The organism is uncultured Candidatus Kuenenia sp. (assembly GCF_900696675.1).
Taxonomy (GTDB): domain Bacteria; phylum Planctomycetota; class Brocadiia; order Brocadiales; family Brocadiaceae; genus Kuenenia; species Kuenenia stuttgartiensis_A.
Genome location: NZ_CAADGZ010000001.1, coordinates 1 through 57,671 on the forward strand (window position 1 = coordinate 1; position 57,671 = coordinate 57,671).

Annotated in this window: 39 protein-coding genes and 1 pseudogene (1 of these 40 running past the window's edge); 21 read left to right on the forward strand and 19 right to left on the reverse strand. The window is 41.2% G+C overall.

The features are described from left to right. Positions 1-203: 203 nt before the first annotated feature. From QZT26_RS00005 to QZT26_RS00075, 15 genes and pseudogenes are all read right to left on the reverse strand, one after another. Positions 204-1,511, reverse strand: coding sequence for a chemotaxis protein CheW (locus tag QZT26_RS00005; protein WP_164995682.1), 1,308 nt, complete (start codon positions 1,509-1,511; stop codon positions 204-206). 261 nt (positions 1,512-1,772) lie between these two features. Further along, positions 1,773-2,885 (reverse strand): lysylphosphatidylglycerol synthase transmembrane domain-containing protein, encoded by a 1,113-nt coding sequence (locus QZT26_RS00010; protein ID WP_295099884.1) that lies wholly within the window; start codon positions 2,883-2,885, stop codon positions 1,773-1,775. Positions 2,886-3,070: 185 nt separating this feature from the next. Further along, the gene (uvrA, locus tag QZT26_RS00015) at positions 3,071-5,896 is read right to left on the reverse strand and encodes an excinuclease ABC subunit UvrA (RefSeq protein ID WP_295099885.1); all 2,826 of its coding nucleotides are present in this window, start codon (positions 5,894-5,896) and stop codon (positions 3,071-3,073) included. 578 nt (positions 5,897-6,474) lie between these two features. Next, complete coding sequence (locus QZT26_RS00020; protein WP_099325351.1) at positions 6,475-8,112, reverse strand: multiheme c-type cytochrome; 1,638 nt, start codon at positions 8,110-8,112, stop codon at positions 6,475-6,477. A 52-nt stretch (positions 8,113-8,164) separates the two neighbouring features. Further along, complete coding sequence (locus QZT26_RS00025; RefSeq protein ID WP_099325350.1) at positions 8,165-8,947, reverse strand: cytochrome c; 783 nt, start codon at positions 8,945-8,947, stop codon at positions 8,165-8,167. A gap of 84 nt (positions 8,948-9,031) precedes the next feature. Then, positions 9,032-9,772 carry a hypothetical protein gene (locus QZT26_RS00030; protein ID WP_099325349.1) on the reverse strand — a complete coding sequence of 247 codons (741 nt, stop codon included), beginning with the start codon at positions 9,770-9,772 and terminating at the stop codon, positions 9,032-9,034. 511 nt (positions 9,773-10,283) lie between these two features. After that, the gene (locus tag QZT26_RS00035; RefSeq protein WP_295099891.1) at positions 10,284-12,386 is read right to left on the reverse strand and encodes a M1 family aminopeptidase; all 2,103 of its coding nucleotides are present in this window, start codon (positions 12,384-12,386) and stop codon (positions 10,284-10,286) included. Positions 12,387-12,497: 111 nt separating this feature from the next. Next, positions 12,498-13,271 (reverse strand): annotated as a pseudogene (locus tag QZT26_RS00040) (nucleotidyltransferase domain-containing protein). After that, the gene (locus tag QZT26_RS00045; RefSeq protein WP_295099892.1) at positions 13,240-15,885 is read right to left on the reverse strand and encodes a CPCC family cysteine-rich protein; all 2,646 of its coding nucleotides are present in this window, start codon (positions 15,883-15,885) and stop codon (positions 13,240-13,242) included. The pseudogene QZT26_RS00040 and the gene QZT26_RS00045 overlap by 32 nt, the downstream one beginning before the upstream one ends. Positions 15,886-16,054: 169 nt before the next feature. Beyond that, on the reverse strand, positions 16,055-17,398 hold the full coding sequence (locus QZT26_RS00050) for a HEPN domain-containing protein (RefSeq protein WP_295099893.1): 1,344 nt from the start codon (positions 17,396-17,398) through the stop codon (positions 16,055-16,057). 176 nt (positions 17,399-17,574) lie between these two features. Further along, positions 17,575-18,216 (reverse strand): Shedu anti-phage system protein SduA domain-containing protein, encoded by a 642-nt coding sequence (locus QZT26_RS00055; RefSeq protein ID WP_295099895.1) that lies wholly within the window; start codon positions 18,214-18,216, stop codon positions 17,575-17,577. Positions 18,217-18,387: 171 nt separating this feature from the next. Then, positions 18,388-21,504, reverse strand: coding sequence for a TaqI-like C-terminal specificity domain-containing protein (locus tag QZT26_RS00060; RefSeq protein WP_295099896.1), 3,117 nt, complete (start codon positions 21,502-21,504; stop codon positions 18,388-18,390). A 37-nt stretch (positions 21,505-21,541) separates the two neighbouring features. Further along, a complete protein-coding gene (gene sucD / locus QZT26_RS00065; protein WP_295099898.1) occupies positions 21,542-22,423 on the reverse strand; it encodes a succinate--CoA ligase subunit alpha in 882 nt (293 codons plus the stop codon). Further along, on the reverse strand, positions 22,404-23,582 hold the full coding sequence (gene sucC, locus QZT26_RS00070; protein ID WP_295099899.1) for an ADP-forming succinate--CoA ligase subunit beta: 1,179 nt from the start codon (positions 23,580-23,582) through the stop codon (positions 22,404-22,406). Before sucC ends, sucD begins: the two co-directional genes overlap by 20 nt. A 416-nt stretch (positions 23,583-23,998) precedes the next feature. Then, entirely contained in the window at positions 23,999-25,375 is a 1,377-nt protein-coding gene (locus tag QZT26_RS00075; RefSeq protein ID WP_295099900.1) for a 2-isopropylmalate synthase, read from the reverse strand. A gap of 291 nt (positions 25,376-25,666) precedes the next feature. Between QZT26_RS00075 and QZT26_RS00080 the strand changes: the two genes are divergently transcribed. The 18 genes from QZT26_RS00080 to QZT26_RS00165 all read left to right on the forward strand — a co-directional run bounded on the left by QZT26_RS00080 (position 25,667) and on the right by QZT26_RS00165 (position 49,392). Next, on the forward strand, positions 25,667-26,581 hold the full coding sequence (locus tag QZT26_RS00080) for a 2-oxoacid:acceptor oxidoreductase family protein (protein ID WP_295099902.1): 915 nt from the start codon (positions 25,667-25,669) through the stop codon (positions 26,579-26,581). After that, positions 26,575-27,459 carry an MTAP family purine nucleoside phosphorylase gene (locus QZT26_RS00085; protein ID WP_295099903.1) on the forward strand — a complete coding sequence of 295 codons (885 nt, stop codon included), beginning with the start codon at positions 26,575-26,577 and terminating at the stop codon, positions 27,457-27,459. Before QZT26_RS00080 ends, QZT26_RS00085 begins: the two co-directional genes overlap by 7 nt. Positions 27,460-27,685: 226 nt before the next feature. Then, the gene (locus tag QZT26_RS00090) at positions 27,686-28,921 is read left to right on the forward strand and encodes an amidohydrolase family protein (RefSeq protein ID WP_295099905.1); all 1,236 of its coding nucleotides are present in this window, start codon (positions 27,686-27,688) and stop codon (positions 28,919-28,921) included. An 87-nt stretch (positions 28,922-29,008) separates the two neighbouring features. Next, entirely contained in the window at positions 29,009-29,269 is a 261-nt protein-coding gene (locus QZT26_RS00095) for a DUF2835 domain-containing protein (RefSeq protein ID WP_295099907.1), read from the forward strand. Positions 29,270-29,305: 36 nt separating this feature from the next. Continuing rightward, entirely contained in the window at positions 29,306-30,724 is a 1,419-nt protein-coding gene (gene dnaA, locus QZT26_RS00100; RefSeq protein ID WP_295099909.1) for a chromosomal replication initiator protein DnaA, read from the forward strand. A gap of 329 nt (positions 30,725-31,053) precedes the next feature. Then, entirely contained in the window at positions 31,054-32,154 is a 1,101-nt protein-coding gene (dnaN, locus tag QZT26_RS00105; RefSeq protein WP_295099911.1) for a DNA polymerase III subunit beta, read from the forward strand. 115 nt (positions 32,155-32,269) lie between these two features. After that, a complete protein-coding gene (locus QZT26_RS00110; protein ID WP_157820528.1) occupies positions 32,270-32,611 on the forward strand; it encodes a DUF721 domain-containing protein in 342 nt (113 codons plus the stop codon). After that, positions 32,611-35,073, forward strand: a complete 2,463-nt coding sequence (gyrB, locus tag QZT26_RS00115) for a DNA topoisomerase (ATP-hydrolyzing) subunit B (protein ID WP_099325336.1) — start codon at positions 32,611-32,613, stop codon at positions 35,071-35,073. Before QZT26_RS00110 ends, gyrB begins: the two co-directional genes overlap by 1 nt. 903 nt (positions 35,074-35,976) lie before the next feature. Beyond that, entirely contained in the window at positions 35,977-36,183 is a 207-nt protein-coding gene (locus QZT26_RS00120; RefSeq protein WP_099325334.1) for a hypothetical protein, read from the forward strand. Positions 36,184-36,486: 303 nt separating this feature from the next. After that, the gene (locus tag QZT26_RS00125) at positions 36,487-36,729 is read left to right on the forward strand and encodes a hypothetical protein (RefSeq protein WP_099325333.1); all 243 of its coding nucleotides are present in this window, start codon (positions 36,487-36,489) and stop codon (positions 36,727-36,729) included. Then, a complete protein-coding gene (locus QZT26_RS00130) occupies positions 36,729-37,361 on the forward strand; it encodes an MBL fold metallo-hydrolase (protein WP_099325332.1) in 633 nt (210 codons plus the stop codon). Before QZT26_RS00125 ends, QZT26_RS00130 begins: the two co-directional genes overlap by 1 nt. 1,156 nt (positions 37,362-38,517) lie before the next feature. Next, positions 38,518-41,016, forward strand: a complete 2,499-nt coding sequence (locus QZT26_RS00135) for a YfhO family protein (RefSeq protein ID WP_164994267.1) — start codon at positions 38,518-38,520, stop codon at positions 41,014-41,016. 1,146 nt (positions 41,017-42,162) lie between these two features. Further along, the gene (gene ccoN, locus QZT26_RS00140) at positions 42,163-44,295 is read left to right on the forward strand and encodes a cytochrome-c oxidase, cbb3-type subunit I (RefSeq protein WP_099325327.1); all 2,133 of its coding nucleotides are present in this window, start codon (positions 42,163-42,165) and stop codon (positions 44,293-44,295) included. 1 nt (position 44,296) lies between these two features. Then, positions 44,297-44,467: a CcoQ/FixQ family Cbb3-type cytochrome c oxidase assembly chaperone gene (locus QZT26_RS00145; RefSeq protein WP_099325326.1), complete on the forward strand. Its 171-nt coding sequence runs from the start codon at positions 44,297-44,299 to the stop codon at positions 44,465-44,467. Further along, positions 44,464-45,045 carry a c-type cytochrome gene (locus QZT26_RS00150; RefSeq protein ID WP_099325325.1) on the forward strand — a complete coding sequence of 194 codons (582 nt, stop codon included), beginning with the start codon at positions 44,464-44,466 and terminating at the stop codon, positions 45,043-45,045. The genes QZT26_RS00145 and QZT26_RS00150 overlap by 4 nt, the downstream gene beginning before the upstream one ends. Position 45,046: 1 nt before the next feature. Then, positions 45,047-46,447, forward strand: coding sequence for a cytochrome c oxidase accessory protein CcoG (ccoG, locus tag QZT26_RS00155; protein WP_295099918.1), 1,401 nt, complete (start codon positions 45,047-45,049; stop codon positions 46,445-46,447). After that, positions 46,428-47,135 (forward strand): sulfite exporter TauE/SafE family protein, encoded by a 708-nt coding sequence (locus QZT26_RS00160; RefSeq protein WP_295099919.1) that lies wholly within the window; start codon positions 46,428-46,430, stop codon positions 47,133-47,135. The genes ccoG and QZT26_RS00160 overlap by 20 nt, the downstream gene beginning before the upstream one ends. Positions 47,136-48,117: 982 nt before the next feature. Continuing rightward, positions 48,118-49,392, forward strand: a complete 1,275-nt coding sequence (locus QZT26_RS00165; RefSeq protein ID WP_295099921.1) for a glycosyl hydrolase — start codon at positions 48,118-48,120, stop codon at positions 49,390-49,392. A 617-nt stretch (positions 49,393-50,009) separates the two neighbouring features. On the opposite strand, the gene QZT26_RS00170 is transcribed toward QZT26_RS00165, so the two are convergent. Continuing rightward, positions 50,010-51,722, reverse strand: coding sequence for a hypothetical protein (locus QZT26_RS00170; RefSeq protein WP_295099923.1), 1,713 nt, complete (start codon positions 51,720-51,722; stop codon positions 50,010-50,012). Between the two features lie 298 nt (positions 51,723-52,020). Between QZT26_RS00170 and QZT26_RS00175 the strand changes: the two genes are divergently transcribed. From QZT26_RS00175 to QZT26_RS00185, 3 genes are read left to right on the forward strand one after another with little or no spacing between them, the layout of a single operon-like run. Then, a complete protein-coding gene (locus QZT26_RS00175; RefSeq protein ID WP_295099925.1) occupies positions 52,021-53,223 on the forward strand; it encodes an HD domain-containing phosphohydrolase in 1,203 nt (400 codons plus the stop codon). Between the two features lie 39 nt (positions 53,224-53,262). Beyond that, positions 53,263-53,907, forward strand: coding sequence for a pentapeptide repeat-containing protein (locus QZT26_RS00180; protein ID WP_169704082.1), 645 nt, complete (start codon positions 53,263-53,265; stop codon positions 53,905-53,907). Between the two features lie 57 nt (positions 53,908-53,964). After that, on the forward strand, positions 53,965-54,534 hold the full coding sequence (locus tag QZT26_RS00185) for an MBL fold metallo-hydrolase (RefSeq protein WP_164994273.1): 570 nt from the start codon (positions 53,965-53,967) through the stop codon (positions 54,532-54,534). A gap of 344 nt (positions 54,535-54,878) precedes the next feature. On the opposite strand, the gene QZT26_RS00190 is transcribed toward QZT26_RS00185, so the two are convergent. The 3 genes from QZT26_RS00190 to QZT26_RS00200 all read right to left on the reverse strand — a co-directional run. Then, positions 54,879-55,352 carry a HEAT repeat domain-containing protein gene (locus QZT26_RS00190; protein ID WP_099325309.1) on the reverse strand — a complete coding sequence of 158 codons (474 nt, stop codon included), beginning with the start codon at positions 55,350-55,352 and terminating at the stop codon, positions 54,879-54,881. Between the two features lie 305 nt (positions 55,353-55,657). Further along, positions 55,658-57,160: a DUF2779 domain-containing protein gene (locus QZT26_RS00195; RefSeq protein WP_295099928.1), complete on the reverse strand. Its 1,503-nt coding sequence runs from the start codon at positions 57,158-57,160 to the stop codon at positions 55,658-55,660. A 231-nt stretch (positions 57,161-57,391) separates the two neighbouring features. Further along, positions 57,392-57,671, reverse strand: partial view of a DEAD/DEAH box helicase family protein gene (locus QZT26_RS00200; RefSeq protein WP_295099929.1) — the end only. It continues 2,621 nt past the right edge of the window; the window shows 280 of its 2,901 coding nt (coding positions 2,622-2,901); its start codon lies beyond the right edge, outside the window; its stop codon occupies positions 57,392-57,394.

The following is a 57,671-nucleotide window of genomic DNA, read 5'->3' on the forward strand; positions in this document are numbered from 1 at the left end:
ATAATTCCATCAACTTATTCATAAGTAGTGTCCTCCAAATTGTCTGATTACTATTTACGAGGATACTACTATACTTTATAATAAACTAAAAATCACCTTTTTGGTTGCGGCCAAAGGCCGCGCTAGGTGATCTGTGGTTCCATTTTCGTATTTTTTATTTCTTTCCTGCCTGCCTGGTTTCTTGCTATGCCTGCTTAGACTCTTTACTGGGCTGTTTTTTTAAGCAATAATCCTACAGTCATAATTTCATCATTATAGCCAAAACGTGTCGTAATCCATGTGTCTTTCGTAAAACACACAACCGTTGTTTTGTAGCGCTTTTCCTGAGTTTCTGTAACGGAAACAGAAATATCTTCTCCCACAATTACCAGTGGTATGGAAAGGTACATCTCACCGTATTTTTCAGCAATTTTGGTCTTTACTCCTCCAGCAATCATATTGAGTACTTCACCCACTGCATCTTTTACTTCAGTGGACAATGTTGTTTGCTCTTCCATCAGCATATTTGAAGCAACTTGTAATGCAAGCTCCTTTGTACAAAATAAACTTACAATGCCATGGTATCTGCCGGTGAAGCTTATCATGCATACCACATCGCTTTTTATTTTAGTCTCGTCAACCAGTGCATACTCTTTGAATTTCATATCCATCATAATCATTGTTTCAAATAATGATGTTGTTGCTTCCCTGATATCAACGGATATGTTTTCTGCAACGGCATTGAGATCTATAGGCTCATCCGCCTTGTTTGTTACGTCTGTTCCAATTGTTTGCAGAGTACAGGCGTTATCGCCTAAGAGTATATCCGTTTGTTTTTCATAGATTGCGGCGGTTTCATTCTCTGCATTTTCCTTTATGACACTATCTTCCGGCAAAATATCTTCTTTTGGTTTTTCAGCAAAAATGCCTTCTGTGTTTTCTGTTTCCAGTATCAGGGAAACCTCCTTTCTGAAATCCTCGTTATCACTGTTTCCTCCGCTAAGGTCTTTTTTGTTTTCATTTATCCGGTTATTTTTTTCACCATGAGTCTGCCGTCCGTCTTCACAAAATATATTATCAATATTAAGTAATAGTTTTAGTTTTTCCTTTATTTTTGCAATTCCCAGAAAAAAATCGGCGTCAATGTTGCTTTTCGATTGGGGAAAAGGCTCCATATCATCGGCGTTCACAACGAGCACCTCCGATACCATATCAACGATTATCCCTTTCAGACCATTGCATGTCTCAACGATAATGATACATCTGCCGTCTCCGGCCATTGATTCCCGCATTCCTAATTTTAACCGCAAATCAATGACAGGAATAATCTTGCCGCGGAGATTTATTATGCCTTTTACATATTCAGGGGTTTTTGGCACAGGCGTAATTTTTACCATCCTAATAATCTCTTTTACCCTTAAAACTTCTATGCCATATTCTTCCCCGCATATTTCAAATGTAAGATACCTTGCTTCCTGTTCAGATACGTTCGAAATGTTTAATGTATTTTTTTTTGTTAGTAATTGTTGCATACAATAAGCCGTTCTTAACTATGTAAATGCTATTTCAGTAAATTAATGGGGATATCCCGCTATTTTCTGCCAGCAGGATGTTTGATAAAAAAGAATAAAACGGTACGTGTTGCCATACGTAAAGTTTTACGATTATGTCATAACATGCAGGTATTTTCAATTACATTCATTTTTTAATAAAGTCCTCCTTGCAGGATATGAAACCTAAGATTTCATGAGTTATACCGTTTTTGGCGGGTAAAATTCCGCAGATTATCCCTATTATAATTGCGGAGGAGTTTTTGAAACACCTTCTGCTTCTTCAAGCTTTCCTTCGGAAATTTCTTCTTCCAGTTTTACCACTTCACGAAAAGCAATTCCTTCCTTCCAGAGAAAGAAAAAACCCATAGTTGTGGCAGGGAAGATAGATATTGCCCACAAAATAATAGCATAACTCTGAGCTAACGTTGTTTCTATGCCAAAGATATGCAGCGATTTTAAAACGGCAATGTGAAAAACGCCGATATAGCCAGGGGCTTGCGGCAGTGCTACTGCCAGGGCAAGGCAAACAGCAACAAGACATGCCCCGGCGAAAGGAAGCTGCAAATCGAAGGCAAACCCCAGTATATAGATTTCTATTCCACCCATGAGCCATACAATCAGTGATAAGATAAGTATCCATATCGTCTTTGATTTATTTTCCAGTATTTTCAGGCCAAATACGAATGAATCATACAGGTTGAAAATTTTATCTTTAAGTTTGTGGGGAAGAAATGAACACCATGTGGTGAGTATGTTTTTAAAAAAAAGTGGTTTTGCAACGATAAGAAAAAGCAGGATAATGGTCATGCTACCAAAAGCGGCAAAGACTTCTGTCCATTTTTTTAATGAAGGAATTATCGACCCTCCCGTTTTTACCACATCAGTGGTTATTAATTCGAAAGACGGGATATGATGGGAGGTATCAGGATTGGGAAGCAGGAACAACGTTGCAACGGCAAAGAGAATGAGTCCCAGCATGTCGAAAATTCTTTCAACAACAACCGTTGCAAACGAGGTAGAGAATTTAATGTTCTCTTTTTTATAAAGGAGAAACGGCCGTAATACTTCTCCAACCCTGGCAGGAAGTATATTGTTTGCCATGAAACCAATGGAAGTAATCGATAGCAAGCTCCACGGGGAAATTGGTTTTATGTGCGACAGCAGACCCTGCCATCGAAATGCCCGCACCACATAGAGGAGAAGCGCCAATATCGTAGCGGGGATTATGAACCAATAATTTGCTGCAATTAACGCATTCTTCAAAGATGCCCATTCTATGCTTCGTATGAATAGCCATGAACAACCCAGACTTACGATAATGCTCACAATAAATAGGATGTTTTTCTTGCTCAATGTTGTTTTTGCCTTTCGTAAAATATATTTTTGTACGACTCAGAAAAAGTAGTAACACTTTAGTTCTTTGAAAAATTTCAATACTCGCAGTGTAGGGGCTAAGCATTTGCCATAAATTGTCATAAATGCGTTCAAGCCCAAACAGAGCAAATGCTTCGCCCTTATTTTTTCAGAAAACTAAAGTGTTACAAAAAGTATGGTTTTAAGTATGCGCCCGTATGGCTTGTTTTTATTTTAGAAATTTTCTCCGGCGTTCCGCATCCGATTACATATCCCCCTTCATTGCCCCCTTCAGGGCCAAGGTCGATAATATAATCGGAGGATTTAATAATATCAAGGTTATGTTCCACCACGATGAGAGAATGTCCCGCCTGAAGCAATCTTTGAAAACAATTCAGTAATTTCTGAATGTCATCCATATGCAGGCCGATGGTTGGTTCGTCAAAGACAAAGAGCATTGACTCCATATTTTCCTGCGATATATACGTGGATACCTTGAGACGTTGCGCTTCACCCCCCGACAAGGTTGTTGCTGGCTGACCCAATTTTAAATAACCTAGCCCGGTTTCCTGCAAACACTTCAATACCTTTGTGATATTCACAGATTCACGAAAAAATTCAATTGCTTCATCCACCGTTATGCTCAGAACTTCATGGATATTTTTATTTTTATATTTCACCTCTAGTACTTTTTTGTTAAACCGCTTTCCGCCGCATTTCTCACATGTGACAAAGATATCAGCAAGAAATTGCATATCAACCTTTACATATCCCGCGCCTTCGCAAAACTCACATCTTCCGCCGGCAATATTAAAAGAGAATGAACCGATGGTCAATTTGCGCGCTTTTGCCTCCCTCGTGAAGGCAAAAAGTTTTCTTATTTCATCGAATATTTTTATATACGTTACGGGATTAGAACGCGGTGTGCGCCCAATAGGGGATTGATCAACGAGAAGGATGTCATTGATAAACCTCTCACCTTCAATGGCCGTATGTTTTCCCACAAACCCTGAATAAATTCCCAGCTTCTTTTTCAGTGCGCCGTAAAGAGTATCCTGTACGAGCGTGCTCTTTCCCGACCCCGAAACGCCCGTCACACAGACTAGCATATTAAGCGGAAATGTGACATCGATATTTTTTAAATTATTTTGCGACGCACCTTTTAAAACGATAGCCTTTCTGGAAGGCTTTCTCCGGGAAGAAGGTATTTTTATCGCCTTTTCTCCTTTTAAATACTGCCCAGTCAGAGAACAGTTATTTGCGGGCAGTTGTGCAAAGGCGCCATGATAAACAAGCCTCCCTCCGTTTTCTCCGGCGCCGGGTCCTAAATCAATAATCATATCTGAGGTCTTTATAACTTCCGCATCATGCTCCACCACAACAACGGTATTTCCAATGTCCCTTAACCGCTTCAGTATATGAATCAACCGGTCAGTATCCCTGGGATGTAGCCCTACGCTCGGTTCATCCAGTATGTACAAGGTGTTTACCAGAGAAGAACCTAATGATGTGGTAAGATTTACCCTTTGGGCTTCACCGCCTGATAACGTACGAGTCATACGGTCCAGAGTGAGGTATCCGAGTCCGACCTTGATCATATAGCCAAGACGTTTTGTTATCTCCTGCAGGATTAAGTGCGCAATATTTCTTTCATAGTCAGAAATCTGCAGCTTTTGAAAGAACATGTGCGCCTGTTCTATGGTCATAGTGCAAACTTCCGCAATATTTCTCTGCTGAATTACTATGGTAAGCGCCTCTTTTTTCAATCGGGTTCCTTCGCAGGTGCGGCACACATTATAGCCCCTGTATTTGCTAAGGATAACACGAACGTGTATCTTGTATTTTCGGCCTTCCAGCCAGTTGAAAAATTCGTTAATACCGCAAAAATCCTTTGTTCCTTCAAAAAGCAGATTCAACTGTTTTTTTGTCAATTTCCGGAAAGGAACATCCATGGGAATGTCATATTTTGAGGCGGCAGATTCAAGTTCCTCATACAACTCCCTGTATGCGGGGGTATTCCAGGGAACTATCGCACCCTGTTCAAGAGATTTCTCTTTATCGGGAATAACGGCATCCATATCTATGTCTATCGTGTGACCGAATCCCTGGCATTTGGAGCATGCCCCTATTGGATTATTAAAGGAAAATAAGGCAGGGGACGGTTCGGGGTATTCAATTGCACAATAACTGCAAAAAAACTTTTTGCTATATTTCATTTCAACCCATGGTGAATCCTGAATGCGCACAAGATCATCTGTTGATGGTTTTATCGCTTCACTGGAAAGCGCATCGTTAGTATAAAAGATACTTAAGTGCCCTGAACCCATACGGTATGAGGTTTCCAGAGAATCGATAAGGCGGTCTTTTATTGTGTATTTTACAACCAGCCGGTCGATAATTCCGTACACGGTCTTTGCGGCACGGATGTCAAAACTGTTTTGTTCGTTCGTGATGTCAACAATGTCGTTATCAGCCAGGATTCTCACTATGCCGCGTTCTTTCAGGAGATTTATTTGTTCCTCACCCGAAATTTTTTGGCTGATATTGAGAGGAAATGTGACTAGAAATTTCGTGCCCTCCGGCAAGGAGAGTATAAATTCTACAATATGCGAAACAGTGTCAATCCGTACCTGCCGCTTGCAGCTTTTACAATACGTCTTTCCAATGCGGGCATAGAGCAACCGCAGGTAATCGTTGATTTCTGTTGCGGTGCCTACAGTCGAACGACGGTTTTTTACAGGATTTTTCTGCTGAATAGCGATTGCAGGCAGGATACCTTCTATGTGATCGACATCAGGCTTGTCCATTTTTTCAAGAAATTGCCGCGCGTAAGCAGAAAAAGATTCCACATACCTTCTTTGTCCCTCTGCAAAAAGGGTATCAAATGCAAGGCTGGACTTGCCAGAACCGCTCACACCCGTAATGACAACTAATTTGTTATGTGGAATTTCAACGTCAATATTTTTTAAATTATGTACACGTATACCGCAAGCGACAATAGAGTGTTTCATTTTTTGTAAGTTCTTGTATATTTGTTAAAAAGCAATTATCACTACAGCGACATTTTATTCTTACGTCCTGCACAAGAATATGATAAGTTTTCCCCCATAATGTGGTGTGGGTAAAATCCGTCAAGCAGTAGGATGGATTAAGGCGCGGTTTTTTCGCACCGAATCCAACAATTATTAATATGGAAAGGTGGATTCGCTGTCGCTTAATCCACCCTACGCGTTTGAAACACCAAATGAAACAACATAGTATTTGCAAGCATGGTGTATTAACCCTGACAGGGTTCCAAACCCTGTCAGGGTAGTTTCTTTCATTTTCAGATGAAGTATACAAAAAATTGCCGCAATATCTGAAATAAAAATACCGTTGTAGTGTTATAGCTGGGAAGGTGAATTCGCTATCGTTTTAACCCACCCAACCATAAAATAAAATCAGTGCCACCCTATTAACAACTTAGAATTCACATTTTATAAGCATCTTGAGTATATTACAACTTTCTCATGTTTGTCCGCATTTAATAAAAAAAGCCCATGATATTATACATATCATGGGCTTTTTATTTTTGTATGCCGTCGCTCTTTTACTTGGAGATTGTCTTTTCAATCCCGGCTAATCTGCGTAAACGAGCAGCTTCTGCCTGTATCCTTGTCATTTCCATCATCATAGGAGCCTGTCCCCACCACCATGAAACATCCTGCTGGGCGTGTGCAGTTCCTTTGTACCCCTGTAGTTTATACCAGAACCATAATCTGTTGTACATATTTTCGATGTCAGACGGATTATCCTGCATTTGCAAGAACATACCATAGACGCCAAGAATAGGTCCTACAACAGGGAATTTACCCTGGAGCGTCTTAAATGCATTATAAACCGGTTCGCCAAGGAAATCCGCACTAAGTTCTTTAACAATCCCATCGCTTAACGGATAGGGATCTCTGTTCGCTGCATCAGGATATAAAAGACCATCAGCAATCAGGTCTTCAACGATTTTTTGCGCCTGATCAGCAAGGGTGTGCGCCTGAAACATGAATTGATCCAATGATTTCAGGTAGGTATCCGCAAAACGGTCGCTATGGCACTTAGCGCAAACCTCTAACCAATATGACCTCTTGGCAACATTTTCCTCTGAGTAAATATCGATCTTATCTGCGATGATCTTAATTCCGTAAGGATAGTCCTTGAGCGAAGAGGTATACTCTAAGTTAGAAGGCGGAACCGTTCCCATACGCCAAATACCCTTCATAACAGGATTATGAATAAATCTGCCATGTTTTTCGTACATGTGGCAGTACTGACATGTAGGCGTACGATAATCCTCTCCGGGACGAACTTCTACGAGTGGCTTTGTAAAGTCGTAATGTTCTTCCTCTTTTTCATAAATCTTGCCATGTTTTGATTCGCCATAGGATTCTGCATCAGGATGATCAGGACCCATATGGCACGTCATACAGGCTTCTGGCTGCCTGCCCTCTACAGCGCTGAACTTGTGCCTGGTATGACAAACATCGCACTTTTCAGCCCCGGAATGGCACATATCACAACCATGCTGTCCATATAAATAGCCCCTTCTCGCAGCCTCTGCATACCAAGGAACTATAGTATTCGCCTCCCATGATTGTAAGTGGTTTGGGCGGCCAACCTCTCTTTCCCTGAGGAATTCATCAAACTGCTGCCTATGACATCCGCCGCATACTTCACCGGTAGGCATCCTTATCTGATTCTTTTCCGTATCGGCATGGCAATCAAAGCAGTGTACCTCGTCTAGAACCCTGCCGACGTTTTTCTCTATCTGGGCGGTCTTGCTTGAAAGATAGGGGGTGCTTTTTGGATGTTTATGTCCGGAACTCCTCCAGTCCGCTACTATGCCTGGGGTGGCTTCCTCGTGACATATAACGCACAAATCCCTCCTCTCCTGTTCAATGAAAATTGAATGGTCCAGATTTTCCATTGGTTCATAATGTCTGTTCGGCTGCCAGTACATATCCAGCATCTGTGCCTTAAAGTACTTGGTAAATGGACCTGAACCCTCACTCAGCCCAACATTGTCTTTGTAAACTGCCTGGTACCAGGCAGGCGTATCCTTATACAAATCTGGCGGTGGAATCTCTTCGGTTTTTTGTTCTGTAGCCCAGGCTACATTTGACTGGCCCGAAGTCCATTCCACTATAGCGGGCAACATCACAGCAAACGCAACCATGCCCAATAATATCTTTTTCATTTCAAAACACCTCCGTATGGTCAACATTTAAAGACAGAAAACTATTAATTTTTTATTTTCTACATTTCTCTGGTTGAACGAGTGACATAACATAATGGGTTAAATACCATCTTTCGTCATCGCTAAGTTCTTTCGCGAAAGAAGGCATTGGTGTTCCGTTCAAGCCCGTGGTAAATCTCAGATAAACATCAGTTGGCGAATTGCCGCCTTTAAACTTACCAGTAGTAAAATCGAATGGTTTTATCGGAAATCCAAAATCGTCTTCCTGTTCCGATGCGCTTGGGCCGTCTCCGCGACCTTCAACACCATGACACTTCCAGCATTCTAATTTTTCTTCATATATTTTTTTCCCTGCCAAAATGGTTCTTTCTGTCGGTCTCAACGGCAGACCAACATCAACGGAAGGTTCCGGTTCGCGATACTCGAAGGCTTCTGAAAAACTCTTGAGAACCGGCACTACGGAAGCACGTTGCTCCTCGGTTAAAATATCCCAGGGAATCATGGTAGAATTTGGTACACCATATGATATCGTCCTATAAATATCTTCATCTGTAGGAAGCGAACCGCTTGGTGTCGTCCTAAACTTATAAGCCCCCAGTGTGAAATTGCGAGGTTTGGGGAGCATCGATCTTGAAAGTAGTCCATCCCCGCCACCCTCTTCACCATGGCAAGGGGCACAATACTTCTTGTAAACATTTTTTCCTTCTTCAGTAACTTCTTTGGGAATTTCAATTGCTGATGCAGTATTAGGGCGCATGACAACAGTCAGCACTGCACAGGAAAATACTGCGGCGCTCAGAAAGCCAAATGTATAAAATAAACCCTTAGGTTTCATATCAGCAAATCCTCCTTTCCGGTTGCGAATGTAAAAAAAACCTAATTAAAAATCACCCGTCATTGTTACAATGTTCATTTCCCATTAATTCTGCTCATAAACAATCTCTATACTTTCTGTTTTTCTCGGCCGTATCATTACCTCCTTTTCTCGTTTTCCTAATTCTTCATGCCATACCCTAAACACATAAGTGCCTTCAGGAATATCGCATATTTCAAAATATCCGTTCCTATCCGTTACATCAAAATAAGGATGCCCAAAAACAACAATCCAGGCATATTCATGGTGTATATCACAAGACAGTTTTATCGTCTCAGGATAATCAAATTTTTTCAAGACTCTTTGTTTATACGACATGCCAAGATTAAAAGGTTGATTTCTCATTGATTTGGTATGAATGTTGTGCATTTCCTCATCACCATTCAGCAAATCAACCGTTGTGCCGGCGAGTATAGCCGTTACACGAGGAACGAATACCCCCCTTTGCTGATCTATGACGGGATGAATTGGCGGGACTATCCCCTTTTTTCCCCGCACAATATTAGAAATAGAGACGATGGCATTCTTCACACCGTTGTTTACCCTGTTTACTTCTAGCTTTTCAGAAATAACCTGGGAAGATTTCGGCAATTCCCACCCTGCATATAAGTCTATTGAAGGCATCCCGGCGTCCCCCCCACGGATGACATATCCGGTAATGCATCCCCCATCCTGCACCTCTACCACGGTATAATGCTCACCTGCCAGCATCTCTTCTGAACAAAAAAGAGTGCAATAAAAAAACCACGCAAAAATACACAAAGATAAAGATAGTGTTTGTTTCATTCAGCCCCACCGTTTTCCAAAAAATTTAACAATCCTTTGTAAACGGACAAAAACCGTTCCCTCGCCGGACAAAAAGAAATGAAAGTTGAAATATCCCATAAGTTGCTGATTTCAAACACATTAAACCATGCAAATATGCCTGCTTCACACGCCGTTCCCGCAAAAGCAATTTCAACTATGAAATGTTGCTTTCAAAAATACAAATCCCATTAAACACCCTTTGCAATATATATTCGCAAGACAAGTCAAATCTAATAGTAAAACCCGAAATGCTAAATACGAATCCACTTCCTGCATCCACGCCAGCGGGGAACATTCTCCCCCTTTGGGGGAGGTAATGAGGAAAATTTCTGCTTGTTCCCAAACTCTCTGTTTGTAACGAGTCTAGGAAATATTCAAAACCCGGTTTTTAATTGGGACTTTGTATTTTGAAAATCGTTTCGTATTTCGTACTTCGAATTTCGTATTTTTTATTTATTGTTTGTTTGGTCTGCCTATGCCAGCTACCAAATCATTGAAGGGTTTTTTGCAGCGGGCTATCCCCGATGCTAACGACCTCTTTCACCCTATTATTTCCGTCAGAAAAAACAAGATAACTGTATTTCCCATAATGTTGAATTTTGTATCCTGCTTTATTTATCGCTTCGGGGCTAAATCCCGCAAACAAAGCAATCCCTTTTTCCTTATGAGAAGGATGCTTTATTGTTACCAGAAAGGCATCCTTTTTATCGCCGTACATAACGGTATCAGCGCCAAAGGCATCTTTTGTGAGCGATAATCCCACGGGTAAGTTATTTTGAACGAGTTTGCTTATTTTGTTTTCTTCCACGCCACCCAGTATAAACAAGCTTGTTTGCGCTATTTCCACTTCGGTAATTTCGGTATCCGCCTTAATAGAATCCCGTTCATTCGCCAGGATATGCGCCAGTTTCTTATATTCCACCTTCATGGAATCTTCACAATTTGCCGGATAGATGATAATTTTACTGTCTCCCATTACAAGGTCTATCGTAGGAGGAATCTCATCCGCATGCAAGCGCCGGAAGACCTCTGTGTAAGGATCTATCGCAATGTTTTCGGGGCGGGATTTTACCGGCAGGGAAATACGGTCAGAAGCGTTTTTTATTTCGGCGGTCGTATGAAAAATGCCCTCCTCCAGTTGTACGTAGACAGGCAAATGAAGACGATACGGTTCGTTCGTTTTTTGCAGGATTTCAGCCTTTACAACCCACGCATTTCCTTCCTTATTAACAGTCGTTTCACCCAATTCGATAACGGGGGCGCCTTTTTTGTTCACCCACTGATCAAAAAACCACGCCAATTCCAGGCCGCTCACTTTTTCAAATACCTTTTCAATATCCTCCCAATTTGCACGCTGCCAGAGCATATTTTTATAAAAATCTCTGAGTGCCTGGTAAAAAACTTCGTCACCCAGCATTTTTCTCAGCATATGGAAAACCATCGCCGTCTTTCCGTAGCCAATAGCCTGCGTTGCCTTGTCGCTTCTGCCTAGAAACATTTTTAGAGGAAAATCATTCTGTGTGGTCACATAATGGGTATATTTTCTGCAAATCTCGTTACGATAGGCCATTGCTGCAGAGTCACCTTTTATTTCCTTATAATAGTAATCCGCCATATAGGTCGTCAGCCCCTCGCACCAGTTCCCCCGTGTATCATCAACAAAAACAGAGTTTCCCCACCAGTTATGCAAAACTTCGTGTCCTAATGAAATGTCAACAATGAAGGGAAGCTTCACGACTTCGCTGCCCAAGAGGGTAAATGACGGCATGCCATAACCTGTTTGAAAGAAGTTTTCAACAATGGCAAATTTTTTATACGGGTATTTTCCAATTAAATCCTGGTATATATCCAGGTATCGTTTTGTTGCATCCAAATATGTATCAACCAAGGGCTGTTCTTCCGGATAAAAGTAAGCGTAAATGTCAATATCATTATGCCTCACGGCCGTCACTTTATATTTCCCCGCCACAAGGCTGCACCCCTCGGACACATTGTCTTCCTCCCACGTTATAGAAACTTTATTATCTTCTGTTTTTTTACTCACAAGAATCCCTTGGGTTACGGCCTCACATTCTTTCGGCATAACGACGGTAACCTTGAATTTTGCCAGAGAATCCGGCATATCGGGATACCATCTGCATGCAGGACTCAAATAAACGCCATATTCTCCAATAATGCCGGAGGTAGCGCCAATGTCTTCTCCGCTGAAAGAGTCAGGCAGTGCAGGAAGAATTCCTTCATATTTGATGTCAAAACAAATAGTTTCCTTGCTTTTTACCGTTGCCGGGACGGTGATCTTCATTGTTTGAGCATTTCCCGCTTTTCCCGGCTTAAATGCCAGATCCTTACCGGAAGACGCTATTGACGTTACCTTAAACGACTTGTTGATGAGAAACAGCACCTCATTGCTCTCGCCCTTTTGCACACACACATGATCCTCCGCTATGAGTTTATTTTCATTCAGAGAGAATTCGACATCAATGACGTGGCTTTTAATGCTGCTACTTACCCCTCTGGCATGCACATCCATGGATATTACACTCAACAAAACAGAGAGAAGAGGCACTATTCGATACATTGACCTGATAATCAAAAACATGTTTTCCACAATAATCCTTTATAAAAAATGGTTGTATTGTCTTAAACGCTGCTACTGTAGCAAATGCCGGAACAATTATCAAGGAAACAGAAAAAATATCTGTTTTTATGGCCATACCTCGTTCAAAGCAGATGTAAATAAACCGTTCAGTTGGTCTACTGAGCGTTGGTCTGTGTCATCTGGAAATTGTTTGCCTTCAAGCCGTTTAATTTCTATATCTATAAAATCACTTATTACCGGAATACGCGGTCCATAATCTAATTCTTCACCCTGCTCCTTGGATTTTACCAGCGATTCGATTTCCTGTTTCAATTTCCCCGGATTAAAGAGTTGATTTACCATTTCCCTAAACTCCGTTGGCACAACACCCCACCCTCTTTCAAGCCAATTAATAGCTAATATGGGACGAAGAACGTAAAAATACTTTTTTATCCAAACCTGTTCCCCTTTTAGATATTCACGATAGTTGCCGCGCGCCATATGCAGATAATGATACATGCAGGCTTTGGGCGAATAATAGGTCTCCGCCAATTGTCTCATCTGCGAGGTAGTGGAATACTTTTCCCAATAAACGATTGGAGAACCCAACCACTCCAAAAGCGGCGGATTCGATTTGCGAAACAGCCACAAAGCCTTGCGTAAATCCCAGCCACTCAAATCTATCTGATCATTGATTGGACGTTCAATAACATCCCGTTTCTGTTCCAGGTCGATGGACAAGTACCAATCTTTGGGATGAAGGTATTAAAAACGCACATCAAAATCACTATTGGCAGAAGGAAACCCCCAAGCCCTGCTTCCCGACTCACAAGCGTACAGAATTTTTACGCATTCTTGGTTTTCAACATTATTTAATCTGGTTATTATTTCTTCTTTCATATTCCGGCCTGAACCTGCCAAATGTCACATTCTCATATGTTTTTATTTTAAGAAAAATTGTTGTATCAATCTCATCAGTATAATAACGGGCAAAGATTTCTGCCATTAACCCTACCCCATTATCCATAATGGGCGTAAGTGTCTTTGCAACTGAATGTTTTATGTAGCCGAGTCTACCAAAACCTTCTGTTTCTATAGCTATTGCATTTTCGTCATGTTGATTATCTGGTTCACGAACAAGTTCAACCATTTGATCATTAAGATATTCATCAAGGCTTAAATATTTTGCCCATCCTATAAATCTCATGCCTGCGATATTGGTGATTATGTTGCCTTTGTGTAACATATCCATAAATTTTGGAATGTAAACATTCATTTTCAACCATGCAAGTAAGTCTTTATTACATTCAAGCCCAAGTTCAAAACCAGAGTAATTTCCCTCGCAGAACAATTCATACTCCATTACCATCCATTCAATACTATTATTCGTAATTGCTTTTATTAATGTTTCTTTCTTTGAGATGAAAAATGCCCTATCTTTTTGCCATATTTTCTGCACTGTTTTAAGGAAAAGATAAATATCTTTTATTCTTGCGGCATCAAGAAGTCGCTGGAATTCTGCAACAGGGTCAAATTCAAACACCTTCACCTGCGATAGTGCACGTTTTTTTGCTTCTTTTTCGTCAACAGAGACTTCTTCAATGAGAAACTCTCTGAGAACGTCGACTTTAAAAATAAGCGGCATTTCCTTGATCTTATCGGGGTTTTTCAGCAGACCCAGTTCTTCGATCATTGCCTTATTGCTATGAAACCCCGGAAGGTAAATGGTCTGTTGCTTTTCTTTAAGGTCTATTAGTGTATCTTTTTTTTCATCAGGTTTGTATTGATTGTTGTAAAGGTAACAAGCCTTATGAACAGCATATCCAAGTATCTCTTTTACCGAAGCGTTCACGCCAATTTTTCTCAATCGGTTTTTCACATACAATGCCCTATCGAGAATTCTTTTGATAACCGCGTCTTTATCATCGCTGAGAATGGTATGAAAAAGTAAATAATTTGGCCGGATATTTTTAGAATAATTTATAATTTCATCCCCTGTTTGAAATTCTTTGCCCCTGAGAAATGCCCAGGCTTTACCTTCTTCTGCGAATAGTTCTCTCCAATAAACCTTTTCAATTTTATTTTTCCCGTAGGCGCGCGGCGCGGCCATATCTTCATCTTTTCTGCATCTGTAACAAACATTCGGTCTGATGAATACCTCCTTAAAAACACGGTAGGGGATAAAATCTGATATCGCAGAAGGCCGAACGCTGATATATTGATTTACCGGCCATGAATTTGGATTTTTAAAGAAACACGTACAACCCACATATGCGCCACAGTATCTGCAATTATACAGTGGAGCAAACCCACCACTATCTGTTATTAATTCAAGATGCAAATGGCTACATGCCTTAACTTTTTCAAGCCATTTCCAGAAACTTGCTTTTGCTTTAACCATAAATTCAACATCACTGACGCTTTCGGCCTTGATAAGCCAATGCCGTATTTGTTCATCCTTAATTTTGCCTAAAGCATCAGATTTAGCATTGCTATACTCTTCCTGGTATTTTTTGTTGCGACGCCTTTCATCCTTTTTTTCATTTCTGCATCTGTCTAATTTCTCCTTAAAAAAAAGAAATGATACCGACTTGAAAAGGGTTACCGGCAAATCGCAGTTTTTTTCAAATTCCTTTTGCAGGGTAAGTATGTTTTCCTGAATCTGGTGAAGCGGCAGCCATGCAGGATCACGAACATCCCACATGCCTGGTGACCGAACATAACTCAAACATTCCTGGTCGCAGGCGCCGTAACGAATGAAGTTTAACTGTGCCTGCCTTAGCGAAGGCGAATTGGGACCGCCTTCAAGGTCCGGGTCTTCATATTGGGAGGGATCATCTTCCCAGTAGCATATTGGGCACAGGTCATAATTACCTGATTCTGATAATGTTTTGTATCCGCAGCAGGGGCAGGCACACTTTATCGCAATTCTAAAACCGCCCGTAATTTCTCTGACTATTAATGTGTTTAAATCGTCTTCGTCATCATCAGTCCAGTACTCATTATCATATTCTGTAGTAAGAAATTGGCGGAACTTATAACAAAATTCTTTTGTAAATTTTTCTCTGTTGAAAAGGCCTTCCAGATATATTTTGTTATCCTTATCACAGGTATTTTCGATAATCAGATATAACAGTTCCCTGTTATCTACAGGATAAGCTTTTAACGTGAAAATGTCATACTCGTCATCAATATCTAACTGGCAGGGCAGCTTGCCTTGATTAATGTTTTCGATCCATCTGATCAGGCTTTTGCATGGTGAATATACTGACGAAGTGTTTATTGTTATTTCATGATTATTCCATTTTAAAGTCATGTCTATCCAGCCATACATATACCCAAATCTTTTATCCAAATCATAGCCTTTTTGGGTAAAAGATATTTGTATATTGGCGATATCCTTCTGTGAGATATCAACCTTTATACTTGGGGGATATGAGATATACCTGTAAGGATTTTTTTTCATGAGCGGGTAGTCAGTTAACGAAGAATTATGAAACAGTTCATTCTTCAATTACTGCTGTTTTGGCACAGAGCGTCTTATTGCTCAAACCTGAGCATTCAATGTTACATGAGGATAAGTGCAACACCTTTTTCGTGGTTATTGCTTGTTTGCATTTCCGTAAGCACGGGCAAAACGGAGTTTGTCCGTACCGCCCTGCCTTCCAGTTAATGCCACATGCCTAAGCGAATTCCATTTTATGGATAACGAATTTCTTTGATATAACTTCAATTTCTTCCTCACTAAATTCCAATTCCTTTAACATACAAAGAAGTAATAGCGTTTTATGTATCTCGATTAAAAATAATAACTTTCGACCCGATGCAATCGAACGTTCAAGTGACTTATCATAATGGGTTAGGTAATTTCGAGTATTTACTGATAAATTGACAAATTCTTTTCTTTTAATCAGTGTCTGAATTATAATTTTGTTATCTTCATACAGTTGCTTCAGTCTGCTTCTTAGATTTGGTTCATTGCTGTACGCTAATTTTTTTTCAAGCCATTCTTTATATTCCGAAGGTGTTGCAGTCAGAATTTCATTAATTCTTATTTTGTGTTTTTCTTCAGACAATTCATGATTGCATCTTGTTCTCCTATGATATGCTTCCACCGCCTGGACTAAGCCTAAAAATTTAGCCTCAAGGAAACCACTTGGCCTATACATGTTACCAAAAAATATATTAAACATTGGTGAAAGTTCCTCTGACTTTTCTAGCCATTTGGCAACTTTAGAAACGATGGTTTCCTTTATGTCATTGTATGAAAACAACATGTTTGATGGTAGAATATCGAAATCTTTTCTTTCACCCGTTGGTAAATACAAAACTTCTATATCGGAAAGATACTTTTTATCGCCCATCTTTAAATATACGTCATTGCTGTATGCAAGAACTTCTGTAGGAACGACGGGCTTTAATGTAGCAAAAGAAATTAGATTTTGAATTTTATAAACAAGACCAAAAAAGAATGATAATTCTTTATCTGTTACTGTCTCGATAGTAATGTAAGTCTTTTGAGATATATTCGCCTCTTTCTGGACAAAGTTTAGGGAGGGTAGTTTTGCATCAATTTCAATTTTCATACAGACTTCTTCTGAGCGGTAAATTTCAACTGACCCAGGCAGTTTATATTCAACCTCAAATTTATTCCCTTCAAAGTCGTGTTTGATATTAAATCCCGAAATATTTACCCATTCATCAAGAAGAGTTGTTCTGAATTTGAACTTAATGAACTTGGGGTCATCTTGGAGTAAACATCCTATAAACGCTCTATCGACATAAATTCTTGACTCCCCTTGTATGCCAGCAAAAGGCCGTGTCCATTTAGTATTGAAAGCATGTTGTAGAGTTATCTTTTTTCCATTGTTCGTAACACCATAGATTGTTGGGTGGGTTTTCCCATCAAGGACTCCGTCTAGCTCTAATATTCCACCCTCATCTGTGTTAAAGTAGAACCTACCATTAATTTTTTTATCTGTGTTTTCTGGTTTCCACCATAGTCCTTTGTACTCTACTGATTCCATACTTATGCTCCATCTATTTCAATTAACAAATTATTATGCAGACCGGCCGGCACAAGGGGTCACCTTGATTTGTGATTTCACTGTTTTCCTCTATAGGTGACCCCACATTTTGACCCTTATTCACTATCCTTTTCCAACTCAAACCATTGATTTTATTACCTTTATCATGTTTCCTTTCATACATTAAATGGTCCTATTAATCGGTCATACGTTACTATTTCTAATCGTGGATTGTGATTCTGTATCTCAATTCTTCGCCTATTAGTGTCCTTATTTAACATAGATCGCCTTCCAATTATTATAATAAACTTGGGGTCTACAAAAAACTCTGTGTCTTTATGTATACCTACTGATTTTTGCAATTCACCCAAACGAGATTGTGCATAAGATTTGTTATCTTTAATCCAGGACTGCCAATCCGTAATTTGTCGAAGTGCATGCGACAAATGAGAACTCATATCGCCGCTCTTATTAAATAAATTGACATCAGTCCTTTCAAGTTCAATAAAAAACCACGATGCACCACAAGAATCTGTATGCACAAAGGCAAAATCCGTTTCAAAGCATTCTCCCAATTGTATTTTGCTAAATAAAGCACATCTCCTTGAAGCAAAAGGAAAGAAGCCTTTTATTCCCGCATTCAGAAGTAAAATAGGATGTTTTTCTAAATATTTCTGGATTATATATTCTTTATTAGGTTTGTTTAGGATAGTCTCAAATCTTTTTCTTGCAGTTTCATATTGATTGAAAATTTCGGAATTATCTTTGTTTTGTATATAAGGTTTGATATCTTCTAACAGGTTTTCTTTATGTAACAAAGGATTTTTCCCTCCCTGCGGGTTCAGATTTGCAATCTGAACCCAATAGTTTATTTGGTAAATATAGCAATATGTATTTCATGGCTGTATTGCCCGTATAAAACGTTTGGTTCAGGTTACAAACCTGAACCCGCTTACGGTTGTAAACTTGAACCCACTTACGGGTTAGTTTTATGCTAAACTTCCCTCAACGATTTTGATTTCATCTTCTGTCAAACCATACAATTCATACACCAACTGGTCAATCTGGCGGTCGGTGGCGTCTATCTGGCGCTGGATGACGGTTTTGTCATGGTTTGTTTTTGACGATGTTGATTGTTTATGGAGTTCGAGCATCTGGCAGACAAGAGTAACCATGTGGTCGTGGTACGATTTGTCCGATGGGTTGGAGGAGTCGAATGTGCGAATAGGAATTTGTGAAACATACATTGGTTTATATTCAAAATAACCTCCCTGTTTGGTAGAGGAAATCGAGTGCATGAAAAAATCGGCCACCCTTGAATTCAATATTCCAAGCAGGTATAAATCGTCCGCGGCAATAATTGATGTTTTGTCATTTGAATAAAAACCGGAATCATCGAGTGTATATGAGGCATTTTGCACAATACATGGAACAATTATTTTTGGTTTCTCAAACTCAAGGTAGTAGTCAACCGCATCTTGAATTTCATACCATTTGTAAGCCCCTGGCTTTCTTCCTTTCCAATTACTGCCTTTCCAATCTTTCGGCTTTGGCATAAGTTGTTCTTTGTACTGGCTTAAATATTTTTCTATAACAGGATATTTTCGAATATCTATTCCACGTCTTGTAAAAATCAAGTATTGCTTGCCCGCTGGCGGCTGATAGCGTTTGATATCCCGCCCTATCAGGAATGGTTTTATAATCTCTTTGCTTTTAGGGTCTTCGGAGATGAGACTGTTTCTTGTTTCTTCATCTATCACAAATGCCTCATTGAGTCCTGTCTTAATACCATAGTAGATATTACCCTTTACATATTCTTTTAAAGGAATTCCGGTCTTTTTCAGCTTGTTAAGCAGCGCAGCGCTTCGTTCATCTGCAAGCGACCAGCCTGTGTCATAAAGGATTGATAATTTTACAGCATGGCAGTTTTCTTTTACATAGCCTTCCAGACCTTCAAATTCAAGTGTCTTTACCCCGGTCGCTTTAAAGGCAGATGGAGGTATATCTTTTCCGATGACGAGGATACAGGGATATGTTGTCGCCTGCTGGAATACAGGCAAATCGCCAAAATCGACAATTTGTTCAATACATTGCCGCTTTAACCACTTCCTGAGCGGCTCACCATAATTAGCCCGCATCCACTTGTTTGCAACTATGTAACCGAAAAGCCCTTTATCCCTGAGCAATGAAACACCTTTCTCAATAAAGTACGCATAGAGGTCAGCCATTCCATGATATACCGTGTATTTTTTCTGTAAATATTCTTTTAAACCGCCTAACCCTTCTTGCCGAACATACGGCGGATTTCCAATTACCGCATCAAACCCGCCGTTTTTCATAATCTCCGGAAATTCTGTTTCCCAGTCGAATACATTGATACGATATCGTTCTTCGTCGTCAACCGTAGAGACAGGTTTGAAACCTGCCTCTACATCGATGTGATAAAAATCCGTTCCAATGAGTGAATTGCCGCATTTTATATTACTCCCCAAATCGGGCAGCGCCCGCTCATGAAACAATTTGAGCTGCCTTACGATGGCCTGTTCAGATTCTCCTTCCAGTACTTTTAGCAGGAGCGATAGCTTCGTTACCTCCACTGCCTGAGAGTCGATATCTACGCCGTAAATATTATTGAGCAAAATACGTTTGCGTTCTGAGGTAGTTAATCTCCAATCGCCGCTTGCACCCTGATACAATACCCTGTTTTTACCGGTTGCCCACTTTTCAGGGTCATTTGCCACGTACCAGTCGCGATGCCAGTCGAGCAGGTATTGATAAGCGCCTAAAAGAAAAGAACCTGATCCGCAGGCAGGGTCGAGGATGCGGATTTTAGTAATATCCTTCGGGGTAACGCCCCTCTTTTTAGGTTTTGGATTTTGGGAACGAACAACCCCCTTGCCCCCTTTGCTAAGGGGGATTTCATTGCCTTCTCCGTTTTGCAGTCCGCCTGCAAGGATCTTCCCTACGGTATTTTTAACGATATAATCAACAATATAAGTGGGTGTATAATATACCCCTCCTGCTTTTTTGACTTCAGGTTTATATTCTACAACCGCCCTGTGCCCCGATGTTAAACGAATGACCTTCCCCAGAAACCGTTCGTATGCCTGACCAAGGATATCAGCAGAAAACACGGAAAATTCATAGGGGCTGTCCGGATAGTAAATGTTTCTGATTATGTCCTTCAAAACTTTGTCATCAATGTTTAAATGAGGGGTGAGCGTATCGGGCAGTTCTGAGCGGTCTTTTTCTTTTTCAAAATGAAAGAGTCCTGAGTTGTAGCGTTCATCAGCGCGCCGGAAGTATTCACAAAGGCGTGAATACGTCCGGTCTCCGTTGAGGAGGCTCATCAGTCTGCCGTACTGTTCAATACCACGGTCTTCGCATATGCGGAGAAAGATGATACGGTCAATCGTGCGCTGGACTGAAAAGTTCAGTTCGCGCTGGGAGAGGTTCGGATTCCGTAACGCAATGTTGCGGGCAAGTAGTTCACGCCAGGATTCTATTTCTTCCAGAAAAGCCGTATCTACCTCCGTAGTGCCTCTTTTGCCCTTGCTTGATTCTGCGTATTTATCGAAGGAACCCTTCAGTACGGCGTCTCTTGAGAATATGGATGAAATCTCTTCCCAACGGTCGGGATATTCCGTGTACTTCAGATACATAATCCGCGATTTCGATGCGCTGTCCTCCTTGTTTGGTTTCATCCGGCAGTCATATACGACGAATTCCTCAAAATCGGTAAGTATGCTGAGCGGGAGTTTTGCCGACCACGCATAACGCCGGAGCTGGAAGGCGGGGCTTGTATCATCCTTTAAATTAACGGAGGGCTTTTTTGTTTCAATAAAGAACTTGCGTGTACCGCCTATACGGAAGCAGTAGTCCGGGGCTTTTGTGAAACCACCGATTTTGATGGCGTCTTCATGTATCACATCCTTATAAGCCTCAGCATATCCATTTTTGTTATCTACATCCCATCCGAGAAGGGCAAAGAATGGGTCAACAAATTCACGCCGGAGCTGTGTTTCGTTGTATTGGGTGGAACAGTATGATTCACGGTTATGATGGAACCGTTCTGTCAGATCAAGGAGTTTTTGAGGTACGGTCATTTTTCAGTGCTGTTATTGCCAGGGATATTTCAAAAAACTACTTCCCGGCGTCTTTTAAAATGTTCGATACGGTTATGCCAATATCCGCAGGGTTATCCACCATAAAGGCGCCCGCATCCTGCAATGCTGCGACCTTTGTAACGGCCTTGCCTTTATCACCGGCAATGATTGCTCCGGCATGTCCCATACGTTTGCCATGCGGCGCGGATCTGCCGGCAATAAAGCCGATAACCGGCTTTGTAATTTCCTGTTTTATATACTCAGCGGCCTCTTCTTCCATACTTCCGCCTATTTCGCCAATAAGCACAATCGCCGATGTTTCTTCATCATGCTGAAACATCTTAAGGATATCGACAAAATGCGTTCCTATGATAGGATCGCCTCCTATCCCGATACATGTTGATTGCCCAATACCTTGTTGCGTAAGTTGCCAGACAACCTCATACGTGAGGGTACCGCTGCGCGAAACAACCCCAACGCTGCCTTTTTTATGAATGTATCCCGGCATAATGCCGATTTTACAAGCGCCCGGCGTAATAATGCCGGGGCAATTAGGGCCTATAAGCCTTGACTTTCCGGTGGCAAGGTATTTTACCACCCTTAACATATCCAGTGTGGGTATTCCCTCCGTAATACATACCACCAATGCTATTTCCGCATCCACTGCTTCCATAATAGCATCTGTGGCAAAAGGGGCCGGGACGTATATTACAGAGGCATTTGCCCCCGTTTTATTAACAGCCTCAAGCATGCTCCCGAACACGGGAATTCCATTATGTATGATACCGCCTTTACCGGGAGTTACCCCTGCAACCAGTTTAGTCCCATACTCCAGCATCTGCATTGCATGAAAACTTCCCGTTTGTCCAGTTATACCCTGGCATACAACCTTTGTTTCCTTATTGATTAATATACTCACCTTTTGACGCCTTTACCGCAAAATTTGCAGCATCCTTCATATTTCCGGCAGAAATAATCTTTAACCCGGAATCGCCAAGGATTTCTCTAGCCAAATCCACATTAGTTCCTTCCAATCTTATGATAAATGGAATATGAATACCAGCTTCTTTGACTACCCTTACGACGCCTTCGGCGATCACATCGCATTTCATTATGCCGCCGAAAATATTTATGAAGACGGCTTTTACTTTTCTGTCGGACAAAATTATTTTAAACGCCCGCGTCACCTGTTCCAGAGACGCATCACCGCCGACATCGAGAAAATTTGCCGGTTCCCCCCCGCAAAGTTTAATACTATCCATGGTGGCCATTGCAAGGCCTGCACCATTTACAAGACATCCGATATCTCCATCAAGGTGTATATAACTCAGCCCATGCTTCTTTGCCAATGCTTCATCAGGCGGAATATCCTGTTCCGCCAAAATGTACTCTAACTCCGGATGGCGAAAAATGGCGTTATCGTCTAACTCCATTTTGGCGTCAAGCACAACCAGTTCATTATTCTCTGTGAGCACCAAAGGGTTGATTTCCAGCAACGAACAATCTTTATTTATAAAGACAGAGAATAGTTTTTTTATCAGTTCGTTTACCTTCTCTGACAGTTTCGCTGGAATCATTAATTTTTCCGTAATACGGCGCAACTGAAATGGCAGCAACCCGAAAAGCAGGTCAACAGGTTCTTTGAAAATTTTTTCGGGCGTCTTTTTTGCGACCTCTTCTATAGCAACACCGCCTTCAGCGCTCACTATTAACAAAAGGGATTGTAAGGAACGATCAATCGTTATGGCAAGATAGAACTCCTTTTGAATCGAAACAGCTTCTTCCAGAAGAACATGTTTAATTTCAAAGGATTCCTGGTTGGTTTGATATGTTGCAAGCTTTGAGCCGAGCATGTTTGAGATACATGCTGCGGCTTCTTCGGATGAATTGACGAATCGGACACCGCCGCTCTTTCCCCGTCCGCCGGCAAGTATTTGCGCCTTTACCACACACTTACCGCCACCGGTTTCTTTATATGCCGTCCGGGCATCGCCAGCGGATGACACCACCCGCCCACGGGGGACACAAATGCTATACGTCTTTAATATGTCCTTTGCCTGAAATTCATATACTCTCAAAGTATTCCTTCAAAAATCGTAACACTTTAGCTTTTTGAAAAATAAAAATGTAAGGGGCTTTAGTACCTTATCAGTGATTTCTTAGCATTTTTTGGCAAAATATTTAATGATGAAATCCGAAATACAAAACAAATTCTAATGACAAAGCATAAAATTCAAAACGAATCCAAAACATCCATGTCAGCGTACGATCATGCACAGGCAGGCAACAATACGAAGCACGAAATACGAAAGATGCGCTTGTTTAAAATTTCAAATCATTTTGTCATTAGAATTTGTTTCGTATTTCGAATTTCGTGCTTGTTTGGTTTTTGCTATGCCAGCTTAGGCATGTAGGGTAAAACACTGCCTACAGGAAATTGGGATCTTATTGTACACCGTGAAATTTATCCTGGCAGACATTACCATGCCTTATGCTACCTGCCAACGACAACGTCTTTGAGGTGAATATTCACCTGTTCAACCATTTCTTTCTCGGAAATAGAAGTAATCCTGCCCGTTGCATATTGTTCATCAATCCATTCTTTGATCTTTGCCACGCCCGGATGATCCTTAGCGATTTTCTCATCTCCCTGCAATTTAAAATAAATATCAACCCACTGAACGATCCCTGCAATTCCCGACTTATCCGTGATAGAAACACCTATAGGTCTTTTCAACAACTTGGTGGTATCGAAAATATTATAGATTTCCTCATTTTTTAATAAACCGTCCGAATGTATGCCCGCTCTGGTCACATTGAATCCTGAACCTACCAAAGGCTGATTTGGCGGAATCTGATATCCAATCTCATTCCGATAGTAGTCCGCAATGTCAGTAATTACCGTAGTATCAATTTCGTCATCGTTGCCCCGTAACGCAAGATATTCAATAACCAGGGCTTCTACCGGCGTGTTTCCCGTACGCTCCCCCAAACCCAGCAAAGCCCCATTAATAACACTACACCCATACAGCCAGGCGGCAGTTGCGTTGCTCATCGCTAAATACAAATCATTATGGCCGTGCCATTCCAGGCATTCGGAAGGGACATCTGCAAAGTGCGTCAACCCGTATATAATCCCAGGAACACTGCGCGGCGGCGCGGCGCCGGGATAGCTTACCCCCACTCCCATGGTATCACAAGCGCGAATTTTTATGGGGATACCGCTTTCTCTCGACATCTTCATAAGTTCCTTTGCGAATGGTATTACAAATCCATAAAGGTCTGCCCTTGTTATATCTTCAAAATGACATCTTGGAATCATGCCCTCTTCCAGGGCAGCGCGTACGATATCCAGATACATCTCCAACGCCTGTTTTCGCGTCTTATTTAATTTTAAGTAAATATGGTAATCAGAAGCGGAACACAAAATACCCGTTTCCTTAAGCCCCATTTCTTTTGCCAGTTTAAAATCACTTTTTACCGCACGAATCCAGCCTGTTATCTCCGGATATTTATACCCTCTCTCCATACATTTTCGTACGGCTTCCTTGTCCTTTTCATTATACAGAAAAAATTCACACTGCCGGATAAGCCCTCTTTTGCCGCCAAGCTTGTGCATCATATCGAACAAATCCACTATTTGTTTCACCGTATAAGGAGGCCTTGACTGCTGGCCATCCCGGAATGTAGTATCGGTAATCCAGATATCTTCAGGCATATTCATTGGATTAAGCCGGTAATTGAATGGTATCTTGGGCACTTTATCGTACGGGAATATATCGCGAAAAAGATTCGGTTCTTCCGAATCTTTCAATTCAAAATGATGTTCTTCGGGTTCTAAAGTATTATGTTGTTTGTTTAATCGCAGCATCTTTTATTTCCTTTGTATTTAAGTTTCCCAATACACCTCGTTAAGTAACGAGTCAAAAGTCGTTAAATTCTATATGTATCATTTTTGCAAGTCAAGCTAAATGATTGCTCAATAAACAATATTGGCAAAATAACATTGGTATTTTTTACGGAACAACCTGGTATTATAAAAAACAGCACCGTCATTTCTCTTAAAAATACCCAAAAAAACGTTTTCTTGCCTGGAAACTATTTTTTTAGGTATAATCCTGAACGACGTTAAAAAATTATTTGAACCGGATAATTCTTAATAATGAAAACAGAAAATACTTTTACTTACAGGATACGATTTCACGGAAGAGGCGGCCAGGGCGCGAAAGTTGCCAGCAGAATACTGGGGACCACTGCCTTTTTAGGAGGATTTTATGCACAGGACTTTCCACTTTACGGGGCGGAACGCAGGGGCGCCCCGATACTCGCCTGTACACGTATTTCTTCAGAACCAATACAGGAACGGGGAGTAGTAAGCGACCCGGATAGTATCATAATAATGGATGAGACCCTTTTGGACGATACCTCGGCAAATCCTTTATCAGGATTAAAAAATGGCGGCATTGTTTTTATCAATACCACCCACACCCCTGAAGAAGTAAAAACAAAATACCATCTTACCGCACAAACAATAACACTTGACATTACAAAAATCAGCCTTGAAATGCTGGGGAAACCCATTCTAAGCACACTGGCGGGGGGGGTTGCGGCAAAGATTACCATGATGAAAGATGATTCGTTAAGACAAGCTGTCGAAAAGGAAGTGTCAGAAATAATACAGGATAAGGGCCTCATCGAAAAAAATATCAAGGCCTCTCTTTATTGTTTCCATGCCATTTCGCCGGTAAAAATCGATGCGAAGGAAATTGCCCATAAGGATAATCCCGTCTTCTCTGTTCCTTTTGAACCTGCAACTATTTCAAGCCCTGCGGTATATTCCGTAGCAAACACTCCCAGGCGAAAAACCGGCAACTGGAGAATATTTAAACCTCAATGGAATTACGATGCCTGCACAAAATGTATGATATGTGTCAACAGATGCCCGGACGGCTGTATTTCCGTTAATGAAGAGGGTTTTCCCTTTGTCGATTATGACAACTGCAAAGGGTGTATGATCTGTGCGGAAGAATGCCCCGCAGCAGCGATAGAAAAAAAACGGGAGGTTCACGCTTGGTAAACAGCACCAAAGCCTCCCTTGCGGTAATTGGCGGCAGCCAGGCCTATGATTTGCTTCTTAACGGTTGTATTAAAGGCAAAAGACTGGGGGAGATCAATACCCCTTACGGGCAATCACAGCCGGTATATCTCGTCAGGGACGCTAATGCAGAAATGCTTTTTTTATCGCGTCATGGCGAAAAAGGATACAGCGTTACCGCACCCTTTGTTAACTACAGGGCAAATATATACGCACTAAAAGAACTGGGCGCCAAACAAATAGTGTCGTGGTCAGGACCAGGCGCTATGAATGAAAACTACAAAATCGGCGAATACGTATTAATAGACGATATTATCGACGAAACGCATGGCAGGGAATCAACCTTCTATAAACATCTGGGAATCGGATTTATACGTCAGTTTCCTGTTTTTTGCACCACATTAAGAGAAAGTATCCTGCACACACTAAAATCTCTCGGCATCGGTGTTACCGGCAAAGGCGTCTATGTGTGCACTCAGGGGCCGCGGCTGGAAACACCCGCTGAAATAAGAAAATATAAATTTTACGGCGGAGACCTTGTCGGCATGACGCTTGCCCCCGAAGTCTTTCTTGCCAAAGAATTAGAAATGTGTTACGCATCTATCTGTTACGTCACAAACTACGCGGAGGGAATCGCAAGCAGACCTTTTAAGGCGGGAGAATTGTTTGAGGGGCTCGCAAGTGACAACGACCGCGAAGCGGTGAAAAATGCTGTCGCACTTTTTCCTCAAATTATAAAGAAAATAGCAGAAAATAGTCGTCAGCAAAAAATGATCTGCCAGTGCCAATCGTTAATGGAACGCTACAAACGCAGAGGAGATATAGGCCCTGATTGGCATAGTTGGGTGGCGACGCCTTAGTATCTTATCAGTAATTTCTTTGCATTTATTGGCAAAATATTTAATGGTCACTTTTGCAATCTACAATCGGCAGTCGGCAAATTGCAGATTGCAGATTGTTGACTGTGGATTGTGGACTGCCGACTGCTACGGCATTACAGAAAATTCCAAGTCCCTTAACATGAACTTAGGCTCATACCTTCTGAAATCATTTCGTTTATTTTTTGCAATACAAAGCATATTACCCATGATAGTCATAAAAGCAAAGTATCTTGTACAAGACAATAACCACTACATTGAAAATGGCGCCGTAGCTATCGAAGGCGCCAAAATACGCAAGGTGGGCACATTTGATGAAATCAGGAATCTGGCGGATAATGCGGCAATTATTGATTTGAAAAATACTGCGTTGTTGCCAGGGCTTATAAACGTACATACTCATCTTGACCTGACGGATAGTAAAAACCGTATTGCCCCCACCAACAATTTCACACACTGGGTGTTTCAACTAATCGCGCTAAAATCAAGGTGGAAAGCAGACGACACCATTGCTTCAATAAAAAAAGGAATCGCATTGTGTATCGCCTGCGGCACAACTACGGTGGCAGATATTGCAAGTGCTGAACACTCGTTTTCCGTATTGGAAAAAAGCCCGATTCGCAAGGTTGTTTACAAAGAGATCATTGGCCTGAATCCTGCATATGCGCAAAAAATAATTGCAAAAACTTCCCTGGAATTGGCGAAAATAAACGCCACAGACCTTTACCATGCAGGCATTTCCCCCCATGCCCCTTATTCTGTTTCGAAAGAACTGTATATGGCGGCTTCCCAACTTGCCAAAGAAAGAAACATCCTGATTTGTACCCACATAGCAGAAACAGAGGATGAAATTGAATTTCTCGCAAAAGGAACCGGGCATTTGTCTATTTTGCTGCAAAAATTAAAGGCAATGCCTGAAGGATGGCCACCTCCGGAACGTAAGCCCATACAATATTTATATGAAGCGGGGGTGTTAAACGAAAAAACACTGCTCATTCATTGCAATTATCTTACAGAAGAGGAGATTCAATTATTACATGCATCCGGCGCCAGCGTAGCTTTTTGCCCAAAAAGCCACCACTTCTTCGGACACAAAAATCATCCGCTGCCAAAACTACTGGAAAAAGGGGTCAACGTAGGATTAGGCACGGACAGTTTGGCAAGTAATGATACATTAGACATACTGGAAGAGATGAAATTTTTACATACCCATTATTCATTACCGCCGAAGGTATTATTTTCAATCGCCACAAAAAATGGCGCAAAAGCGCTAGGGATGGAAACAACTGTCGGCCAGTTAAAAGAAGGATTTGAAGCGGACATGTGCGGCATCAGATTGCCCGACAACCCGACCGGCAGCGTCTATGATCAAATACTTGATTCATCGGCTAAAAATATTTTTACCATGATCGCAGGCGCTGTTTGTTATCATGCAAGTGAATGAAGAATGAGAATGATGAAAGTATTTGGCGTAATGTTATAGAATATTTAACCTATTTGCCGCTTAGCATTTCATTTATCGCGATTTAAAATGACCCCGACACGGCGTTTTCAATTTTCACTCAATATTTCTCCGGATGAATATCTGGCTTACTATAAAGGCACTGCTAAATACATACAGACAACCACCATGTCCGGCGAAACAATAAAATTCCCCGCATCGTCGTTAAAAAAATACCTCACTCACAATGGCATACACGGACATTTTGAAATAGAAATAAGCAAAATCAATAAATTATTGAATATTAACAAGATAAACGTAAAATCAGATAAAAATGGCACATGGCTTTGATCTTTTATCATAAGGAAAATAGACAGACGGCTTCCCATGTATAATGATAACGACACACAACAATTCAATTCCTCGTCATATGGATTTAAAACAACACAGGTGCTCACCTGCACAGAAAGTGATTACCTGATAGAAAGCATTCGCGCAGAGATACGAAAAACCGTTTCTCCGGAACAATTTGACCAATGGTTTTCCCGCATGGAAATCTCCTCTATTACCGATAACAGCATTACGTTTGCTGTGCCAGGCGATTTCATAAAAAACCGGATATGCGGAGATTACCTGGAATTCATTGCAAATATAGTGTATAAACTGCTGCACCCCTCATTTGAAATCGACATTATTTCGGCGGAAAAACCTGTTACCCCTACGCAAATGCATTCACACCCCAAAGATAATGACATCTCTCACGCAAATGCATTGTCTATGAACATTGTTTCTATCCCATCAATAAACAAAAGATATGCCTTCTCAAACTTTGTTGTAGGCGCATGCAACCGTATGGCACACGCAGCGGCAGTTTCCGTTGCCGGCTCTCCGGGATATGCATATAATCCTCTTTTTATCCATGGCGCCAGTGGATTGGGGAAAACGCATCTTCTGCACGCCATTAATAATTTCATCCTTCAAAAAGGCCATTTGAAAACGTTATATTTATCCTGTGAACATTTTGTAAACCACTACATTTCCGCAATACAATCCAACAACATGGAAGCATTTCGGAAGTTTTACCGGAATGTGGACGTGCTTTTGATGGATGATATACAATTTTTTGAAAATTCCTGCGGAAGCAGGGAAGAGTTTTTTCATACATTCAATGCCCTTTATAATGCCGGAAAACAAATTGTCATCACAAGCGATTATCCCCCGGAATCTATTGCATACATGGAAGACCGTTTGGTATCCCGCTTTAAATGGGGGCTTGTATGCGGCATTAATGCGCCTTCACTCGAAACACGAGCCGCAATTGTTGAAAAAAGGGCTACCGCCTGGAATGTTAAGGTTTCCCATGAATCCGCAGTATACCTCGCGGAAAATATACCGGGCAATATCCGGGAACTGGAAGGCGCCATTGCGCGGCTGAGCAATGAAGCAAAGGCAACAAATAATGCCGTTTCTTTCGATTTCGTAAGAAAGGTCTCCCGGGAAATATCGGGCAGTAAAAAAACCGTTAGTATTGAAGCGGTTCTCGGCGCCATCTCAAAAAAATTTAATGTGAGCGTTTCTGAGCTTTTATCGAAGCGCCGCACGCGTACAGTGGCGCTGCCAAGGCAAATAGCTATGCATCTTTCGAGGAAATTAACCAATATGTCCCTGACTGAGATAGGGGGATACCTTGGCGGGAGAGACCATTCAACCGTAATACATGGTGATGAAACTATCATCAAAAAGGCGGGGAATGATAAAAATCTTTCGTTTATTATACAAAAGCTGGAATGTGAATTGTTAAAATAAGCAACACTTTGGTCTTTTGAAAACTGAAAATTGTCATTTGTAGTGCGACGAGGTTCGTCGCACTACATACTACTATCCATCAACTTTTTGTTTTTTATGCACGTTTTTCAAAATGCCGTACATAAAGTTTGGATCATTTAGTTTTTTGCCATTTGAAATCATTTCATATTTCGATATTCGTATTTCAAATTTGGTTGCGGCCAAAGGCTGTGCCAGGTAGTCTGTTGTTTAAGTCTTTTTTTACCGGTTAGAGGCTTTGCCTTACCGGCATGTGTATAGCAGCAAACACGTGTTTACCCTTTTTCACATAAAAATCAGGAAACATAACAATGAAAATACTATTTTCAGGAGACGCATTACATAAGGGTTTTGGCTTAACGGCAAGTGTTGTACCCTCTTCCGCCATGAAACAAATTCTGCAGGGGGTAAAGCTGGAGGTGGCGGACAACTGTGCCGAGTTAACTGCAACAGATCTGGAAGTGCTTGTTAAATACAGGATACCGGCAAAGGCATGTGAAGGCGAGGGCGGTATCGTACTGCCTGCATCAAGGGCTAATAATATTTTTCGGGAATGGGCGGGCAACGAAGAAATTTCCGTATCGGTAGAAGCAGGCCATTGTACATTGCAATCAAAGGGGGGAAGTTTTAAGATTTTGGGTGACGACTGCCTTCAGTTCCCCAATATAACAAAAACAGACGTAACCTCATTTGTCGAAATAGACGGTGAAATACTTGGAAAGATGGTGGAAAAGGTTGCATATGCGGTATCTTCCATAAAAGCGCTCAGTATTTACAGCGGGATATCGGTTAAAATTTTTGGCGACACTATTATCATGGTAGGCTCCGATATGAACAGGCTGGCAGTGGTAAAACGAAAGGTCCGTAATCCGGAAAACGTTTCCATGTCGGGAATAGTGGGCGTAAAATGCCTCGCTTTTTTGCAGCGTTTTGTATCTGAATGCAAAGGTACATTGATGGTCGGGATGGGCGAATCACAAATACATTTCATCGGAGAAAAAGGAGAAGTAATATCGCAACTCATAGAGGGAAAATATCCAAACTATGATGAGGTGATACCCAAAAATAACGATAAAAAGATTGAAGTAAACCGGGATGAACTATTATCCATAGTAAGAATGGCGTCATTTGTCACCAATGACGAATACCGCGTGGTCGAATTTTCATTAACAAAAAACAAACTGTCAATCTTTTCGAGCGCCGCAAATGTCGGGGAGGCTGCATTGGAAATTGCTGCGCAATATGACGGACCTGATTATACGAATACCTTCAATCCCGATTACATTTTAGATTTTTTAAGGGCTTCAGATTGCGAAACGATCACCATTGAACTTGGCGAAATCGACGATGCAGCATTGTTTAAAACCGGGCATGAAGAAATAAACGTCATGATGCCCGTTGAATGGAAGTAATAGGTCACATCACAAGCCTCAACCAAAAAGGTTGAATTTCTAAGTTTGGTCATTAGTCATTGGTCAATTTTAGGGTCGTCCCTGCAACATTTATACAATTATGGATTTTTGCTTTATGAAAGATGAATTGCGTGACCGATACTTTATTAACAAAAACAAGCCCAAACATATTGGCGATTTACTAAAGGAACTCTTTCCCCCCAAAACCCTCTCCCGCACCAATGCCCTCCATAATAATATCAGGAACGCATGGCGAAACATCGTCGGCGATGAAATATACCAGATTACCAGGATCGATGGGTTAAAGAACCGGATTTTGTATATAAATGTTGAATCCTCCGCCCTGATTCACCATTTGACTAACTTTGAACGGCATGCTATAATTCAAAAGATCAACGAGTTAATGGGGAAAAAATCTATAGATGACATTCGTTTTAAGGTGGGAAATATAAAATAATGACGAACAATGATACTTTGGACGCCGTTTTGGAAGCAGATGCCTATGATGCAACGTCAATAAAAACATTAGGGGGAATTGAAGCCGTCAGAAAGCGCCCGGCAATGTATATTGGAGATACCACCGCCAATGGGTTGCATCACCTGGTTGAAGAAATCGTTTGCAACAGTGTGGATGAAGCCCTTGCCGGTTTCTGCGAAAACATTGCCGTAAAAATAAATGTCGATGGCAGTGTAACCGTTGTTGATGACGGACGCGGCATCCCTGTCGATATACATAAGGAAACAAACAAATCTGCATTGGAAGTCGTTATGACAATGCTGCATGCCGGGGGTAAATTTGAACATAAAAGCTACAAGACGTCAGGGGGATTACACGGCGTCGGGGTGTCTGTCGTAAATGCCTTAAGCGAATGGTTTGAAGTGGAAGTAAAAAGGAATGGACATGTATACTTCCAGAGGTACGAAAAGGGGGAAGTTATTACCCCGGTGGAAACAAGGGGAATAACGAAAAAACGGGGCACCAAAATTGTTTTTAAACCAGACCATGAAATATTTGAAGACACCGCATTTTGTTATGAAACGATCGCAAAGCGGTTGCGGGAATACGCATTTCTCAACAAAGGGCTAAAAATAACCTTTACCGACGAAAAAACGGATAAAAATGAAACGTTCCAGTACGAAGGCGGTATAAGGGCATTTGTAGAAGAACTGAATAGCGGCAAAGAAGTGATTCATAAGGATATCATATATCTTGAAAAGGAAATTAATGAAATCGTCGTGGAAGTGGCCTTTCAATACAATGAAAGCTACAACGAAAATATCTATTCGTTTGCAAACAACATAAATACGGTGGAAGGCGGTACTCATTTAAGTGGTTTCAGGGCTGCGCTTACCCGAACACTAAACAACTACCTTAAAAATAAAAAAATACAAGGCGAAGAGAAAGCCCCCACGGGAGATGATTACAAAGAGGGGCTTACGGCGGTTATCAGCATCAAACTACCCGAACCTCAATTTGAAGGACAAACAAAAACAAAACTGGGGAACAGAGAGGTTCAGGGTATTGTTGAAACAATCATCGGGGAACAACTTGGCATATATTTCGAGGAAACGCCGTCAACAGCAAAGGCCATTATTAACAAGGGAATCGAGGCTTCAAGGGCAAGAGAAGCCGCAAGAAAAGCCAGAGACCTTACCCGAAGAAAGGGAGCGTTAAGCAGTTCTAACCTTCCCGGGAAACTGGCGGACTGCTCTTCCAGGGATTTTGAAACATCGGAGCTTTTTTTAGTGGAAGGCATCTCTGCAGGCGGTACCGCAAAGCAAGGAAGAGACAGGAGGGTTCAGGCAATCCTCCCGCTCAAAGGAGTCATATTAAATGTTGAAAAGGCACGCATTGATAAAATGCTCAGCAATGAAGAAATCAGAACCCTCATATCCGCTTTAGGCACAGGCATCGGGATTGATGATTTCAACCTGAAAAACCTGAGATATGCAAAGATCATTATTATGACGGATGCGGATATTGATGGCGCCCACATCAGAACCCTTTTGCTCACCTTTTTTTTCCGCCAGATGATCGAATTGATAGACAAAGGACATGTTTACATAGCGCAGCCGCCGTTATTTAAAATAGTCAAAAACAAAAGACAGGAATATATCTATGACGATAAGGGACTGCAAAAAAAATTAATCACGTTCGGCATAGAAGGAACGGTAATGGAAATATGCAGTGATAAAAAAGAGACGCTAGACAGCCAAACGCTGGAAAAACTATTGCCACTCCTTGTTCAGATGGAAGAGCACATTAAATTTTTAAGCAAAAAGGGTGTCTCTCTTAGAAAATTTTTGTCGCTGAGAAACAAGGAAACGGGAAAACTGCCTTATTATAAAGTAACATACAAAGACAAAATAACGTATCTTTCTTCGGAAGAGGATCTGGAAGCGTACATAAAAGAGAAACAACAAAAAGAAGGAAAAGAACTGGAAATCCTGGAAGAAGATGATATGGCTGATGAGAAAGAAAAAGGAGAAGGCGGGGCAATCGAGGTAATTGAATATCACGAATGCAAGGAAATTGAAAAAACAATCAATCTGATAGAGGGTTTTGGCTTTACAATAGATGAATATTTTCGCGGACAAAATGATGAGAAACCAAAATACAAATTAATAGCCGGCGAATCAGAGATTAATGCATTCTCTCTTAATGAAATACTGGAAAAAATAAGGGAAATCGCAAGGAAAGGCATGGAGATCCAGCGTTATAAAGGTTTGGGAGAAATGAACGCAGAAGAACTGGCGGAAACAACCATGAACTTCAATACAAGAACGTTGCTGAAAGTAAAAGTTGAGGATGCGGCAAAAGCAGATTCCATTTTCAGCACCTTAGCCGGCAAAGACGTTCAAAGAAGAAGGGAATTTATAGAAAAACATGCCCTGGAAGTACGAAATTTAGATATATAGTCAAACAAATAATGTTTTCGAAAAATTTACACACCCCAGTCCCCTTCTTTTTAGAGGGGACTGGGGTGTGTTTGATAATATGCTTAGTCAAATAAATCTGTTTTTTAGAAAGCCATTTTATCGCCAAATTTCTAAAATCATATTTGTTTGGCTATAACTCTTAAGGTACTAAACAACATTGCTGCAACATTTTTATTTCCCGGGTAGGGTTGATTAAGGAGCGGTTTTTTTCGCATCGAATCCATCAATAATAATGAAGGAACTGTGTGTTTGCTGTCACTTAATCCACATTACTGTCTAATAAATTTTACTCACACCTTATGAGTGAAAACCTATCATATTCTTGCGCAGGATGTAAGAATAAAATGTCGCTGTCGTGATAATTTGATCTATTCGCCTATCTAAAAATTCCCGACCTATGTTATAAATGCACATTACATTGATTATATCGCCTTTGTCACAAAACGCATTTTTTGCGCCAATACCCTGAAAATATTGCCCCTCCTTAGAAACCCTTGTCTAATAATTAAGACCATGGCAAAATTTGCATCATTCATGTAACGCTTATTAAAATAAATACTTACAGAATATTCATTGAAATTTTTGCCTGAAAAAAGCGAAATTAACACCTTTTTTAAGAGGAAAGGCTTGATTCCCGCAAAAACAATCCTTAACTATTTTTATTACCATCTCATAATAGTTTTTAAATACATAAATTGTTTTTTTGATGTACTTTATATCCCCACAGTTTCTGGTTTTTCCCGGGAAAAATGTATCCATTTTTCAACATACGCATATGAATACATTCTTCGGGCACTATAATTGCGAAAAGTGATATCAGAATTTTTATAAACATTCATCACCGATAGTTATTTAATTGAATAAAAGAGGAGTGAATTGTTCATGAAAAAGTATAGCAAAAAAAATTGTTCTGTCTGTATTGAATACCCTTATGGTTGCGATGATTGTTACAGCGAAATGAAAACTTTTATGACAACAAAAAACAAGCTGTTGCTTAATAAAAGGCAGCATACCTGCCTCACAAAAATACAAGAGGGATCGAAAATATCATCCCTGCGAAGGCAGGAATCCGGTAGTGTAAATCCATGAATTGCCGATCCACATTTCCGGATGCCCGATTACATGGGAATGAAAGATAAAGATGGTATTTTCATTATGAAACAAACAAAAAGAATCAATGTATAATAACCAAAACAGTCAGATACTCTACTAATAATGAGTTATTTACGGTACAGGGGTGTTTTAAAGCACATAAAGGCCCCGCTAATTTCCCCATTAGATAAAGTGTGCAACTTTCCTTTGTTCAAGGAAAAATATAAAAAGGTTTTTTGTTGATTATACGTATTAAATACTATAAAGTTTGCGGGAAATAATTTCAGGAGGGAGGGAGCAATGATAGCAGAAAAAGAGTTGAAGCAGAAAATATTTGTGTGTCCTCATTGTAAAGGGACGAATTTTATTTTCTTTGGCATGCAAAGGCAAAAGGGATTATTTAAAGGCCGCGAATTGTGGAACTGCAAAACATGCCACAGCACTTTTGCCAGAGAAGCTATCGATGTAAATAATTTGGAAGAAAATACCTCTTTTAACAGCAAGACCTTTCCATTCTATTACAAGGCGCGTTTTTCCTGCTGATGAAATCACCGGATATAATATTTGAGACATTAGAAGTTGGCCCATTATCGGTTAATTGTTACATTATCGGTTCCAGGTCAGATAATACTGCCGCAGTAATAGATGCAGGCGGCAATGTGAAAGAAATTGTTGAAATCCTCAAAAAACAAAACCTTACCCTGAAATACATTATCAATACTCATGCACATTTTGACCATGTCGGCGGGGTAAGCGAGCTTCATGCTTTAACAGGCGCACCATTTTTACTTCATCAGGGAGACGTCCCGCTTCTTGACTTTCTTGACGAACAGTCAAATTATTTTGGATTACCCCCGATTCCCAAACCCAAAGTAGACCGCTACCTCATTGATAACGAAGAACTCCCCCTCGGAGATGAAGTAATACGCATAATCCATACCCCCGGGCATTCCCCCGGCTGCGTGTGTTTCCTTTTTAATAACGCAATTTTTGCAGGAGATACATTGTTTGCAGGTTCTGTTGGAAGGACAGACCTTTACGGAGGCTCTCACGATACGCTGATTAACTCAGTAAAAACCCGCTTATTCACCTTGGAAGACCACGTATTGGTATACCCCGGACACGGCCCCGTTACCACAATTGGTAAAGAAAAGAAACATAATCCTTATTTTTAAATCCGGCTGCCTTTTACAGTGACTGGGAAAGAGATTGATAGTAACTATTCAGCGTAATTTATTAAACTACCGGAGATCAGAGCGCAACTCGTTCCCAAACCTTGTACTGAACATAGTGAAGTATCTGTTTGGGAACGTAATTGCACTGAAAACTTTGTTTCCAGTGAGGGTCTGACTTGACAAATTGCAAACTGTCTTAACCCTGTGATTTTATTCCCTATCTATCAGCAAACAGGCGAGAAACCGGAGTTTCCCGAACAAATGCATTCCCAAACAGATACTTCACTATGCTCAGTACAAGGTTTGGGAACGAGCCGTGTATCGTTTACGCTGAATAGTTACGATTGATATGAAAAAAATAATGATATTGATGTCTTTGATAGGATTACAGAAGATTTAGAATTGGAAAGCGTCCTTGTTAAGGCTAGTACATCGTTTCGTTAAAATGTGTACGTAAAAAAATGTCATTGCGAGGAGTGGAGCGACGAAACAATCTCTTGTTCCCAAAAGACTTAAGAGTGCTTCGCTGTCGCTCGCAATGACGGTATCAATGTAGATATTTTAATGAAACGTTATACTAGTGAGGGCGTAACATAGCATTATGACATTGCAACACTTGGAAACAAAATTCCGCATCAAATATTGGCAACTGTTGAATCAGGAAACTGGGTATTTCAAGTATTCGAGGCAAGCCATGACAACGTTTCTACTTTCATGGCATACATTTCTTGCAAAACACACGGCGGTATTCAAATTCAACGTAGATTCTAAATGCGCCGCTCGAAAAGTCTATCGCCCGTTTGATTTCGCTATCGTAATATGTCTTTGATGGTGTATGACAAACAGAGCAAACGTTTTTTTTGTCGGCGTACCAGTTTGATGACCATCGCATACGGATCACCATAAACACCAGTTAATTTACTTCGAGATCGAAATCCAGAATGTGAATATAATCCTGATAAGATTTTACAGGTTTTCATGAATACCCCATTCTCTTGCCTGAATAGTATAAACCTGCACGTACAGCTTTTTGTAGTCTTATTTTACCCGGAAAACATTATTCCTTATGGTATTGAGAAAGAACTATACTGAAAATTTACCCACACAAAACTTAGAAGACCCTAAATAATATACTACGCCCATAAATAAAGAACAAATGCTAAACAAGAACTACAGCAATTATTCAGCTTCGATTTTAATTACAAACCCATCTGAAGCCTGGTCGAAATATGACTGGTATGCCATCCTTCTCCTGTTTCTCCTTACCCTGGCATACTTTCACAAGGTCGTTATCCCCTTTGATACCAGCATACTGAGTGACCAAAATACTGATACCCGCCATCAGCTCTTTTATTGGAGGTATTTTGGTTTTGATACGCTGGCAAAGGGTACACTGCCCCTTTGGAATCCTTATATTTATAGCGGATCGCCCTTCGTTGGCGGCATACAGTCCGCATTGTTTTATCCGCTTAATCTTATTTTTCTCCTATTTCCCATTAATGTTGCAATTAATTACAGCATCATCCTGCACGTATTTTTGTCCGGAGTGTTCACCTATCTCTACATGAAATATCTTCGTTTTTACGGAGCAGAAAGGCAGGGTGCATCTCCTTTGAAGAGCAGAGAGGCAGGCGGGCTATCCCGGACAAGCTGCATAATTTCTGCCATTATCTTTATGTTTTGTGCTCCGCAGATATTTCACGTCTATCCCGGGCACCTGCCAAATCTGTGCACCATGATATGGCTGCCGCTTATCCTCTTGTTTTCTGAGCTTTTTATCCGAACCAGAAATCTTTTGTATGCACTTGCCGGAGGCGTTGCCGTTGCCTGCAATATATTGGCAGGGCATCCCCAGTATTTCTTTTATACGGCAATTGCCGTATCGCTGTACTTTATCGTGCGTATTCTGCAAGAGTTTGCCGGACACAAAAACGGGAGGTGGGCGGGTTATTCATTTGCCGGCATTTTTGTCATTTATACTACAGGCGCCCTTCTTTCTTCGATACAATTGCTCCCTGCCTTTGAAATGGTGAAGCACTCCACCAGGCAAACACTCACGTATGAATGGGTGGGGCAGTTTTCTTTTTTACCTGAAAACTTTATTACCCTCTTTATCCCCGATTTCTTTGGCGATTTGTTTAATGCGCCGTATTGGGGACGATGCTATCTATGGGAAATGTCGTTATATCTGGGAATCCCTTCACTGATGCTATGCAGCATTGCCGCATTCAATTTTAAAAGCAAATATACCAGGATTTTTTTAATTATAGCATTAATAACAACAATCCTTGCTCTGGGCAAATTTATCCCTATCTTCAAAGTACTCTATGCTGTTGTGCCCGGGTTTAACATGTTTCGGGGGAATTCCAAGTTTATATTCATCGTTGCCTTTTCTCTCTCCGTGCTTGCCGGGTTTGGGATGGAATATTTACAAAATGTTTTTTCCATGAAAAAGCAGACAAAATTCCTCCTTATAATTGCTATTGGCATAGTTGCCGCAATAAGCATGTTTTTTATCATATTCTTTTTGTTTAACGCGGGATTTGGCGCATGGCATGCGATTATCCTCAAAATTTACTCATGGGGCGACCGCTACACAACGCTGCCTGGTCTGAATAATGCCAATTTTCTGCAAACGACCTTTGCCGTAGCCAGGAAGAGTGCTATAAAAGTTATAATACTGGCAATACTCAGCCTGCTTATTGTCGGATTATGGATAAACGGACGATTCAATAAGAAGGTGCTTATTCCTCTTACAATCGCCTTGCTATTTGGAGATTTGTGGATGTTTGGAAACCGCTATATGGTCACATTCGATCTTCAGGATTGTTTTTGGAATAAAGAAGTAACCGATGTCTTGAAGAAAGACCCTCGCCCGTCCCGCATAACAACGATCGGACATTTTGAGTTGAATCAGGGCATGGCGCACTATATTGCAAATATAGGAGGATACGACGCCAATGTGATAAAGGAATACAGCGAGTTTGTTAATCTGTTAAGCGGAAAACCCATTGAACAGCCAAACATAGTAATGGAGGTATCTAACATTTCAAAACTTACCAACCTCCTAAATGTGAAATATCTACTTCTTCCCTCAAACGCAAGAATAAATCATCCGGGTTTTACATTATTATACAATGACGCAAAATACGCCATTTTTGAAAACACACATGCACTGCCGCGCGCTTTTATTGTCCGGAAGGCAAAGGAACTTCATGGCAGAGATGCAATATTTAAGGAACTTTCAGGCGATGAATTTCAACCGGAAGAATATATTATTGTAGAAGAACCATTACCGCCTGTCCGCACTGCCGGATTGCAAAACATACGAAACGAACCATTGCCGGAAATACTTGAGTATACGCCAAACAGTGTAACAATTAAGGCGTCTCTTGCGGAAGATGGATACCTTGTCCTGGGCGATACGTATTATCCGGGATGGAATGCCTATGTGGACGGCAGGAGGAGCAGGATATATAAAACAGATTACGTGATACGGTCTGTCTTCCTTGAAAAAGGAGAACACATCGTCAGGTTTTTGTACGAACCAAAATCTTTTGTCATAGGCATGATAATTTCCCTCTCCGCGTTTATTCTAATAATCCCATCATGCATTTATTTAGCGGTATACCGAAAAGACCCTAAGCTGGCATAGTCAGAAGCCGGGTAGGAAACAGATGCATAGCAAATAATATTGCCAATTTATGGGGATGCATTCCCGATTTTTTGTAAATCTTCACACATGCCTGTAGTCAGAGGGGTATTGTATAGCAAGCATCCTTTTTTATTTTAACACTGCCAGGGGTTTTTCATGCAAATTGTAGTGGCAAGGCGTGCCTTGCTACGGCATTAAATGTTTAGGGATTTCAAATATTGGCTCTTCAGGCAAGTGAGTGGGTAAAAATGAATGCCATTGGGTTTTTGCCTTTTAAAAACTCAGCCTGATTAAAGGGACACTTCCCCACGACAACGTCAAAGTTACCTTACGAAAGACGCGGATCAAGAATTTGTGCCAAAAGCTCCCGTCAATAAGTGGAGAAGAAAGTAAAAAACAATAGAATTACCTTATAAATGGGCAAAAATAAGCAAAACAGGCAAAATGGCGCGGGAGTATCTCTGTAGTAACGAAAGAGAGAGGGTAAAATAAAGTGCTTTTTTGTTCTCTACATTACAAGCGATGCATTTGAAGTGCAAGAAAAGGTCTTGCCGCATAGTGTAGAGGCGAAGCATTTGCTCTAAATTGTCGTAAATGCCTTAGCTGACACCGCAAGAGGGTATCTGATTTCTATCCAATGCCGAGATGTATTTGAGCTTGGCTTCTTCTATCAGGCTGACATTGGTTCCGGTAGCAATCCAGCAGTAGCAAGAAAGACAAAGTTTGTTTTTGATTTAATAAAACATTTGTTTATAATTTCCTGATATGGTTTTTCACATTCATTAATAGATAAAACATATCGCAGCATCGCCGCAATTAAAGACCACCCATCTTTCCTATTCCCCATACAATGAGGGGATGAAGGGGCGGCAAAAAACTTCATGAAAAAACATGTTTTTGCAGAATAATATTATATCTAACAATGACAATACTTTACATAATGATTCCCATCTCAATTGTTTTAGCGTCATTTTTTGTATATACCTTTTTATGGGCGGTGAAAAATGAACAATTTGACGATCTTGAAACACCAGCACATAAAATTTTAATTGATGACTGGAACAAAAAAATATAAGAAGCGCAACATTTTAAACAACTGAAGTTTTGCAAAAAAATTATTAAATTTAATTGGAGAAAAGAAGAAACATGGGCGCATCAAACGTTGATACCTCAAATCGTATTCAAATTGAATATGATGACAAAATTGCCAGAATGTTCACCATAGCCACCATCGTTTGGGCGGCAATCGCCTTCACAATAGGGGTATTTGTGGCATTTCAAATAGCGGTTTGGCAATTAAATTTTAATACCGGGTGGCTTACTTACGGACGGCTAAGGCCGGTACACACCAACGCAAACATCTTCGCATTTGCCGGCAATGCCATTTTCGCCGGCATATACCATTCTTCTCAGCGGTTATTAAAGACGCGCATGTTTTCCGATACCTTAAGCAGGCTGCACTTTTGGGGCTGGCAAAGTATTATCGTACTGGCCGTCATTACAATACCGCTAGGGTTAACGCAAGGGAAAGAGTATGCTGAACTGGAATGGCCCATTGATATTCTTGTCGCTTTGGTATGGGTTATATTTGCCATTAATTTTTTCGGCACTTTGCTGAAACGCAATGAAAAACACCTGTACGTTTCCATCTGGTTTTACATTGCTACGGTCATTACCGTGGGAGTGCTTTACATTATTAATGCAATAAGCCTGCCCGTTAGTTTGTTTAAAAGTTATATTGTATTTGCCGGAATACAGGACGCGCTTGTTCAATGGTGGTACGGACATAATGCCGTCGCCTTTTTCCTTACTACGCCTTTTCTCGGATTAATGTATTACTATTTGCCAAAAGCCGTAAACAGGCCTATTTACAGCTACAGGCTTTCGATATTACACTTCTGGTCTCTTATCTTTATTTATATCTGGGCAGGCCCCCATCATCTTTTGAATACGGCGCTGCCTGCCTGGCTGCAAACCCTGGGTGTAATTTTCAGCGTCATGCTATGGGCGCCAAGTTGGGGCGGTATGGTAAACGGGCTGTTGACGATCCGTGGGGCATGGCATTTATTACGCACTGAACCAATCGTTAAATTTTTTGTGGCGGCCATTACTTTTTACGGTATGGGAACCTTTGAAGGGTCGCTTCTCTCCCTTAAGCCGGTAAACGCTATTGGCCATTACACTGACTGGATTATAGGACATGTTCATGTGGGAACATTGGGCTGGAACGGATTTCTTGCGTTTGCAATGATATATTATATTGTCCCGAAATTGTGGAAAACAGAATTATATAGCAAAAAACTCGCAAACATACATTTCTGGGTAGGCCTTTTAGGCATACTTCTTTATTACATTTCAATGCTGGCCGCAGGAATTACACAAAGTTTGATGTGGATGGAAATGGACAATAAAGGAAATCTTGTCTATCCGGAATTCATTGAAACCGTCATTCGCATAATTCCGCTCTTTTACTTCCGCGCAATAGGGGGAGTATTGTTCTTAGGCGGTTTCTTCCTGTTGCTGTATAACATTTGCAAGACCATCAGACTATCGCCCCCCGATTTAAAAAATGATACAATACAAATAAGTGTATCCCCTAAGACCGTTCCCCTTTCAGAACACGGGCATAGAAGGCTTGAAGGGATGGCGGTTACGTTCAGTGTTTTGGCGCTTATTGCCATCATGGTAGGCTCTGTCATTGAAATAGTCCCCACACTTTCCATTCATAAATACATTACGCCGGAGAACAAAATGGCGTCATTCACACCCTTGGAACTGGAAGGGCGTGATATTTATATAAAAGAAGGGTGCCACAATTGCCATTCGCAAATGATCCGGACGATGCCCCCGGAAATATTACGATACGGGCACGCTTCCATTATTGAAGAATCCATGTACGACAGGCCTTCTCAATGGGGGTCGAAACGCACGGGGCCAGACCTTGCAAGACTGGGGAAAAAATACCCCGACCTTTGGCATTACATGCATATGATAAATCCCCGTGCCGTCATAAAGGAATCCATTATGCCCGCCTACCCCTGGCTGGCAAAGAAGAAGATTCACTTTTTCGGCATAAGAAAGAAGATATCCCTCCTCCATAAAATGGGCGCTCCCTATTCAGAAAAAGAACGGGCGGATGCAGATATTATGGCGGAAATACAGGCGCATGAAATTGCCGAATCTCTTAAAAAACAAGGCGTGAAAGAAAATGTGGAAGACAAGGAAATCACTGCATTAATAGCATATCTCCAGGCGCTTGGACAGAAAGGAGTTCAATAACATGAAACAACAGGCTTTAGCACACTTTACCGATACGTATTTGGCGGCGATTGGATTTTTTTTATTCTTTTTTGTTTTTCTGGGCATCCTTTTTTGGATTCAAAGGAAGGGCGCTGCCAAACACTATGATTATATGTCCCATTTGCCGCTTCGCGAGGAGGAACGATCATGAACAGGGATACTCATGTAAAAGATACTCCTATGACAGGGGATGAATACGACGGGATTACCGAATATGACAACCCATGCCCGGCATGGCTAATGTATATTTTCTATACAACGATCCTTTTTGCCGTCTTCTACCTTGGGTACCATTTCGGAAGCGTTAGGAACGGGAAATTGCAGGTAGCCGCGACTGTTGCTCCACCTGCGAATATGATGCAAGCGGAAGAAATACTGATGGAACTGCCTGAAATAACTGAAGCGCAGCTCACTACGCTGCTGGCTGACAAGGATGCATTGGCAAAGGGGAAAGAGGTGTACGCCTCAAAATGTTCTTCCTGCCATGGAGAAGAAGGAGAAGGATTGATCGGGCCAAACCTGGTGGATAATTACTGGTTACACGGCAGAGGGGGAATACGCGAAATAGCAAGCATAATCAGCGATGGCATTCCCGACACCGGCATGGCTGCATGGAGAGGAAGAATTACAGATGAAAACATTCAGCAAACAGCCGCTTATATAAAATCATTAAGAGGTTCCATGCCTGAAAACCCAAGAGACCCGGAAGGAGAACTTGTAGAAGAATAATATGTCGAAAAACTTCTACAATCCGTCCCATGAGGGTATTCGCATAACCCATCCTATGGCAGTTTACGGATTCTACAGAAAGTACAGAACCATTGTTGAAATAGCGCTGCTCATCGCATTTTTTCTGTTTCCCTGGATAAAAATAAACGGTTTTCCTGCAATTCTCATTGACATACCGCACAGAAGATTTTCGCTGTTTGGCTTACAATTCTGGGGGCATGACACGCCCATGCTCTTCTTCGTGATGGCAAGTTTTTCCATGGGAATCGTCTTTGCCACTTCTGCCTGGGGAAGGGTATGGTGCGGATGGGCTTGCCCGCAAACGGTTTTTATTGGAGCAATTTTCCGAAAAATTGAATCTTTCGTAGAGGGAGGCCATATTGCGAGAATCAAACTCCGGAAGGCGCCTTTTCACAAAGAGAAATTAATCAAAAAAACAGTTACATGGTCTTTGTTTTTTTTGACAAGCGCTGTTATCTCTCACACAATCCTTGCATATTTTGCCGGAGCAGAAAATCTCGTCTCAATGATTGCCATTTCCCCCTTTAAAAATTGGGCGGTTTTTCTGACCACAGGTATTGTTACCATTGTGGTGATGTTGAATTTTGGCTGGTTTAGGGAGCAGTTGTGCATATCAATCTGTCCGTACGGAAGATTGCAATCGGTATTAATGGACGAAAACTCCCTTGCAATAATTTACGATGAAAAAAGAGGTGAACCGCGAAAAGGGCTGCAACCGAAGACGGAAGAGCCGGGAGATTGCATTAATTGCTATAAATGTGTTGCCGTTTGTCCAACAGGAATAGATATCCGCAAAGGGCTGCAAATGGAATGTATTGCCTGTACTGCCTGCATTGACGCATGCGACACGGTAATGGCAACGGTTAAAAAGCCGAAGGGGCTTATACGGTATGAGTCGGAAAACGGCCTGAGAGGAAGACCCTCAGGTTTTTGGCGTATTAAAAACATGATTTACCTGGGATTAGTCTCCGCCTGCCTGATAGGATTAGCCTCCTATATTTCAAACAGGCCTGATTTGGATATTACCGTATTGAGAGCGCAGGAAAGTCCTTATCGGGTAATTACCAAATCCCGGGAAGAACCCCTCATCTCAAACCATTACACGCTGAATCTGAAAAACCAGAGCTTTCATGAGATAGAAGTGGATATTAAACACGCTGAAGATAGCAGAAATAAAGGGATTGAAATTATAGCGCCGACGTATCCTGAAATGATTGCGCCGGGAAAAACAACAAAAAACCATTTTTTCATAACGTTTCCCAAATCGCTTTTGAGCGAAAAAGGGCAACTGAATTTTCAATTACACATTGCTGCTACATCAAACAACAAAACAACCCGAAATTACATAAAGGAGTTAACCCTTGCCGGACCTGTCAAATAATATAATACAACGCATTGGAGAGATGTCCCCCTTCTTTGTTCCTTTTGCAGTAATTGCCGCAAGCCTTATCGGCAGTGTCCACTGTGTAGGAATGTGCGGCGGCCTGGCATTGGCCGCAAGCGCTCACAGCAAGGCAGGGCTGATTTCATACCATATCGGACGCTTTTTAGGATACTTTTGCATTGGTGCCCTGGCGGGGCTTCTTGGCTCAAAATTTATCCATTCAGAAATGAAATACCTCTCTTTTGTATCAACGATTTTCCTGGGGATAACCTTCTTTATTATCGGATTCCGTATTCTGAAGGAGGGCAATCTTCACATAAAACAACCGTATTTTCTGCGGTTATTTTACCAGAAAAGAGTAGGGCGTTTATTAGAAGCCAGGGTTTCGCCAAAGAGAACGGGTTTTTTAATAGGTGTCCTCAGCCCTTTACTGCCATGCGGATGGTTATATGGTTTTATCCTTATAGCCGTTGCTACGCACAATCCACTATGGGGCGGCATATTGCTTTTCTCGTTCTGGTTAGGCACTATCCCCGCACTCTCCGGCATTTCCTACCTGGCAAAAAAACCGGTACAACTCCTTAATAATAAGGCAAAGGCTTTTGTAGGCGTATTTTTGATTTTTATTGGCATATCAAGCGTAATCATAAAATTAACCGGCATGAACTCCAACTGTTGCCATTAAAAATTCATAGAGACGTTGTTTGGTAATTCAGGGAACTCCATGTTTAATTATGAAACAATAGACGATGCTACTAAAAGGCTGAAAGGAGTCAAATAATGTCAGTAATAAGCTTAAGACGGAAAGACAGCCTTTCCGGTCTCCGCATGGAAATCACAGATACTGATAGTTTGTAACACTTTAGTTTTTTGAAAAAATCATACCTATTCAATGTAATCTATTAAACTACCGAAGCACAACTCGTTTCCAAACCTTGTGCTGAACATAGTGAAGTATCTGTTTGGAAACGTAATGGCACCGGAAACTACATTCGCGGGTTCAGGTTTGCAACCCAATGTCATTAAGTTAAGGATATTTGATTAAAAACAGCCCCCTTTATCTCCCTTTTTTAAGGGGGACTTTTCTGGCAGGTTTCTTAACTTAATGACATTGGTTTGCAACCTGAACCAAACGTTTTATACTTTCTATACAGCCTTCTATGAACAGAACAAATGACAAATAAATTCCAGCTTCCAAACGGGGATTTTGTGATTTGGGAATGGCATTTTACCACAGTACATAGCCCCATGATACGCATCATCGTGAAAAATGGAGGGTTGATTATGCCGATGTAGATGGCGGATATATTAGATTCGTTAGGCAATTAGTAAACACAGATATGAGTGATTGGACAACAGATGCCTGGAATGCTACAATTTATTGGTATATGAGGGGTGGGTAAAAATGAATGCCGCTGGGTTTTTGCCTTTTAAAACCCGACCTAATTTACCAACCGCCAAAACACATTAGTCTAAGGAATGGTATCGGGAAAATGAATAATTACAGGATTAAAAAAACAGTTGGAGGCCTCCTCCTGGTAATATTAAGCCTCTCCTTTGTTAACGACTCTTATTCATACAGCCGCTAGAATTACGGCGCACATTCCATGATTTACCCGGACATGCCGGAGGTTGACATCGAAGAACTCTTTCCAAAAAGTTAGGCATTGGGGGTTGCTTACCTGCGGCTTGATGTTCAGTTGTCATCCATTTTTGTTCAGGAAGACGCACCTCCGGACTGGGAGCCAATGGATATTATTGTAGATTTGGCGGGAAAATATGGCGTACAGATATTGGGAACACTCTCTTCAATGCCCGACTGGGCAGGGAATTGTCCGTCAGGAGAGGCCACCTATGACCCCAATTTTTGCCCCCCTGCAGATTATGATCAATGGGCAAAATGGATTGCCATGGTTGTGGAACGATACAAAGGCGATATTCATTACTGGGAAGTTTGGAACGAACCCAATGAATATACTTGCACCAGCACTGCATGCGAAGGATTCTTTTACGGCGATGCTTCGGAATATGCACAATTGCTCTCCACAACATATGACGCTATTAAGGCGGAGGACAGCTCTGCAAACGTGCTTATTGCGGGCGTTTTTATGCCACTAAACCATGGGGATCTCTCTGAATGGCTGCAGGAAGTGGCAGAAAATGCCCCGGATAAATTTGACATTGCCAACATTCACGTTCGTGATGATCTCGATAAATTGCCCGATATGGTTGCAGAGTTTATAGAGATGTTTTCATCGATAGGTTTCAACGGTCCGGTATGGGTATCGGAACATGGATACACATCTGACCCTAATTATCAAACGGATAAGAATTATAAAAACGGCCTCATATCGCAGGCGGAATACTATGCTTCCTCCATAAATGACATTCTGGACAATGGCGTTGATAAGGTATTTGTAACCTTGAGGGATAATGATGAATTAGAGGCGGCAGATGTTGCAGAAGGATTGCTTGCACAGGTCATAGATGACCAAACCACCGGCGAAGTAACTTTTATTGAAAAGCCATCATATATAGCAGTACTGGAACTTATAAATGCAGATGCAAGTGCAACCCCATCTTCAACCTTAACCCCAACACCAACACCAACACCAACACCAACTCCAAGTCCGGAACCAGGTGAATGTGATGCGAAATCTATAACGGCGGCATCTGAATTAAGCCTTGCAAGGGGAGAAAGTGAAGAAGTTACCGTGACGGTGAAGGGCGACAATGATTGCTTCTCTGAAGGCGTTACGGTGAAAGCAAAAATAAAAAAGGGGAAGAAGTTTATAAAAATACCGGCGAAAACGGCAGAAACCGATAAAAACGGGGAGGCAACATTCACCATCACTGCCGGAAATAAGAAAGGTAATGCAAAAGTACTATTCACATCAGATGGGTTGAAGGCAACGCTCAATGTAAAGGTTGTCAAGGAGTAATACAAAGAATGATGTGAAGGGGGGCGGGAAATAGCAAATCCTATCTCTAATCCCCAAGCTGGCAAAGCCGGAATTAAACAAGCACGAAAACAGTTCCCAGTCTCCAATCGGCAATCGGCAATTTGCAGATTGCCGATTGGGCAATAAATATTTTGACAAAAAGTGCCTGGAACTTGTCATTTGTAGTGCGACGAGGTTCGTCGCACTACATGATTTTGTAAGTTCCTCTTCGTGGGGAGCATTCCCGATTTTTTGTAAAAATGCCATTAGCAGGGGGGAGGGGGAGAATAGTACCTCAAGCTTCCAGCTTGAGGGCAACAATGTACTATTAGTTAACCAAAAATCGGGAATGCTCCTGTTCAAACTATGTCCCCCGCTGGCGGGGGTGCAGGGGGTGGACTGGATTTCTCCATCGATTCAACTACCCCTTTATTATAAAAACAAATTTGCCCCTCTTTCCCACGCTCCGCAGACAATTCCACCCCCTTAATCCCCCGCCAGCGGGGGGGACAGGCTGCCACATCCCTTGCAGCGTTGTTTTGCCCCAATTACACAAACGGTTACAAAAAATCGGGAATGCTACCCTCTTAGTACCCTTTGTGCTTTGTGTTTTGTGGTTAAACTCTTTTTGGTTGCGGCTTTTCTGCGTTATGAAGCGTAATTTGCGTGAATGGAATCGTCCAGCCATGCTTGTTGCACGCGTCAACCGCTATTTTTTGAATGGCACGGGAAAGTTTGTAATAGTCCCTGGCGACCCGTCCTGAGAAATTGGCAAGGATTGAATAATTGAGCGAAGACGACCCCGCCTCTTTAAATTCAACAACAATGCTATTGATATCTTTTTCATAACCGTTTTTTGAAAGTTCTTTTAAAATTATTTCTCTCAATATGCCCGGTATCTCTGAAGTGCTTATTGCCTGGTGCTGGTAATCAACGCCAAACGTAATATGGAGGCAAAACACCGTTGAAATGTTTATAGGTTTTTGTTGCAGGAATTCCACGGTTGAATAGGTTTTATCGCTTCCGCCGATAACCAAAAGCTTAACTATCTCCGGAGTTTGGATAACCACGTTGCCCAGGGTACCGTCCGCAAGGATTACCCAATCATTTTCTTTAGAGGGGAACCATGGTTCATCCTTATGAAATTGACGGGAACGAATCCCTTCGAGTTCTCTGATCGGAAGCCGGAGCATTCCTCCTTTTAATTCTGGGTTTACAAGATAGGTGTAAAGATTTAAGGAAGCAACCCTCCACGGCAAGCCATTATATATTACCCGCTCATTTTCTCTTACCGTTCCCAAATTTAACAAAAGTTTGCATTGTTCATAAAAGCGCGGCAAGGTTTGTTTTGCCGTCCATATCATCCCGAATATAAATATGAACGCCAATCCCAAAAGAACCCAATCCCCTGAAATATAAAGCACGATCAACAATGCGCTTGTTGCGCCAAGGAAGGTTGCGATATGGTAAAATACCTCCGCAAGGCGTACGTAGAATGAATGCTTCACCGACTTGTAAACAGAACTGCTTCTATAAACGTACCTATGGATATAACGAAGGAGGAAGAAAACGGAAAAAAAGGCGATTATTGAAAAGATAAAATTCTTCCCCCTGCTCTTAAAAAACCCCTTTACCAGCTTCTGGCTTGATTCGAGCAAAGATTTTTTTTCACTTTCTTTCTCTGCCAACTGATATTTGGCTATTGTGAGTTCCGTAGAGCATTGCTTTCCTTTATTGTACCATTCGTGCTCCAGTGCGATTAATTGCTTTTTTAGCAGCTCATCATGCACATGCGCAGTAAGTTCCTGTATATTCCTTAAGGCGTTTTTTACAAACTGAATCTTTTTTTCATGATACGACACCTGCGTCCGGAGATTTTCAATTAATCTTGGTCGGGCGGTTATACTCTTTAACTCATTAATGATAGGCCCAATCAGCACCTGGGCTTCCTCTTTCCACTCAAATTGTTTCTGTGGTTTTGCATCGAACATTTTCAGGTCAAGGCCGGTTGCAATTTCTTCAAAATTTTCTCTTGATGTATTCAAATGTTCTTTGAGTTTCTCAATTTCTTTAATAATTTCTGTCCTTTGTTCCTGTTCTGTTATGCCTGCAAGTTCATTTTTTTTGACGGCAATCTGTCCCTGAATTTCTTCCATTATCTGAATAATCCCTCTCAACGCCGTCAGGGAAGCTGTCTCTTCCGGAACACCCTGCGCTTCCTCTTCCTGCACAGTCTGAAGCCCGGATTGTCCATATGACAGGTTGCCGCATGGAAACAAAAGGAACAACGCTGCAATACAAATAAAACTACCGTTTTTGATGTTTTTCATTTTTCCTCAAATAACCTCCTAAGCTGACATAGTCAGAACCAAACAAGCTCGAAATAAAAAATACGAAATCCGAAACAAATTCCAAAATCCTCCCCCCAACCCCCTCCAAAGGGGGACAACCACAGTGGATATCAATTATCTCATAGCGCGGCTAGGCTGCAAACAAATAATTGCAGAAAGGCAAACCTGAAGGTGCGTCCTGCATAATCTCTGGAAAAAATATTTTTTATAAGATATTATGTATTCCATACATTTATATCTCATTGGTTTTACTGGTAACCGTTATAAAATAAAATCTATGATAAGAAAACATGTAAACAACATTACGCCAGGAATGGCGCTTGGTAAGACTATCTACGGAGATAATTATGCAATTCTCCTTAAAAAGGGGATAGCAATTACGCAGGATCATATTCTGAGCCTTAAAAGAAGAGGCATTGTATGCGTATATGTGGAGGAGGAAGACACTGCGGATATAGAAACGCCCGAGATTATTTCTGAAAAAGTGCATACGATGATGACGAAGCGCGTCATCATAACATACAAAAAGATTTCTGATTCTTTTAAAGACCTCAGCATGAAAGGAAGTACCTGTGAATCCATCATAAACAACATCAATTCCGAAAAGTTCAAAAAAACATTCCACCAAAATATCGAACTAAAACAATTAAATAACGATATAAGCTTTTTCATTGACGAGATTATGGACAAGGAGGTTTTGACTGGACTGAGTACCATAAAAACTCATGACAACTATACCTATGAGCATTCCGTTGATTCTGCGATTGTGGCTTTACTCTTTGCAAAGAGATTGCGCCTGGACAGAAATAAATTAAAACAAATCGCTATCGGAAAACTTCTTCATGATATCGGAAACATTTTTATTGATATGGAAATACTCAATAAACGGGAAAAGTTGTCAGAACATGAAAATGAACAAATTAAAAAACATTCTGTTCTCGGGTATGAATTACTGAAGGATCTGGAACATGTGGGATTTGTTGCCGCACACATCGCCTATCAGCATCATGAGTGGCAGGATGGTTCCGGATATCCACTGGGGTTAAAGGGGAGCAATACCTTTGACTTCTATAATGTAAATGAGATATGTTACAGCGATGAGGCAAAAATAATACTGCCGGCAGAAATTGCAGCTATTGCGGATTTTTATGATGCTTGTGTAGCAAACAGGCCTTTTCGTCCCCCGATTCCTCATGATATTGTATATGAACTTATTAAAAACGGAGCAGAGACACATTTTAATAAAGAATTAGTGCGATATTTTCTGGATTTATTACCAAAATACCCGGTAGGAACAGAGATAAAGATTAAAAATGGCGCATACGAAGGATTTACCGGGTTTGTATTTTCTTTAAACAGAGATTCACTTAACAGGCCTGTTATAAAAATTCTTTATGATAACAACAAAAAGAAAATAAACCCTGTGGTTATAGATCTAAGCTCAGTGGGCAGGAATATAACGATACAATGCATTTTCTAACAGGCGTTTAAGACAAAGAGTAAAGGGATATATCAAACAATGAAACCAGAGAAAAATCAGAAAAAAACGATCTACATCCGTGATACACTTTCGGATATGGCCATCGCCGGAGAGGATTTTTCCGGCAAACGCCTGATTGAAAGCCATATTCAGTCTGTCAGGTTCGAGGAAGGGCGTTTCCGTTACCTCCGTGCACAGGACAGCAAATTCAAAAATGTTTCCTTCGGCCATGCCCTTTGCGAAGGTGGGCATTATCAGGATTGCCAATGGGAAGAAGTGATGATACAGGATGCCCTTTTTACCGCAAACCATTTCTCCGGATGTACGATAGCAAAAACCACGGCAAAACTGAGTTCCTTCGGATTCTCCACCTTTCACAAGTGCCAGTTCCGGGATTCCTCTTTCAGCGAGGTCGCCTTCAGTGGTTCATGGTGGCATGATTGCCTGTTTGAACGGGAGGATTACTTTTTCGTCCGCTTTCCCTCCTCAACCTTCATTGATACTCGGTTTGTGGAGTGCCGTCTGCAAAAGGCTATTTTTCGGGCAGCAACTTTTATCCGTTGCAGTTTTGAGAAATGCACGCTTGATGAAGCGGTGTTTCATAAGGCGCATTTTGTCGATACAAAGTGGATTGATACCGATATAAATCAGGCGGCAAACCGGGATGAGGTGCGCTATGATTAACCTGGGGTTTGCCGTTTATTTTTTGAAAAAAACGAATTACTCAAAGGAGATCACGCCATGATTTGCAATCTGATATTCAGGCGTTTTACCGTGGGAAGTTACCCGATTAACGGGTATCTTGTTGCAGACCCTGAAACCAGGGTAGGGGTATTTATTGATCCCGGGGGTTTCAGCGATGAAATAGAGGCTTTTATCCGGGAACGGCAAATCCTCTTACAATATCTCTTTTTTACGCATGGACATTGGGACCATACCGAAGGCATGCAGGAGTTTTCCCGCCGTTATCCTGTTAAGAGTTATGCCGGAGAGGGAGAGGTACATTCTGCCAATAACATACTGCAGGGCAGCGAAATAATTGAGGTTGGTGCGCTGCAATTCAAAGCATTATCCACGCCGGGCCATACGCTTCATGGAATGTCGTACTATATCCCTGGTGGTGTGTTTACGGGAGATGCCCTTTTTTGCGGTTCAGTTGGTGGTACGAATTCTTCAAAGGCCGTTCAATGCCAGACAGAACATATCCACAAGCATATCTTCACCCTGCCTGACGAAACCCTTGTCTTTCCCGCCCACGGACCAATGACTACGGTAGGTATAGAGAAATACACAAATCCATTTTGCCAGTAAATGGGTTTATAGTATTGCCCTGTAAAAACCTCTTTTTTGTAACCTTTTCTTCGTACCACTATCCACCAACTTCTTGTTTTTAATGCTCGTTTAAATGCATAACAGTAAGGCATTGATTAGATGAGGCTTACGTAAAGTTTAGGAGTTTAGGAGTTTAGGAGTTTAGGAGTTTAGGAGTTTAGGAGTTAACTCTTTAACTCCTAAACTCTTTAACTCTTTAACTCTTTAACTCTTTAACTCTTTAACTCTCTTTGGAGCATTGGATTTTTTGTCATTTGAATTTGTTTCGTATTTCGATATTCGTATTTCGAATTTGGTTGCGGCCAAAGGCTGCGCTATGTATTTCAAGTAGCTTTCTTTCTGCCTTGTAAATATTTTTGATAACGCCCTTCACCGACACACTCGCTTCCCACGGGACATTTCTCAATACAGCTTTCAGGGATATCACGCTGTATCATTCCCCCGCAGCTCTCGCATTCGAATTCATATTCAAAACCGGCCACCGACGCCGTACCTTTCTGATGGCAGTAGGGACACGTTACCTCCAAAATTTCCACCCTTTTTATCTTCTCCGCCCCCGGACACTGAAAGACGTTCGGTTTCTTGAATTCTTTTGCGGAAGATTGAGGGGACTCCTTTATTTTTGCAATAGTTTGAACCGCCAAAACGCGGAGAGGCATTCGCCGCTCTCCCTTTAAAAAATCCTGAAGCATTTTTATGGCCTCGCGATTCCCCTTTCCGGATCTGCCAATTTCTTCAAGGGCTTGACGCACCACTTCGCTTTCATTATGCTGCAATCTTTGCATAAGCAATTTCATAGGTGAATGTTCTTCGTTCATGCAGCTACTATGGCATATTTCCCACAAAATGAAAGAAACAACCCTGACAGGGTTAATATACCATGCTCGCCAAGACTCTTTTCTCTCATTTCGTGTAGGGTGGGCTTTTTCACAGCAAATCCACCAATAATAAATGAAACGGTTGATTCGCTGTCGCTTGATCCACCCTACTGTCTAACGGATTTTACCCACACCTTATGGGTGAAGACTTACCATATTCTTGTGTTCCCGGAATCTGCGTACCTGTTTCAACATGATAGGTTATTTTTTCAGGAGAGAATGTATTACGAATAATCTACTTTGCCATTGGAAATCTTTATCAACTTTTCAACAATTTTCACCATCGCCATCGTATCCAACTCACAATACTCTTCAAGATATTTCCGAACTGTCTTTCGCTCTTTTTCGGTAACACCTTCTCCATACGTCACTCGCAGATATTCATTGCTCGCCGTTCCACCATCGGCGATCTCCATCCCATCATATCCTTTTCCCGTTAGTACAGGTAAGACAGATTTGATCGATGCGCTTCCCTCTTGTTTGTAGTTATAGTAGTAGAAGGCTTTGAAAGGATCCAACAGATCAACTATTCGGGCTTGTATCTTCCGATTCCACTCCCGGTAAGCCGGAAATGCTTCGCACGCTTTGTTGAGTTTGTCTTTTTCAAAGGATGCGTTGTATGTAACAATCGATCCTTTCATGCCAAGGTGTTTTTTCAATAGCTTTAATAATTCCGGACGGGGGTCGTCTTTGCCTTCTGCTAAATAACCGATGTGCTCAAGTTTACTCTTTGGTGATGCTTGAATATGAAGCGAGAACTGAAATGGAATCTGTTGATACGGTTTTACATGGTCAAACAGCGGGATTGCAGTTCCGATAGTCTCAAAATCAAGATAATATAAAGGATAAGCAAGTTTATTTAAGAATGACTGTATTCCCTCTTTATTTACATACTCTCTTTTTGACCGAAGACTCTGTATCTGTATCTTTTGTTTAGCGGATAGTGTGATGGAATCATCGAACTTTAGAATATCGGTGACGCCATCATTTATCAATGAAAAGGCTTTCTCTCCTTTGAAGTAATATAACGTCAGCGGATTGTGTCTTGGCAAATAATCAAAGCATTTTTCTTGCAGCGGACATTCGTAAGGGTCGTTACAATGTAAACCGATTTCAATTTTGGGATATTTTTTTGCTGCAATTACTTTGATCATTTTTTCCAATCGTCCTTCAACTTCTGGAAGTAATATTTTCACATCCGATGTAATATCTTCAAGGGCAAATAACTTTCCCGGATCGATTTCTCCTTTGCGGACATATTCATTATTAATATGCAGAAGATAACATCGTTTGATCTCAAGTCCGGTTCCTTTATATGTATACCACTGCAAAGAAAGGTCGTAAAGATGAATATCTTTCACCTGGGTTGAACTTTTCACTTCTATAATTTCCCAGGCTTTTCTTCCTACCGGATTTAGAATATCTGCGCGGGCGTAAACGTTTTCATAACGAAATGCGGCTTCAAAAAGCGGTAGGCGTTTTGAGATTAACTGTTTAGATTGCTCAATGACCTTTTCAAAAGCGATGATATCTTCAGACACTTCTATTCCGGTTGGATAGCGTTTTTTTGCGTATTCACCGACTAAATGTCCTTGGTCGAATAGCGCTTGCGTGCCGGCATCTACTTCCAGGAACTCTTCTTTTGCGTTGTAGTAATGCCAGAGGAGTTTATGGCACTGAATACCGGCGATGTATTTTGTTTTGGAGATGAAGGGTGATTTATTCATAACGCAAAAATGTTAGTTATCTATCTTTCCAATTAATTGGATCATATAAATTAGCGGGATTGACTCGTTCTGCTTTTGTATACATCTCTACTGAGAATCGAAATGTTAATACTCTACCATCACTAAATTCAAAATGCAAAAATCCTTATTATTCATCTTTCGAAAAACTTATTTGTTTGAATATATTATGTCGCCCCCTCTACATTTTTACGGCGAATTATACGGTAGAGGTTACTCGGGAGCAAAACTCGGCGCTGCCTTCCTTAGTTTTTCGCGTAAAGTATCATCATTCGCTAGTTTATCAAGCGCCTCGTCGTTCAACAATTCGCCGAACAAGTGAGCTTTAAGATTTTCCCTGCGTTTTTTCGATACCCCGTATTGAAAAGAATCATACGTCCCTTTAAAAATAACCGGAATGACTGTTATTTTTGGCATCTCACCCTGCTTGCCTTTGTCCTTCCATTCTTTGGCTTCCGCCTCCCATAAACTATCTATCCGGTCCACGCGTCCA

Bases quoted from the DNA above. Each gene is read 5' to 3' on its own strand.
- QZT26_RS00180 (WP_169704082.1), top strand. From the start codon at position 53,263: ATGAAACCAGAGAAAAATCAGAAAAAAACGATCTACATCCGTGATACA.
- QZT26_RS00145 (WP_099325326.1), top strand. From the start codon at position 44,297: ATGAAACAACAGGCTTTAGCACACTTTACCGATACGTATTTGGCGGCG.
- QZT26_RS00110 (WP_157820528.1), top strand. From the start codon at position 32,270: ATGAAAGATGAATTGCGTGACCGATACTTTATTAACAAAAACAAGCCC.
- gyrB (WP_099325336.1), top strand. From the start codon at position 32,611: ATGACGAACAATGATACTTTGGACGCCGTTTTGGAAGCAGATGCCTAT.
- ccoG (WP_295099918.1), top strand. From the start codon at position 45,047: ATGTCGAAAAACTTCTACAATCCGTCCCATGAGGGTATTCGCATAACC.
- QZT26_RS00190 (WP_099325309.1), bottom strand. From the start codon at position 55,352: ATGAAATTGCTTATGCAAAGATTGCAGCATAATGAAAGCGAAGTGGTG.
- QZT26_RS00195 (WP_295099928.1), bottom strand. From the start codon at position 57,160: ATGAATAAATCACCCTTCATCTCCAAAACAAAATACATCGCCGGTATT.
- QZT26_RS00005 (WP_164995682.1), bottom strand. From the start codon at position 1,511: ATGCAACAATTACTAACAAAAAAAAATACATTAAACATTTCGAACGTA.
- QZT26_RS00095 (WP_295099907.1), top strand. From the start codon at position 29,009: ATGACCCCGACACGGCGTTTTCAATTTTCACTCAATATTTCTCCGGAT.
- QZT26_RS00060 (WP_295099896.1), bottom strand. From the start codon at position 21,504: ATGACCGTACCTCAAAAACTCCTTGATCTGACAGAACGGTTCCATCAT.
- QZT26_RS00025 (WP_099325350.1), bottom strand. From the start codon at position 8,947: ATGAAACCTAAGGGTTTATTTTATACATTTGGCTTTCTGAGCGCCGCA.
- QZT26_RS00030 (WP_099325349.1), bottom strand. From the start codon at position 9,772: ATGAAACAAACACTATCTTTATCTTTGTGTATTTTTGCGTGGTTTTTT.
- QZT26_RS00090 (WP_295099905.1), top strand. From the start codon at position 27,686: ATGATAGTCATAAAAGCAAAGTATCTTGTACAAGACAATAACCACTAC.
- dnaA (WP_295099909.1), top strand. From the start codon at position 29,306: ATGTATAATGATAACGACACACAACAATTCAATTCCTCGTCATATGGA.
- QZT26_RS00185 (WP_164994273.1), top strand. From the start codon at position 53,965: ATGATTTGCAATCTGATATTCAGGCGTTTTACCGTGGGAAGTTACCCG.
- QZT26_RS00120 (WP_099325334.1), top strand. From the start codon at position 35,977: ATGAAAAAGTATAGCAAAAAAAATTGTTCTGTCTGTATTGAATACCCT.
- ccoN (WP_099325327.1), top strand. From the start codon at position 42,163: ATGGGCGCATCAAACGTTGATACCTCAAATCGTATTCAAATTGAATAT.
- QZT26_RS00130 (WP_099325332.1), top strand. From the start codon at position 36,729: ATGAAATCACCGGATATAATATTTGAGACATTAGAAGTTGGCCCATTA.
- QZT26_RS00170 (WP_295099923.1), bottom strand. From the start codon at position 51,722: ATGAAAAACATCAAAAACGGTAGTTTTATTTGTATTGCAGCGTTGTTC.
- QZT26_RS00135 (WP_164994267.1), top strand. From the start codon at position 38,518: ATGCTAAACAAGAACTACAGCAATTATTCAGCTTCGATTTTAATTACA.
- QZT26_RS00080 (WP_295099902.1), top strand. From the start codon at position 25,667: ATGAAAACAGAAAATACTTTTACTTACAGGATACGATTTCACGGAAGA.
- dnaN (WP_295099911.1), top strand. From the start codon at position 31,054: ATGAAAATACTATTTTCAGGAGACGCATTACATAAGGGTTTTGGCTTA.
- QZT26_RS00075 (WP_295099900.1), bottom strand. From the start codon at position 25,375: ATGCTGCGATTAAACAAACAACATAATACTTTAGAACCCGAAGAACAT.
- QZT26_RS00050 (WP_295099893.1), bottom strand. From the start codon at position 17,398: ATGGAATCAGTAGAGTACAAAGGACTATGGTGGAAACCAGAAAACACA.
- QZT26_RS00150 (WP_099325325.1), top strand. From the start codon at position 44,464: ATGAACAGGGATACTCATGTAAAAGATACTCCTATGACAGGGGATGAA.
- uvrA (WP_295099885.1), bottom strand. From the start codon at position 5,896: ATGAAACACTCTATTGTCGCTTGCGGTATACGTGTACATAATTTAAAA.
- QZT26_RS00125 (WP_099325333.1), top strand. From the start codon at position 36,487: ATGATAGCAGAAAAAGAGTTGAAGCAGAAAATATTTGTGTGTCCTCAT.
- QZT26_RS00020 (WP_099325351.1), bottom strand. From the start codon at position 8,112: ATGAAAAAGATATTATTGGGCATGGTTGCGTTTGCTGTGATGTTGCCC.
- QZT26_RS00175 (WP_295099925.1), top strand. From the start codon at position 52,021: ATGATAAGAAAACATGTAAACAACATTACGCCAGGAATGGCGCTTGGT.